Below are 57,671 nucleotides of genomic sequence, written 5' to 3'. Positions count from 1 at the left end.
CGCGTACCGGGCCCGGGTCGACTCCACCGCCGTCTCACAGATCCGCTCCAGGGTGGAGCGCAGTTCCGGCGGGGGAGCGGAAAGCGGATCCGTGGACATGCCCTGAGCCTAATCAGCATGATTTGTCACGGAAAGTCGGGCTGGGCTCGGCAAGTCAGCGCGCCGCCACCAACAGCTCCGTGGCTTCCTCCCGTTCGGCCATCCTCCGCAACGGCCCCTCCGCCGACGCCAGTGCCGCGTAGGAACCCCGCTGCACCACCCGTCCCTCGTCCAGCACGATCACCTCGTCGACCGCCTCGAGACCGGCCAGCCGGTGGGTGATGAGCAGGGTCGTACGGCCCTCGGTGGCCGCCAGCAGGTCCTGGGTGAGCGCGTCGGCGGTCGGCAGGTCCAGATGCTCGGCCGGCTCGTCGAGCACCAGGACGGGGAAGTCGGCGAGCAGCGCCCGGGCCAGCGCGAGCCGCTGCCGCTGCCCGCCGGAGAGCCGGGCGCCGTGCTCGCCCACGAGCGTGTCGAGCCCGTCGGGCAGACCGTCGGCCCACTCCAGCAGCCGGGCTCGCCCCAGCGCGTCCCGCAGCTCCTCCTCGTTCGCCCCCTTCTTCGCGAGCAGGAGGTTCTCGCGGACCGAGCTGTCGAAGAGGTGCGCGTCCTGCGCGCACAGCCCGACGAGTCGGCGTACGTCGTCGCCGTCCAGGGCCCGCGCGTCCACCCCGCCGAGCGTGTACGAGCCCGTGTCGGCGTCCAGGAACCGCAGCAGCACCTGCGCGAGCGTGGTCTTGCCGGAGCCGGAGGGCCCGACGACGGCGATCCGGCGTCCCTGCGTCAGGGTGAGGTCGACCTCGGCGAGCGCGTCCCGGCCCTGCCCTTCATGCCGGGCGGCCAGGCCCCGCAGGACCAGCGGGAAGGGCGATGCGGGCGCCTGACGGGGACTCTCCGGCTCGCGCACGGGCTCGGGGGAGTCCAGGACCTCGTACACCCGCTCGGCGCTCCTGCGCACCCGTTGGCGGTACTGCACGGCCAGGGGCAGCCCCAGGACGGCTTCGAAGGCGGCCAGCGGGGTGAGGACGACCACGGCCATGGTCACGCCGCTCAGCCGTCCGTCGGCAACGGCCTGGGCGCCCACCAGGGCGGCGGCCGTGACGGTCAGCCCGGAGACGAGCGCGGTCAGTCCGTCGCCGAGGGCGGTGGCGGTCGCCGCGCGCGAGGCGATGCGGGTGAGCACGGAGTCGGCCGCGCGCACCCCCGCGCTACGGACGGGCAACGCGCCCGCGACGGTGAGCTCGGCGGTGCCGGTGAGCAGGTCGGCCGTGTGGGTGGCGAGCACCCCTCGGGCCGGGGCGAGCCGCCGCTCGGCCCGGCGCGCCACGGCACCGGTGACCAAGGGAACGCCGATCCCGGCCGTCAGCAGCCCGGCGGCGAGCACCGCCCCGGCCTCCGGCAGCAGCCACGCCGTGAAGGCGACGGACCCGACCGAGACGAGGACGGCGCAACCGGCGGGCAGCAGCCAGCGCAGCCAGTAGTCCTGGAGGGCGTCCACATCGGCGACAAGCCGCGTCAGCAGGTCACCCCGCCGGGTCGAGCGCAGCCCCGCGGGCGCCAGCCGCTCCAGCCGGCGCCAGACGGCGACCCGGGTGTCGGCCAGCATCCGCAGCACGGCGTCGTGGGACACGAGCCGCTCCGCGTACCGGAACACCGCCCGCCCGATGCCGAAGGCTCGGGTCGCCGTCACGGCCACCATCAGGTACAGCACCGGAGGCTGCTGCGAGGCCCGCGAGATGAGCCATCCGGAGGTGGCCATCAGGCCCACGGCACTGCCGAGGGCGAGGCTGCCGAGCAGCAGCGCGAGGGCGAGCCGCCCGCGTCGGGGGCCGGCCATGGCGCGGACCCGCGCGAGGACGCCACCGCCGGTCACGGTGAGCCCCGCCCCGGAGTCGTCGCCGACGGGCAGTGCGGCCACATCTTCCGACGGGGCCGGAGCGTTCTTGGGCGCGGCCTCCACGGGCACGGGTGCCTCGGCCTCGGCCAGCCGCACCACACGGTCCGCCACCGCCAGCAGCGCCGGCCGGTGCACGACGAGCAGGACGGTCCGGCCGGCGGCGAGGCGCCGCACGGCCGCCACCACCTCCGCCTCGGTCTCCCCGTCGAGCGCGGCCGTCGGCTCGTCCAGCAGCAGCACGGGCCGGTCCGCGAGGAACGCCCTGGCCAACGCCAGGCGCTGCCGCTGCCCGGCGGACAGCCCAACCCCGTCCTCGCCGAGCACCGTGCCGGTCCCGGCGGGCAGCGCCTCGACGAACTCCAGCGCCCCCGCGTCCGCCAGCGCCCGGTGTACGGCCGCATCGTCGGCGTCGGGACGCGCCAGCCGTACGTTCTCGTCGATCGTCCCGGCGTAGAGGTGCGGGCGCTGCGGCACCCATGCGACCCGAGAGCGCCACTGCTCCAGGTCGGCCGACGCGAGGTCGACTCCCCCGGCCAGAACCCGGCCCGCGGCCGGCCGCACGAACCCCAGCAGCGCGTTGAGCAGGGTCGACTTGCCCGCGCCGCTCGGTCCGACCAGCGCGACCGTCTCCCCGGGTTCCACGGTGAACGACACATCCGCGACGGCGTCGGCGGAGCGCCCGGGGTAGCGGACGGTCACGCCCTCGAAGGCCACCCCTCCCTCGGCGACCGCGACCGTGCCCGGCACCGGTGCCGGGGTCTCCAGCACTTCGAAGATCTCCTCGGCGGCAGCCAGCCCCTCGGCGGCCGCGTGGTACTGCGCCCCGACCTGCCGCAGCGGGAGGTACGCCTCCGGCGCGAGCACGAGGATCACCAGGCCGATGTACAGGTCCATCTCACCGTGCACGAGGCGCATGCCGATCGTCACGGCCACCAGAGCCACCGAGAGCGTCGCCAGCAACTCCAGGGCGAACGACGAGATGAAGGCGATCCGCAGCGTCCGCATGGTCGCCTGTCGGTACTCGCCGGTGATGCGCCGAATCGACTCGGCCTGCGCCTTGGCCCGCCCGAACACCTTGAGCGTGGGCAGCCCGGCGACAACGTCCAGGAAGTGGCCGGACAGCCGGGACAGCAACCGCCACTGACGGTCCATCCGCGACTGTGTGGCCCAGCCGATCAGCACCATGAAGACCGGGATCAGGGGCAGGGTGCCGACGATGATCGCGGCGGACACCCAGTCCTCCGTCACAATCCGGGCGAGCACCGCGACCGGTACGACCACCGCCAGCCCCAGCTGCGGCAGGTAGCGCGAGAAGTAGTCGTCGAGGGCGTCCACGCCTCGCGTGGCGAGGGCGACCAGCGAACCGGTACGCCGGCCGCTGAGCCAGTTCGGCCCCAACGCGGTCGCCCGCTCCAGCAGCCGACCCCGCAGTTCCGACTTCACAGCGGCACTCGCGCGGTGCGCGGCGAGTTCGGTGAGCCAGGCCACCAGCGCCCGGCCGACCGCCACGGCCGCCAACAGCAGCAGGGGGGTACGCAGTTCGGCGACGGACAGACCGTGCTCGAAGGCCCCCACCACGACCTCGGCGATGAGCATCGCCTGCGCGATGACCAGGACCGCTCCGACGGCACCCAGACCGACGACCGCCACCAGGAAGAGACGGGTGGCGCGGGCGTACCGGAGGAGGCGCGGGTCGATCGGTTTCACGTGAAACACCCTCTTCTCAAAAAGCGTGTTTCACGTGAAACACGCTTTCTCCTCATGGGGTGTGTTTCACGTGAAACACACCCCACGTCAGACTCAGTGCGCGGCCTCGGCGATGTGCTGCGTACCGATCCGCTTACGGAACACCCAGTACGTCCAGCCCTGGTAGAGCAGCACGATCGGTGTGGCGATCCCCGCACACCAGGTCATGATCTTCAAGGTGTACGGGCTGGACGAGGCGTTGGTCACCGTGAGGCTCCAGTTCTCGTCGAGCGTGGACGGCATGACGTTCGGGAAGAGCGTCAGGAACAGCATCGCCACGGCGGCCACGATGGTGACGCCGGAGAGCGCGAACGACCAGCCCTCGCGTCCCACCTGGTTCGCCACAAGCGCCGCGACCAGGGCACCGACCGCCACGACCAGGGCGACCAGACTCTTGGCGTCACCACTGTCGATCTGCGTCCACAGCAGGAAGATCGAAGCGAACACGGCGGTGGCGAGCCCCACCTTCAGGGCCAGCTTCCGCGCCCGTTCCCGGATCTCGCCGACGGTCTTGAGCGCCGTGAACACCGCACCGTGGAAGGTGAACAGCGTCAGGGTCACCAGACCGCCCAGCAGCGCGTGCGGGTTGAGCAGGTCCCAGACGTTGCCCACGTACTCGAAGTCCTGGTCGATCTTGACGCCCCCCACGATGTTGCCGAAGGCGACGCCCCACAGGAACGCGGGAAGGAGCGAGGTCCAGAAGATCGCGGTCTCCCAGTTGCGCTGCCAGTTCTCCTCGGGCCGCTTCGCCCGGTATTCGAAGGCGACGCCCCGCACGATCAGACAGACCAGGATGAGCAGCAGGGGCAGGTAGAAGCCGGAGAAGAGCGTGGCGTACCACTCGGGGAAGGCGGCGAAGGTCGCGCCGCCCGCCGTGAGCAGCCACACCTCGTTGCCGTCCCAGACGGGCCCGATGGTGTTGATGAGCACCCGCCGCTCGGGCCGGTCCCGGGCGAGCAGCTTGGTGAGGATGCCGACCCCGAAGTCGAAGCCCTCCAGGAAGAAGTAGCCGGTCCACAGGACGGCGATCAGAACGAACCAGACGTCGTGCAGTTCCATGACTGTGCAGCTCCCTCGGCCTAGTAGGAGAAGGCCATCGGCTTGTCGGCGTCACGGGAGTCGCCGCCGATCTTCGTGGGCGGGTTGAGGTCGGCCTCGGTGAGCTCGGGCGGGCCGGCCTTCACGTACTTCACCAGCAGCTTGACCTCGATGACGGCGAGGATCGCGTAGAGCGCCGTGAAGACGATCATCGACGTGAGGACCTCACCCTGGGAGACCCCGGGGGAGACCGCGTCACGGGTCTGGAGGACGCCGTAGACGACCCAGGGCTGACGGCCCATCTCGGTGAAGATCCAGCCCCAGGAGTTGGCGATCAGCGGGAAGCCCAGCGTCCAGATCGCCGCCAGCCAGTAGAGCTTGGTGAGCTTCGGGCTGAGCGCCTTGTTCTTGAACAGCACCACGTGCGGCACCTCGTCCTCGCCGACCCTCAGGTGCTGCGGCAGCAGGAACTTCTTGCGGGTGAGCCAGAGCCCCGCCAGGCCGATCGCGAAGGACGTCATGCCGAAGCCGATCATCCAGCGGAAGCCCCAGTAGGCGACGGGGATGTTGGGCCGGTAGTCGCCGGGACCGTACTTCTCCTGTTCGGCCTTGTTCACGTCGTTGATGCCGGGGACGTAGGAGCTGAAGTCGTCGTTCGCAAGGAAGGACAGCAGGCCCGGGATCTCTATGGCGACCTTGTTGTGCCCCTTCTCGACATCGCCGTAGGCGAAGACCGAGAACGGCGCGGGTGCCTCGCCGTCCCACAGGGCCTCGGCGGCGGCCATCTTCATCGGCTGCTGCTTGAACATGACCTTGCCGAGGGTGTCACCGCTGATGGCGGTGAGCAGACCGGCGATGACCACCGTGATCAGGCCGAGCCGCAGCGAGGTCTTCATCACCGGGATGTGCTTCTTGCGGTACAGATGGAAGGCGGCGATGCCGACCATGAAGGCGCCACCGGTGAGGAAGGCCGCGGACATGGTGTGGAAGACCTGGCTGAGCGCGGTGTTCTGGGTCAGCACGGCCCAGAAGTCGGTGAGCTCGGCCCGCCCCTTCTCCTTGTTGATCCGGTAGCCGACGGGGTGCTGCATCCACGAGTTGGCCGCGAGGATGAAGTACGCCGACAGGATCGTGCCGATCGAGACCATCCAGATGCAGGCCAGGTGGATCTTCTTCGGCAGCTTGTCCCAGCCGAAGATCCACAGGCCGATGAAGGTGGACTCGAAGAAGAAGGCGATCAGGGCCTCGAAGGCGAGCGGGGCGCCGAAGACGTCCCCGACGAAACGCGAGTAGTCGGACCAGTTCATGCCGAACTGGAACTCCTGCACGATGCCGGTGACGACACCCATCGCGATGTTGATCAGGAAGAGCTTGCCCCAGAACTTCGTCGCCCTGAGGTACTTCTCGTTCTCCGTGCGCACCCATGCGGTCTGCAGCCCGGCGGTGAGGGCCGCGAGGGAGATCGTCAGGGGGACGAAGAGGAAGTGGTAGACGGTGGTGATGCCGAACTGCCAGCGCGCCAGGGTCTCCGGCGCCAGAGCCAGGTCCACGTCGTCACTCCTTACCTCACGCTCGTGGATCACGCTTGTGAAAGCGTTCACATTCACAAGCTAGTATGACTCACTGATTTTCGATAGACGAAGGGGGGTCCCGCCTACCCGCGGAAACCCCCCCTGCGCCCCCTGCTGACCAGCCGAAACGGCGCGGTCGACGCGCTAGACCTCCTTGCGGAACCCTTCCGTCACCTTCAGGAAGATGTCGTTCGCCTCGTTCTCCCCGATCGTCACCCGCACGCCCTCGCCCGGGAACGGCCGCACCACGACGCCCGCCTGCTCACACGCGGCAGCGAAGGGGACGGTGTGCTCGCCGAGCCGCAGCCACACGAAATTGGCCTGGGTCTCGGGCACCGTCCAGCCCTGCGCGCGCAGCCCCTCGACCACCCGGAGGCGCTCGCACACCAGGGAACCGACCCGGCCGAGCAACGCGTCCTCGGCACGCAGCGAGGCGATCGCGGCCTCCTGCGCGAGCTGGCTCACACCGAACGGCACCGCCGTCTTGCGCAGGGCCTCCGCCACCGGCCCGTGGGCGATGGCAAAGCCGATGCGCAGGCCGGCGAGGCCGTAGGCCTTGGAGAAGGTCCGCAGGACACAGACATTGGGCCGCTTCCGGTACAGCTCCACGCCGTCCGGCACCTCGGGGTCGCGGATGAACTCCCGGTACGCCTCGTCGAGCACGACCAGCACGTCACGCGGCACCCGGTCGAGGAACCGTTCCAGCTCGGCCCGCTTCACCACGGTGCCCGTGGGGTTGTTGGGGTTGCAGACGAAGATCAGCCGAGTCCGCTCGGTGATCGCGTCGGCCATCGCGTCCAGGTCGTGCACATCCCCCGGCGTCAGCGGCACCTGTACCGCCGTCGCGCCGCTGATCTGCGTGATGATCGGATAGGCCTCGAAGGACCGCCAGGCGTAGATCACCTCGTCGCCGGGGCCCGAGGTGGCCTGGACCAGCTGCTGGGCGACACCGACCGAGCCGGTGCCCGTCGCCAGGTGGGAGGCGGGGACGCCGAACCGCTCGGACAGCTCGTTGATCAGAACCGTGCAGGCCAGGTCCGGATAGCGGTTGAAGGAGGCGGCAGCCGCCGTCACCGACTCCATCACGCCCGGCAGCGGCGGATAGGGGTTCTCGTTGGAGGACAGCTTGTAGGCCACGGGGCCACCGCCCGCGGCCGGCTTGCCCGGCTTGTAGGTGGGGATCCCCTCCAGCTCGGCGCGCAGCTTGGGGCTCGTCTCGCTCACCGCAGTCCTCCTCGTGACCACCACCGGCTTCAATACTGCTCACCTTATGAGGATTCGGCGCGGGTGCGTACAGCTGAGCAGGGACCGGCGCCCGAAACGGAGAGACCTCTGCGACTTCTGGGGACGAAGCCGCACGAAGGCGTACGCGTCGGGGGGCGCGCTGCACATATATCTACGCGCCGGTAGTGCACTCCGTGGCGCGCATCCCTCGTGCAGGTGAGTTGAGACCTCTTCGAAACATCGGTGCGTTGGCAGGCTCATCCGTGCCGACACGTCACGTCTTGGCATTGACGGAGTCAAGTACCTTTATTTCCAAGGTACTTGGCCCCGTTTAGCCTTGCAGAAACGTGCCTGTCAACGCGTGCATATGCGTCCGCCCTACCCCACCGGATGAGCCCTACTATCGGCTCGCCATGACAGCAGCAGGGAAGCACCAGGTGAGCCGCGCGGAAACCTCACGCCGAGGCAGCCGGCCGGGCCGGGCGGGCATCAGGGACGTGGCCGCCGCCGCCGGAGTCTCCATCACGACCGTCTCCGACGCCCTCAACGGCAAGGGCAGGCTTCCGGATGCCACCCGTCGCCATGTCCGCGAGGTCGCAGACCGACTCGGCTACCGCCCCTCGGCGGCGGCCCGAACCCTCCGTACCGGCAAGTCGGGCCTCATCGGCCTGACCGTGACGACCTACGGGGATGAACCTTTCACCTTCACCGAGTTCGCCTACTTCGCGGAGATGGCGCGCGCCGCCACCTCGGCCGCGCTCGCCCGCGGCTACGCGCTCGTCATCCTCCCCGCGACCTCACGCCACGACGTCTGGTCAAACGTGGCTCTGGACGGCACGGTCGTCATCGACCCGTCCGACCAGGATCCGGTGGTCAGCGAGCTGGTCCGACAGGGCCTGCCGGTCGTCTCCGACGGCCGCCCGGCCGGCGCGCTCCCGGTCACCGCGTGGGTGGACAACGACCACGAGGCCGCCGTCCTCGACATCCTCGACCACCTGGCCGACGCCGGCGCCCGCCGCATCGGCCTCCTCACCGGCACCACCACGGACACGTACACACACCTGTCGACCAGCGCGTACCTGCGGTGGTGCGAGCGGGTCGGTCAGGATCCGGTCTACGAGGCCTACCCCGCGCACGACCCGTGCGCGGGCGCCGTGGCCGCCGACCGGCTGCTGGCCCGCCCCGACCGCCCCGACGCCGTCTACGGCCTGTTCGACCCCAACGGCACCGACCTGCTCGCCGCGGCCCGCCGTTACGGGCTGCGGGTCCCCGAGGACCTGCTGATCGTGTGCTGCAGCGAGTCCACGGTGTACGCCAACACCGAGCCGCCCGTCACGACCCTCTCGTTGAAGCCGCGCCGCATCGGTACGGCGGTGGTCCAACTCCTCATCGACGCGATCGAGGGCGAGGAAGCGGACCGCCCGGTCGAGCAGGTCATACCGACCGAACTGTTCGTACGCACCTCTTCGCAGCGACGCCCCCCTCGGACCACGGTCAGCCCACCCCGGGCGCCGGAGGAGAAGTAGCCCGCCGCCGCTCCCCACGGCCGACGCCGACGCCATGGTGCGGTTCGTGGGGAGCGGCGGTCTGTGCGAGGGGCGACCCGGGGGTGGGGGTGAGGTCCGTTCGTGGCGGCAGGGGCGGAAGGGACGTCCGCACCAGGCAGCCCGGGGGCTGGGGGCGGGCTGGTGGCCGGACGGGCCGGGCCAGGCGGGCCGCGTCAACGAAAGTTGGTGGGAGGCACGTACGGGCGATTTCCGGCGGTGCCGGAGACAGCAGACGTCGCTTCGGTCACAGTCGCCTCGTCGACCTTGCTCCGGCCGCCGAAATGATCCTTGCCCGGCCGATGCCGTCCCCCGCTCCGTCCGACGGAGCAGCCCGCGGGGGTGGGGGCGGGTGCGAACAAGGCGCGCGCCGGGTGAGTACGGACTGCCGAAGCCCGGCCCAATCGGGGCGAAAGCCGCGATGAACTGGAGCCCTGCTCCGATTCACCACCCCTGGGTCATCACACGGCACGATCCGCATTCCTATGATGGACGCACGGCACCGCGGGCCGCTGCGACCAGGCAGCCCGAAGGGTGCAGATGCGGCGCGATGGTGGAGGGGTCTGATGACTCAGGGGGCCGGTCAGGGACCCGAGGTGGAGCGGACGGCGACGTTGCGCGACTTCCGGGTGCCCGCGTACGTCCACGAGACCGGTCCGTACGACCCCGGCACGGAACCGGGCAACGCCGCGCCGCCTCTCGAAGAGCCGCTGGAGCACCCGGACGGCTACACGCCCACCCAGCGCGACCTGCCCGTCATCAGTCGCCGCGGCGACACCCTCCAGGTGACCGTGGACCCGGCAGCCGTCCAGGCCACGCCGGCCGCGACCGGCCCGGGACCGCTGTTCGTCGTCGGCGACGTCCACGGCTACCTCGACGAACTGGTGGCCGCGCTTCAGGAGAAGGGCCTGGTCGACTCCGCAGGCAACTGGTGCGCCGGCACCGCCCGGCTGTGGTTCCTCGGTGACTTCACCGACCGCGGTCCGGACGGCATCGGCGTCATCGACCTCGTCATGCGGCTGTCCGCCGAGGCCGCCGCCGCCGGCGGGTACTGCAAGGCCCTCATGGGCAACCACGAACTGCTGCTGCTCGGCGCCAAGCGCTTCGGCGACACGCCGGTCAACTCCGGCGCGGGCACCGCCACCTTCCAGGCGGCCTGGCTGCTCAACGGCGGCCAGAAGTACGACATGGACCGTCTCCAGGATCACCACCTCCAGTGGATGGCCCGCCTCGACGCGGTCGAGGAGGTCGACGGCCACCTGCTCGTGCACTCGGACACCACCGCCTACCTCGACTACGGCGACTCGATCGAAGCGGTCAACGACACCGTCCGCGAGACGATCACGCGCAACGACGCGGACGAGGTGTGGGATCTGTTCCGCAAATTCACCAAGCGCTTCTCCTTCCGCGACGAGGGCGGCGCCGACGCCGTACGCTCCCTGCTCGATACGTACGGCGGCACCCGCATCGTTCACGGCCACAGCCCGATTCCCTACCTGCTGGGCGAAGTCGGCTCCGAGGACGGCGAGGACAACGGCGGTCCGCACGTCGAGGGACCGCACCTCTACGCGGACGGGCTCGCCATCGCGATGGACGGCGGCGTGACGATGGCCGGAAAACTGCTGGTCCAGCAACTGCCCCTGGAAATCTGAGCATTCCCGGGGCGGTTCCCGGGGCAGAAGTACCCCACTGTGGATCCGTCGGCGACATCGCAGGCCAGGGGCCAATTTCGGCAAACCCCCTGTCACCTCATGCCGTCACCGCTCTACCATCGGGTTATCCGTAGCAGGCTCCCCTCCGTTTCTGCCCGACGGCTCGTTGGCATGCGAGCCCCAAGCCCTACGGAGCATCGGGGGATGCAGATGAACAGCGTTCCGCAGCACCTGAACAGCGAGGACCGCCAGGAGTACGAGCGGATCCTCGACGAGGCGCTGCGCTCCGCCCCACACCACCCGGAACTGGCCGCAGTCGGACAGCGGCTCAACCCCGAACAACTGCGCACCATGGCGCTCAACGCCTCCGCACTCATCACGGTGGCCGCGGCGGCCGAGTACCAGCACTACGTGAAGGTCCGCGAGGAACTGCGCCACCCCGCGCCGTCCACCCCGTCGTCCCCGTCCGAGACCGGCTCCGCGGAGCCGGGCGTGGCCGCGATGGGGCTCGCCACCACCATGGGGGAGGCGGCCCAGGCCGCCGAAGCCGCCGGGGCGGGCGCCGTCGCCGCCGTCCTCACCCCCGTGCTCGCCGGGACCGCCGCGGTGATCTTCCTGCTCGTCGGCTATCTCCTCAGGGTGCTGGACCCCGAGCAGGCGTTCGCCCGGACCATGGTCACCGCCGGCTGGACGTTCGGGGCCGTGGCCGTGGCCGCGATCCTCGTCGCCACCGTCGCGCTGCTGCTCACCGCCCTGCGCAACCGGCCCTCCTTGGAGGCCGGACCGTACGGCGAACTCAGCGAGGAGGTCGACCAGGCCAGGGAAGCCTGGCGAGATGCCCTGCTGGAACGCGGCATCCTGCCGTTCCTCCGGGAGGCCCTCGCCGATCCAGGCACGGCGGCGGCCCTGCACACCGACCCGGTGCCACCGGCCCCGATCAACCGCCTCCCGAAGATCGGCTACGACCGCCCGGGCTTCAGCAGCCCGGACGACGGCCGCTCGACCGGCCCGCGCCCGAGTTTCAGCAGCCCGGACTACAGCAGCCCGGACTTCGGCGGCCCGGAGCACCAGCCGGAATAGGCACTCGGCTTGCGCCCCCGCCGACCCCACCGAGGGGAGCGCAAGCCGTACGCCGGGCGCCGTACAGCCGGGCGCCGGACGGCTCTGGCGGAGAGCCGCCGCACGGATCGGTGCTGCTCTGATCGGTGCTGCTCTGCGGTGCTCAGCGCTGCCCCTGAGCGGGTCGCAGTCACAGGGGCGGCAGCCCGACGTCGCACATCCGGGCATCCGGGCATCCGGGCATCCGATCAGAGGATGCCCGCGCGGCCGGCCGCGGTGACCCAGCTGGGAAACTCGGACAGCAGCCGGTCATAGAGCTCCTGGTCGGGGAGGGTGCTGATGTCGTCCACGGAGAAGAAGCCCACGTTGTCGACTCGGCGTCCGGGCAGTGTGTCGAAGCGCTCCAGGACGCCGTAGTTGGACCGGCCGAGCCCCACGAACTGCCAGAAGATCGGCTCCTCGACCGCCGCCCGCAGCTCCCGCTCGATCGCCGCGTCGCGGTAGACCCCTCCGTCGGAGAAGAACAGCACCAAGGTCGGGGCGGCCGCCGGATTCTCCCGGACATACGACCTGACCTGGGAAATCGCCTTCTGTTCCTCGTTCTGGATGCCGACCGAGCGCATGTCTACCTGCCCCGGCTCCATCCCCTTGCGGGGCTTCTTGCTCCGCCGGAACAGACTGATCTCACCCACCCGCACATGCAGCCGCAGCCACTCGGGGAGTTCACCCAACCGCAGGTCGGGAAGGCGAGCGGCATCGCTGGCGAAGGTCCAGGCCTGCATCTCGCCGTCGTCGTCGAGTTCTGCCGCCACCGCAGCCATCCGCTCCACGACGTCCGCCACCACGCCGCGTGAGTACAGGAACGCCATGGACCCGGAGGCATCGAGGACGAGCACGACCCGCGCGCTGATCCCCACCGCCCCCCGCTTGCTCAGACTGACGGCGACCTGCTCCTTGCGCAGCGACAGCCGCTTACGCATGTCGACGGGAAGCCGCTCCTCCCCCTTGGTCAGACGGGGGCCCGACGGTGGGGTGGTTGTCGGCGGGGTGAGCGGGGGCGGGGTGAGCGGGGGTGGGGTGATGGTCCGTGGGGTGACCGCAGGTGGGGCTACGGCAGGCGGGGTGGGCGCCGGGCGGTGCGGAGGGGTGGCCGCCTGCTCCGGCTCGTCGTCGACCGTGATCCCGAAGTCCCTGGCCACCCCCGCGAGCCCGGAGGCGTACCCCTGCCCGACCGCCCGGAACTTCCAGCGCCCCTCGCGCAGGTACAGCTCACCGGCGATGAACGCCGTCTCCGTGTCGGCCTGCATCTCGAAGCGGGCCACTTCGGAACTCCCGTCCCCACCGAGGAGTCTCAGGGTCAGTCCGGTCACCTGGCCGAACGTGCCCCCGTCGGCCGACGCGCACAGCACCACACGTGTGATGGCGCCCTCCAGCGACCGGAGGTCCACCCGGACGGCGTCGGTCTTGACACCGGCTTCGCTCCGCTTGCCGACGTGCCGCACGGCGCCGGACGCGTGCAGCGGCTGGTTGTAGAAGACGAAGTCCCTGTCGTCACGCACTCGACCGTCCTGCGCCAGCAGCAAGGCCGAGGCATCGATGTCCGGCCCGCCGGCCCCTTCGGCCCAGCTGAGTTCGACCCGTACATCCGGCACGTCGACCGGCAGATTGGCACCCTTGCTCAGGGATCGCGCTGTCATGGAGGCAAGTCTGCCGAGCCGACGCCCTGGGGCAACCGAACGAGCGCGATTCCTTCCTCCTGGGCGACCGCCAAGAGCGTGCCGTCGGGACGCAGTGCCGCGACCGGTGTCGGTATGTGGGTGACTCCGTAGGCACCCACACGGCGCGACACCTTCACCTCGGGCCACTCCGCCGGCACTTCACCGGTGATGACGTCGATCAGCCGAGGGTGGCCGTGCAAGGAGACGACGCGACCACCACCCGCGAGCAGCGTGCCGACCTCGAAATCGACAGGGCTCCGGTGCAGCCACGCGCGCTGGGACAATGACCACACTCCGATCCGACGAGGTCCGAGCGAGGCGACCTCCTCGTCGTCGAGGGACTCGTCCCCGGTCGCCACCGCCAGTCGGTCGTCGTCGAGCCAACAGGCCGACTCCACCTCGGCGTCGATCCCCGGCTGCATCGGCAACACCCCGCGCCCGTCCAGTACGGCCGGGTCCGCCAGCGCGCTCTCCAGATCGAAGACCTCGACGATCCCGTACGGATGCCACACCCAGCCGGCCACCAGCAGGTGCCGTCCGTCCCCGCTCACCGACAGCCGGGAATGGAACACGTCCTTCGGTTCGCGCGCGCCGGTGGTGAGCCGCTGTCCTGACGCCACGTCCTCGATCTCGAGAACGTTGTACTCCTCCGGACAGTGGACCAGGATCTCCCGGCCGTCCCTCAGGACCCCCAGGGCCACGGGGTAGTCGTAGTCCTCAGCGTGATCCTGGCTGCGCGTCAGTACACGGAGGGGCTGCGTTCCCTCCAGCAACAGCGCTTCGGGCCCCCGTTCCGCATGGACGACGCTGTAGCGGCCGGACGGTGAGACGACGCTTCTGTCGAAGCCGGGACCGTGATCGGTGGCCGTCCGGCGCTCCACACCATCGGTGCTCCACGCCCGGCCACCCACCGCATCGACCAGCTCATCGCCCTGCCAGGCCAATGACCGGACCGGCGCCGTCGACTTCACCCACTCCAAGGTCCCTCTTCCCCCGATCGCAACAACGTCGTCCCTCCCCCTCCGTGACGGTCGCTGATGGCGCTGTCCCCATCCCGCTGCCGGCCAGGCTTCTGACCTCGGGGGACAGCGCCGATCCGACTACGTCAGTCAGCCAGCGGCAGGTACACCCGGTTCCCGCTCGCCGCGAACTCCTTCGACTTCTCCAGCATGCCCTCGGCGATCTCCTCCGCCGAGGCCCCGTCGGCCGCCCCGCCGCCGAACCGCTCGTTGATGCTCTGGCTGATCTTCATCGAGCAGAACTTCGGCCCGCACATCGAGCAGAAGTGCGCCGTCTTCGCCGGCTCAGCGGGGAGTGTCTCGTCGTGGAACTCCCGTGCCGTGTCCGGGTCGAGGGCAAGGTTGAACTGGTCCTCCCAGCGGAACTCGAAGCGGGCGTCGGAGAGCGCGTCGTCCCATTCCTGCGCACCGGGGTGCCCCTTGGCGAGGTCGGCTGCATGGGCGGCGATCTTGTAGGTGATGACGCCGGTCTTGACGTCGTCCCGGTTGGGCAGGCCCAGATGTTCCTTGGGCGTGACGTAGCAGAGCATGGCCGTGCCCCACCAGGCGATCATCGCGGCGCCGATGCCGGAGGTGATGTGGTCGTACGCCGGCGCGACGTCCGTCGTCAGCGGGCCGAGCGTATAGAACGGAGCTTCATCACAGATCTCCTGCTGAAGGTCGATGTTCTCCTTGATCTTGTGCATCGGGACATGGCCCGGGCCTTCGATCATCGTCTGAACATGGAAACGCTTCGCGATCCGGTTGAGTTCCCCGAGTGTCCTCAACTCCGCGAACTGCGCCGCGTCGTTGGCGTCCGCGATGGAACCCGGCCGCAGGCCGTCGCCCAGCGAGTACGTGACGTCGTAGGCGGCGAGGATCTCGCAGAGTTCCTCGAAGTTCTCGTAGAGGAACGACTCCTTGTGGTGCGCGAGGCACCAGGCCGCCATGATCGAGCCGCCACGGGACACGATGCCGGTCTTGCGGTTGGCGGTGAGCGGGACGTACGAAAGGCGGACGCCGGCGTGGACCGTCATGTAGTCCACGCCCTGCTCCGCCTGCTCGATGACGGTGTCCTTGTAGATCTCCCAGGTCAGTTCCTCGGCGCGGCCGTCGACCTTCTCCAGCGCCTGGTACAGCGGCACCGTGCCGATGGGGACGGGGGAGTTGCGCAGCACCCACTCGCGGGTGGTGTGGATGTTGCGGCCAGTCGACAGGTCCATGACCGTGTCGGCGCCCCAACGGGTCGCCCAGGTCATCTTCTCGACCTCCTCCTCGATCGAGGACGTCACCGCCGAGTTGCCGATGTTGGCGTTGACCTTCACCAGGAACCGCTTGCCGATGATCATCGGCTCGATCTCCGGGTGATTGACGTTGGCCGGCAGCACGGCGCGGCCCGCCGCGATCTCCTCGCGAACCACCTCGGGGGAGACGTTCTCCCGGATGGCCACGAACTCCATCTCGGGCGTGATCTCCCCCCGGCGCGCATACGCGAGCTGGGTGACCGCCTCGCCGTTCCGCCCACGGCGCGGCAGGCGCGGCCGACCCGGGAAGACCGCGTCGAGGTTGCGCAGACCGCCGCGCGGTGAGGTGTGCTTGAGACCGTCGTCCTCGGGGCGGACCGGCCGGCCCGCGTACTCCGCGGTGTCGCCCCGGGCGATGATCCAGTTCTCGCGCAACGGCGACAGGCCCCTGCGGACGTCGGTCTCGACGAGTGGATCGGTGTACGGGCCGGAGGTGTCGTACAGGCTGACCGACTGCCCGTTGGTGAGATGCACCTGACGAACCGGCACCTGTAGATCGGAGCGAGTGCCCTCGACGTACCCCTTGTGCCAGCCGATGGACTTCCCGGCCTCCGCGACATTCACGTCGACCGTGCTCTCGCTGGTCGCGTTCTGCGTGAAGGCAGGCGTGCGTGCGTCCTTGTTGGTCATGAGACCTACTCCCTACGCCGGCATTACCCGGTAACAGGTTCGGCGGTCGACGCAGCGGCTACCGTCTGCCGATGTTTCATGTGAAACATCACTCGATTCGAGAGACGTTCCACGTGAAACATCGCGAAGACGGAGGTCAGCGCCCTCTCAGCCCGGTGCTCCGAGCTCCCGCGTGTGCAAAGGTTGCCTCCACGCTAGCGTCAATTCTGGCGCGGTGAACAGAGGGCCCGTGTCGTTCTTGCGATGATCGGTCGGTGACCACGACACACCAGCCCCCGTATCCGCCGCCCGAGCCGCCCCACCGACCGGGCGCCGCCAGCGGCCCCGGCAATGGCTCCGGCAATGGCTCTGGAAGCGGTCCTGGCAGCGGCCCCAGAGGCGATCGCGACTTCAGCAACGGTCACGATCACCCGCGCAGTCCCGACCACGGGCCGGGATACGCAGGCGGGCTCGGCGGGCTGAGACGCGCTGGAACCCCCGACGGCCAAGGGCCCGGCCCGGTCGAGGGCCGCGGGGCAAGGCCGGGGCCGCAGCCGGGGCCAGGAGCGCAGTCAGGGTCGGGGTCGGAGAGTGGCCGGGGCTATGGAAGCGGTCCAGGGCCCGGGACCGGCCGGGGATACCGGAGCGGGCAGGAATACCGGAACGGGCAAGGACCCGAGAACGACCAGGGATACGGGGACGGTCGCGGGTACGGGGACGACCGCGGGAACGACGGGTACCGGGATCGGTCCGTGCCCGGGCAGGAGTACGGCCCCGACCATGGTTCCGGCCCTCGTCCTGGTCAGGGCCTTCGTCCTGAACGTGGTCCCGGCTCCGGTTCCGATCCCGGCTCCGGTTCTGGTGACGGATATGGCTTCGACCGCGAACACGGTCATGGACGGAGTCACGACGGCGGTCATGGCGGCGGGCACGGTAGCGGTCCCGGCGATGGCCAGGGTGGCGGGCACGGCCCGGGCGACGGGCACGGCTCCGGTTCCGACGGCGGGCACGGGCATTCGCACAGCCACAGTCATGGCCCGGCCGCCCCCGTCTCCCAGCACCTGCGCAAGGTCATCGCGGCCATCCTCGTCCCGTTCGGAGCCGCGGTACTGGTGGGGCTCGTGGTGTTGTGGCCCGGCGGAGCCCCGGCGCACGAGCGCACCGGAGTCGGCTTCGACCGGCAGACCCAGCAGGCCACGGTCACCAAGGTCGTGAGCTTGAGCTGCGCGTCCGTGAACGCCTCGGGCGACACCCCTACCGGCGACACCTCCACGGCCGAGGGCTCCTCCGCCCAGCAGCAGGCGGCCGGCACCTGCAAGCGGGCCACGATCCGGGTGGACACCGGCGACGACAAGGGCCGTACCTTCACCGAGATCGTCCAGCCGGACCAGTCGCGGCAGTTGGAGCAAGGCGAGAAGGTCGTGGTCGCCTACGAGCCCTCCGCGCCGAAGGACCTTCAGTACTCGGTCACCGATGTGAACCGCCGCATCCCCATGGCGGTCCTGGCGATCATCTTCGCGGTCGCCGTCGTGGTCGTCGGGCGGCTGCGGGGCGTCATGGCGCTGGTCGCGCTGGCCATCAGCTTCATGGTGCTGAACTTCTTCGTGCTGCCCGCGATCCTCCAGGGGTCGAACCCGCTGGTCGTGGCGGTGGTGGGTTCGAGCGCCATCATGCTGATCGCGCTGTATCTCTGTCACGGGCTCTCGGCGCGCACCTCCGTCGCTGTGCTCGGCACGCTGATCTCACTGCTGCTGATCGGCATCCTCGGCTCGCTGTTCATCGACTGGGCCGCGCTGACCGGCAACACGGACGACAACACCGGCCTGATCCACGGCCTGTACCCGTCGATCGACATGAGCGGCCTGCTGCTGGCCGGCATCATCATCGGCTCGCTCGGCGTCCTCGACGACGTGACGGTCACTCAGACCTCGGCGGTCTGGGAACTGCACGAGGCCAACCCCGCGATGGGCTGGCGCGGCCTGTACCGGGCCGGCATCCGTATCGGCCGCGACCACATCGCGTCCGTGGTCAACACGCTCGTCCTCGCCTACGCCGGTGCCGCGCTGCCGCTGTTGCTGCTCTTCTCGATCGCGCAGAGCAGCGTGGGCAGCGTCGCCAACAGCGAACTGGTCGCCGAGGAGATCGTGCGCACCCTGGTGGGCTCGATCGGCCTGGTCGCCTCCGTGCCCGTCACAACGGTCCTGGCGGCCCTGGTGGTCTCCGCCGACCGGGCAGGCCCGGGAAAGGCACCCGTGACGGCTCCGGAAGCCAGTCCTGCGGCTCCGGCGGGTGCGATGGCGGCGGGCAGCGCCCAGACCCGGGGCGGCCGGGGCAGGCGACGCAAGCGCTGAGGCGGGAGGGCGCCCGAGTGCCGACCACACCGGCGGACTCGGGCGCACGCCTCACTCCGCTCGACAAGGCAGTTCGGCGCCTGCGACACCCCATGAAGAAGCGTTCCTGCACAAAACCAACCGCAGCGAAGCCTTCGCCACACTCGCTTCTCCACCACGCGCATCACCATGACGTCAGCCGGCGCTCTGCTCCTCCGCCAGGATCCGGTCCAACGCCTCGTCCAGATGGGCGTCGAAATCGGCGAGAGCACCCTCCTGGCCCAACGGAACCAGCTTGTCGGTACGGTCGAGGAAAGCCACGAGCGGAGCCGCCGAGGAGCGGAACAGCGCCTGGTCACCGCCGACCTGAAGCCGGATCAGGACCTCCCCCAGCACATCGGGATCCACCGGCGAGACACGGACGTCTCCTTCGCCGCACGGCCTGCCCACCCCGTCGATGAGCAGCTCGCGCCCGAAAGCCCAGGTCACCGGGGCATCACCGGGCAGATGGAAGGTGAGTCGCACGGCATAGGGGTCGCACGACTCGTAACCCAGCTCCACCGGAATGCGGAACGAGAGCTCCTCGGAGACGAGGAAGCTCATCATGACCTCTGCCTGTACTGCCTGTACGGACTCGCGCATCGCCTTACCTCGTCATTTGCCGCCGACTGGCCGGGAATGGACCTTCTGACACTGCACGCATCTTGCTGAAAGTACACAACAGATCACAAGGAGTGAGTTTTCAGATACTGATAGAGATCGCCAGCGACCCCAGCAGCCGTCCGATCTCGCTCTGAAGTTGCCGGGCGGCCGGCAGCAACCGGTCGGCGTGATGGGCGGGCAGAGAGATCGCCATCGTGGACGCCGTGGTGCCCACGGTGATCGGGACGGCGGCGCACACCGTGCCCAACGCGTACTCCTGCCGTTCGACGACCGGTTCCATACGCCGCATACGCTCCAGGCGCCGCAGCAGGGTGCGGTTGTCATGCACGGTGTACGGAGTGATCGACTCGGCGGGGTAGCGGGCCAGGTGGTCGCGGCGGGCGTCCTCGTCCAACTGGGAGAGCAGACACTGGCCGATGGCGTGCGCGTGTGCGGTCTCGCCGAAGTCGGCCCACTCCTCGACCGCCGGATTGCCCGGGGTGTCCGAAACGCACATGATCTCGATCTCGCCGTCGCGGTACCTGGCGTAGTACACGGGGACACCGATCGAATCGCGCCATTGGGCGAGGGTGTCGGCGACCGTGCTGCGACGTTTCTGCGCGGCTCCGCTCCTGCCGAGCCGCTCAGCCGCATCACCGAGGAAGAACAACCCTCTGTCCCGACGCAGGTAGCCCTCGTGCACGAGAGTGCGCAACAGGTGGTAGGCCGTGGGCAACGCGAGTCCGGTCTCGCGGGCGAGCTGTTTGGCCGGAGCCCCGTACGCGTGCTCGGCGACGGATTCCAGCAGCCGCATGGCGCGCTGGACGGAGCCGATCAGGGTGGCCGCGGGGTGCGGATGCTCGGGGGTGGTCGTGTTCGGTGGGCGTTGCAGTGGGGGTGCGGCGGACCGCGGCCGGGAAGGGGGTGCGAACGGTTCTGCCGATGCGGTGTCAACCATGACCATGGGTCACTTCCGAAGCACGAGGGGGACGTCCGTGCGAGGAACACGGGAGGGGGGTGTGCGCCACTCGCGGGGTTCGTCCCCGCGACGAGTTCCGGACTTTAACCGTCTGCCACCGCGTACAGACGGGCTGTCAGGGAAACTTCCCCCGGCCGAGGGAACAGGCGATTCCTGTTACCGCTCACCGGCCTCCCGCACCGCTCACCAGTCGCTGCGCGAGGAGGAACTCGAAGTGAACTTCCTTACGACGTAGATCAGTCCGCCGACCAGCGCCACGAAGACCAGCAGCTTGAAAAGCAGGCCGATCACGAACCCGACGACGCTGGCTATGAGGCCACCGAACACGACCAGGGCGATGACCGGCACCGCGACCCACTTCACCCACCACGGCATTCCCGCGAAGATCTCTCGCATGGCCCTTGTCCTCATCCTCTTCGTTCGATGTCCGGCACCCCTGTCGGGCCGGAGCGTTTCGATGTCCTGCCGCCGATGCTAGGTCCGAAGGGGGTGCCGACGGGGGCCTCGCACCCCTTGTCCTCCCCTGACCGAACCCCTAGGGAACCCCGAGACCGCAGGTCGGCCAGCGGACGGACACGCTCAGGCCGGGCGCCGGACGGAAGAGCTCAGCCCTCGGCCGGCGAGAAGACGACCATGACCCGAAGGTCCTCGCTGATGTGATGGAACTTGTGGGCGACCCCGGCCGGGACGTACACCACACTGCCCCGCGCCACCTGAGTCGTCTCCAGACCGACCGTGATCGAGGCACGCCCGCTCACGACGAAGTACACCTCGTCCTGGTTGTGCGGATTCTGTGGATCATGCGCGCCGGCGTCGAGCGCGTACAGCCCGACCGACATGTTCCGTTCACGCAGAAACTGCAGGTAGGCACCGTCGTTGGCGGCTCGCTCCGCCTCCAGTTCATCCAACCGGAATGCCTTCATCGACCTGGTCCGCCCTTGTCCGGTGCTCGTTCTCGATCTCTCTGCCACGATCAGACACATGAAGAATTTCGTAGTCAAGACGATCGCCAACGCGGGCGCCCTGGCGGTCGCCGTCTGGCTGCTCGACAAGATCACCCTGACCGGTGACAGCACGGGCAAGAAGATAGGCACCCTCGTCGTCGTCGCACTGCTTTTCGGCCTGGTGAACTTCCTGGTCAAGCCGGTCGTGAAGGTGCTGACCTTCCCCCTGTTCATCCTCACCCTCGGCCTGATCACCCTGGTGGTCAACGCCCTGATGCTGCTGCTGACCTCGTGGTTGGCCGACAAGCTCGACCTGAGCTTCCATGTGGAGGGCTTCTGGACCGCGGTTCTGGGCGGCCTGATCATCTCCGTCGTCTCCTGGGCCCTCAACGTCGTGATGCCGGACGGCGACTGAGGCCGCGATGACCTACCGCGTCTGTTTCGTCTGCACCGGCAACATCTGTCGCTCGCCGATGGCCGAGTCGGTCTTCCGCGCGCGCGTGGACGACGCCGGTCTCGAAGGGCTGGTCGAGATCGAGAGCGCCGGCACGGGTGACTGGCACGAGGGCGAGGACGCCGATCCGCGTGCCCGCTCCGTCCTGGAGGAGCACGGATATGCCCTCGACCACACGGCCCGGCGCTTCGAGTCGTCGTGGTTCGCCCGCCTCGACCTCGTCCTGGCCCTCGACGCCGGGCATCTCGAGGCCCTGCGCCTCCTCGCACCCACCCAGGAGGACGCGGCGAAGATACGGCTGCTTCGGTCCTACGCTCCCGCGGCAGCCGACGACCTCGACGTCCCCGACCCCTACTACGGGGGCCTGAGCGGCTTCGAGGAGTGCCTTGAGATGGTGGAGGAGGCGAGCGCCGGTCTGCTCGCAGCCGTACGAGACGACGTGGAAGGACATGTGGCATGAGCGGATCCGCTGCCGACGGAGAGCTTTCCAGAGGCCCCGGCGAGGGCACGCGCGCGGTGCGGGCGGGGCTGCCCGAGCCGGTGAAGTACGAGCCGACCCTTCCCGGGCCGGTGTTCGCAGCGCACTTCCACCTGCCGGGCGAGCCCACGGGCCCGTACACCTACGGCCGTGACGAGAACCCGACCTGGACCCACCTGGAGCACGCCATCGGCGAACTCGAGGCGCCGGGCCAGGACGACGTCGAGACGCTCGCCTTCGCCTCCGGCATGGCCGCGATCTCGTCGGTGCTGTTCTCCCAGCTGAAGGCCGGGGACACCGTCGTGCTGCCCGACGACGGCTACCAGGTGCTGCCTCTGGTACGCGCGCAGTTGGAGGCGTACGGCATCGAGGTACGCACCGCGCCGACCGGCGAGGACGCCCAGCTGAACGTCCTGGACGGCGCGAAGCTGCTGTGGATCGAGTCCCCCTCGAACCCCGGGCTCGACGTGTGCGACATCCGGCGGCTCGTCGAGGCGGCACACGCGCGTGGCGCTCTGGTGGCCGTGGACAACACGCTCGCCACTCCGCTCGGGCAGCGCCCGCTGGAACTCGGCGCCGACTTCTCGGTGGCCAGTGGCACCAAGCAGCTCACGGGTCACGGCGATGTCCTCCTCGGCTATGTCACCGGGCGGGCCGGTACGCCGATGACAGCCGTGCGGCGCTGGCGCAAGATCGTCGGGGCGATCCCCGGGCCCATGGAGGCCTGGCTCGCGCACCGGTCGATCGCCACCCTCCAGTTGCGGGTGGAGCGGCAGAACACCACCGCCATGGCCGTGGCCGAGGCACTGCGGGGGCGGCCCGAGGTGAGCGGGCTGCGGTACCCGGGGCTGCCGGACGACCCGTCCCACAAGGTCGCCTCGCAGCAGATGCGTCGCTACGGCTGCGTGATCTCCTTCACGCTGTCCACGCGCGCGCATGCCGAGCGTTTTCTCGAGGCACTGCGGCTCGTGGACGACGCGACGAGCTTCGGCGGGGTGCGGTCGACCGCGGAGCGGCGCGGGCGCTGGGGTGGGGACGCGGTGCCGGAGGGCTTCATCCGGCTGTCCGTCGGTGCCGAGGACCCCGAGGACCTGGTGGCGGATGTGCTGCGTGCGCTGGAGGAGTCGGCGCGGTGACCGCCTTACGGACCCCCCGTCGGGGCCCCGCTACACACAACAGACGGTCCGAGCCTCCCCCCTCGTGGCTCGGACCGTCCTCGGTTCTGCGCGCGAAGAACCGCGCGAACAAGGCTAGTTGACTCTATGTCAGTGTCCAATCACAGTAGCGACAGAAGCCTATCGACTTATTTATAGTTGGGCCCTGCCTCAGAGCTGGAGGAAAGGCGGGGGAAAGGGAGGATGCTCCGTGGATCTGGCTTTGCTGCGCACCTTCGTGACCGTGCACCGGGCCGGCTCCTTCACTCGCGCCGCCGCTCTGCTGGGACTGTCCCAGCCGGCCGTCACCTCACAGATCCGCACGCTGGAGCGGCAGCTGGGCCGCCCCCTGTTCCTGCGGCAGGCCCGCGGCGTGACGCCGACGAGCATCGGCGACGAACTCGCCCACAAGGCCGCTCCTCATCTCGACGCCCTGGTGGAGATCGCCGGAACCGGCCCCGACGACGAGGCCGCCGGGCGGACGCTGCATCTCGCAGGGCCCCCCCGAATTCACCGCCGAGCGGGCCCTTCCCACACTCACCGAGCTGTCCGGGGACGACAGCCAGGGGTTCGCCCTGCGTGCCTCCTTCGGCAATGCCGAGGAGGTCCTGGAGGGCCTGGCCGCCGGCCACCACGACCTGGCCATCAGCACGGCGCGACCGCGCGGGGCGCTGCTCACGGCCACTCCGCTGTGCGACGAGGAGCACGTCCTGGTCGCCGCCCCGCAGTGGGACGAGCGGATCGATGCCGGGAAGCTGTGCCGCAAGGGCGCGACCGCGCTGGAGAACCTCCCGGTCGTCGAGGTCCACGAGTCCCTGCCCCTCGTCTCCCGCTACTGGGCCTCCGTCTTCGACTCGCGCCCCGCCGCCTCGGGCTCCGTCATCGTGCCCGACCTGCGCGCGGTCCTCGCGTGCGCTGTCGCGGGCGCCGGGCTGGCGGTCCTGCCCCGCTATCTGTGCGCGACCGCTCTGGACCGCGGTGACATCGTCGCGCTGCACGAACCGGCGGTGCCGCCGCTACGGACGTACGTTCTCGTGGCGCGCACGGGAACGCTGGCGACGCCGCACATCGCCCGGGCCCACGAATGGCTGCTGGGCGCGGCCACCGCCTGGTACTGACCCGGTTTTCACCCGGTGACAGGGAATGATCTCCTCCGGTGACCTCTCACGATGTTTCACGTGGAACCAACCGGGCCACATTTCTCCCATGACCGTCCGACCCGTGGTCAAGCGCACCGCACGAGCCGTTCTGCTGGACGGCGACAACCTGATCCTGATCAAGCGCACCAAGCCCGGTGTGGATCCCTACTGGGTCACGCCCGGTGGCGGGGTCGAACCGGATGACGCGACCGTGGTGGACGCCTTGCATCGCGAGGTGCACGAGGAACTCGGCGCCAAGATCACCGACGTGGTGCCCTGCTTCGTCGACACCGTCGAGCACATCGGTGACGACGGGGGTGCGACCGGCGTGAAAGTGCAGCACTTCTTCGTCTGCCGTCTGGAGTCCATGGACCCGGCCCAGCGGCACGGCCCCGAGATCGAGGAACCCGCCGGCGAGTACGAGATCGTCCGTGTGCCGTTCACCCGGGTCGGGATCGCCTCCGTTCACCTCGTACCGCTGTCGCTGCGGCACTACCTCGACGGCAACATCGAGGGCGTCCGTGCCATGCACGCGCCCGACCTCGGCTGAGGGGGGCTGAGCCCGACCCGGAGCGGCCCGCCGGACGCCGGGTCAGCTTCCGGTTGCGACGAGTTCCTCGACCGAGTCGTGCCGTATGCGCTCCGAGGGGATGCCGACGCCGCGCAGCGCGTCCACCCCGCTGCGGATCATGCCGGGCGGACCGGCGACATAGGCGTCGTACTCGGCCCACGGCCCGAAGGTGCGTATCGCGTCGGGCAACTGGAGCAGACCGTGCCGGTCGACCACCGGGCGGACCTCCAGCCAGGGGTGGGACTGCTGGAGCCGGAGCATCGTGTCGATGTCGTACAGGTCATGGTCGCTGCGCGCGCCGTAGAACACCTCGACCGGGCGCCGGGTGCCGTGCTCGGCGACATCCTCGACCAACGCCTTGATGGGGGCTATTCCGGTGCCACCGCCCACACAGAGCAGCCCGCTGTTCCTGGTGTGGTCGACGGTCATCGAACCGGCCGGGGGACCGAGCCGGATGACGTCGCCGGGCCGGGCGCGGTGCACCAGGGCGCTGGAGACCCAGCCCGCGGGGACGGCCTTCACGTGGAACGCCAGCAGGCCGTCGGAGCGCGGTGCCGAGGCGAAGGAGTAGTGCCGCCAGATCCGCGGCCACCACGGCGTCTCCAGGCTCGCGTACTGCCCGGCGAGGAAGGGGTAGGGCTGGTTGGGGCGGACGGTGAGGATCGCCACGTCCGGCGTTCTGAGGTCGTGCGTGACGACCTCCGCGTACCACCAGGGTGGGGCGCGCAGTTCGTCCACGGCCGCCGCGTCGATCATGACCTGGGAGATCGTGGTGTAGGTCCGGACCCAGGCCGCCTCCGTCTCGGCGTTCCACACGGCGTCCGCGTACTTGCTCAGCGAGCCGATGAGGCATTCTCCGACGGCCGGATAGTGCTCGGCCCTGGTGCCGTACTTGCGGTGGCCACGGCCCAGGTTCTGGAGGTATTCGACGAGGACCGCCTTGTTGTCCACGTGCTCGGCGGCGGTGAGCAGTGCCTTGAGCAGCCGGTCCCGTTGGGCATCCATCGCGGGCGGGAACAGCGAGCGCAGATCGGGGTGGCGGACGAACAGCAGCGCGTAGAAGTACGACGTGACCTTGTCGGCCACCGGGGCCACCTCGGCCATCGTGCGCCGGACGAGGACGGCGTCCGGAGACGCGTTGCCGACAGGCGTCGGCCGCTGAGCGGACAGCAGGGAATCGACGGGCGTGGCGGTGACCTGTTGTACGGCCGAACGGGACTCGGTGAGCACGGCCCGCTGCGGGGGCCCGGGCACTTCCGCGGACACCGGCGGCTGCATCGGCGACGGCCGGGACGCCTGCTGCCGGGCAAGTGCCCCGGGTTCCGCGTGGCCTCGAGAGGCCTCGGGTGTCTCAGGCGGTGCCGGCGCCTCGGGCGGGGCCGGTGGCCGAGACTGCGCGAAGGATGGTGTCTCGGCGGGGTGGTGGACCTCGATGGGGGATTCCTGCCAGGGCGGCGACGGGGGCTGTGCGCTCGCGGGGGCGGTCGTCGCGTCCTCGGGGGTCGGCGGGTCCGGGTGTATTCGGCGCTCGGCGTCCGTGGTGCCGCCCTGGGGCGCCTCACCGTGGGAGTCGACCGCGTTCCTGCCCACCGGGCGCAGTGCGGCCAGGCGACGGCCCTCAGCCCCTTGCTCGCCCCGTGGAGCCGGCTCCGGCTGCTTGCGCGGTGTGAACCATCCGTCCCCGCCGCCGGACGTGCCGTTGTCGGCCGACCTGCTGGTCGGAGCGTCCATGGTGTGCCTCGCCTCGAACATCTTTCGGTCGGTCTGCGCACTTCCTGGATCGGAAGGTGCCTGCTTCCCCCGCAGACGGCTTGGTTTTCCGTTCGGTTCCACGACCGGGATCGCCACGGTCCACCCGTATTTCCCCTCCGCACCCACACGTGGGGCGAGTGTGCGAGGTGGGGCGGCACTCTCACCGCAGCATCCCATCCTGTCCGGACGCCTGGGTCACATCACCGGAAATGCGGGTCTTCGATCTCTCCGTCCCGTTAGGCTGCATTGCCCTGTTCTCGGCTCGCGCGGAATGCATGCACCGCGTCGCGCGCACTTCGTCCCGGAAGCGAACCGGAGTCGACCATACCGGCCGCCGTCCGCCGCACAAGTCCCCCCCTTCCTCCCCGGAACCCGCTCGGCACGCGAACCGCGGATTTTCTGCAATCGGGGGTCAACGCGGGGTCAATCAGCTTTCGTGGCAGACCAATTCATAGGCATCCCACAGATCCTTCCCCACGTAGGAGTGGGTCGCGAGGCCCGCCAGATGGCGGTCCGAGTTGACTGCCACGGAGACCGGCACTGCACCGAACAGATCCTTGTCGGAGAGCGAATCGCCGTAAGCGACACAGCCGTCCCGCGTCACTCCGAACTCCGCGCAGAGCCGGTCGGCGATCAGCACCTTCGCCGCCGCGCTCAGCACTCCCGCCGGATCCATGGGCTCGGTGAAAGGGACCGCCGGGAATCGGGACCCGTACGTCGCGTGGGCGCCCCACCCGATGAGTCTTTCCACGAAGAAGGAAGGCGAGAGCGACACGACCGCGCAGTACTCCCCTCTGCGCCCTATCTCGGCCCAGACATCGCGGATGCGTGCCAGCCACGGCGCTCCTTCGAACGCCGCCGTCACATGCTCCTCGGTGAGCCGCGTCCAGAGTTCGTACACCTGCGCCGCGTACTCCGGCGGGCCGATCAACCCCGTCGAGATCGACTGCTCCAGCACCGCCGTCTCGGCCTCCAGGCCGAGTTGACGCGAGATTTCCAAGGGAGCGGACGTCCCGTGCAGCAGCGTGCCGTCAAGGTCGAAGAGGTGAAGTCTCGCCATGGCCCGAGGCTAACCGGGCAGGCCTGAGATCTCCCTGGCAGTGCCTCTCCCGAGCTTCCGTTCGCCCCTGTTTCACGTGAAACACTCCCGCACTCCCGCACTCCCGCACTGCCGTCGCGCTGGACGATGGGCCGTGAGGCTGGGCGATGGCCGGGACTTGGCCAAAAGCACGTACGTCCCAGGGGAAACGAGTGGACGCCGACGGTACGGGTCGGACAGCCTGACCTGCGTGCCGACTCCTTCCCTCACCGCTCTGCCCGTCCGACGTCTGACGCACCGCGACCTCACCGCCTGCGCCGACCTGTCCGAGGACCGGGGGTGGCCGCGCGAGGAGCACAAGTGGGGCCTGCTCCTCTCGGCCGGAAGGGGCTACGGCATCGACGACCCGGACGGCGGGCTCGTCAGTGCCTGCGTCGTCACCGAGTACGGCCCGCCCGGCCGTCCCACCCTCGGCGCCATCGGCATGGTGCTGGTCGCCGAGCGGTACGCCCGGCAGGGCATCGGTCGGCGGCTGATGCGGCACGTCGTCTCCCTGTTGGGCACCACCCCGCTGACCCTGCACGCCACACCGAACGGCCGACCGCTCTACGAGGAGCTGGGCTTCAAGACCACAGGCCGGGCGGAAATGGTGCGCGGGCGTCTCACGCCGGGCGACACGGCGTCGGACGTCGTCACCCGCGCGGCCACGGCCGAGGACCTCACGGCGGTCCTCCGGCTCGACGAGGAGGTCTTCGGCACCGATCGGACGCATGTGATCGCCCGTCTGCCCGCCTTCGCCGACCAGTTGCGGGTCGCCGAGGACGGCGGCCGGATCATCGGTTACGCGGCCGCATGGCCGAACATGGACACCCAGGTCGTGGGCCCGCTGATCGCCAGGGACACGAAGGCCGCGAAGGCCCTGCTGGCCTCCCTCGCCGCCCGCACGGACCGGCCGCTGCGCACCGACATCGACGTACGGCACGAGGAACTGCTGGAGTGGGTGAAGGCGCGGGGCCTGGAGTCCGTTGCCTTCAACGCCGTGATGACCCACGGGATCACGGAGCTGCCGGGCGACTGGCGCCGCCGGTTCGCCCCGCTGACGGTGGCGGCCGGCTGAGCCGGGAGACACGACGGAACGCCGGTTCCCGTGATGGTCGGAAACCGGCGTTCTGCGTGGACGTGACAGGTCAGACGAGCGTCTCCACGGCGGCCGTGGCAAAGCCGTGGTCCTGCTCCGGGGCGCCACCCCCGACCCCGATCGCGCCGATCAGACGGCCGTCACGGTGCACCGGCACCCCACCCGCGATGAACAGCAGCGGCCGGTCGAGCGCGGTGGGCAGGGTGTGGAAGAGGCCGCCCGGCTGCACGGCATCGACGAGGTCGGCGGTGGGGGCGTCGAGCTGAAGCGCCGTGTACGCCTTGCGCGTGCTCGTCTCCCCGGAGATCAGCACGGCCCGGTCATCGCGGCGGAAGGCCAGCAGATGGCCGCCGGCGTCCAGGACGGTGACGCTGACCGTGACCCCGGCCGCCTCGGCCGCACGACGGGCGGCCGTGACGAGGGCTTCGGCGTCGTGAATGGTCAGGGGCGCGAAGGTGGTGGTGCTCATGAGGGGAACTTCTCCTTGCGATGTTGTCGGGGCGTGTCGAGGTCCTTCGAGGTTCGGCGTGACCGAGGTCCCGGTGCTGCCGAGGTCGAACGCGGTCGAGGTCCACGGTGATCAGGGAAGGGCGCCGGCTCGCCGGGACGGCCTTGGCCCAGCGAGGTGACCGGCGTGTCTCAGCGCTGTACGGCCGTCTGCCGCTCGACGGGCGTTCCACCGGCGACGACGGCGCCGGAACCGCCAGGGGCGTTGTCACGGCGCTCCAGTGCGGCCGAGACGACGGCGAGGAGCAGGGCGCCCGCGGCAAGCGCGGCGCCGACCCAGTTCGGGGCGGTGTAGCCCAGGCCCGCGGCGATGACGAGGCCGCCGAGCCAGGCGGACAGGGCGTTGCCGAGGTTGAAGGCACCGATGTTCACCGCAGACGCCAGCGTCGGCGCGCCGTGGGCCTGGTCCAGGACGCGCTTCTGGAGCGGCGGGACGGTGGCGAAGCCCAGGGCACCGATCAGGACGATCGTGACGGCCGCCAGGACCTTGTTGTGGGCGGTGAGCGTGAAGAGCGCCAGGACGACCGCCAGGGCGCCCAGAGAGACGTACAGCATCGGCATCAGCGCGCGGTCGGCGTACCTGCCGCCGACGAGGTTGCCGCCGACCATGCCGAGCCCGAAGAGCACCAGCAGCCAGGTCACGGATCCGTCGGCGAAGCCGGCCACGTGCGTCATCATCGGCGCGATGTAGGTGATGGCCGCGAAGACTCCACCGAAGCCGAGGACGGTCATCGCCATGGCGAGCAGCACCTGGGCGTTCTTGAAGGCGGCCAGTTCGTGCCGCAGGTGCACTCCCTCTGCTCGCGGCATCTCGGGCACGAGCTTGGCGATGCCGAGCAGGCCCACGACGCCGAGTACGGCGACGGCGGCGAAAGTGACGCGCCAGCCGACGCTCTGCCCGACGAGAGTGCCCAGCGGAACGCCCACGACGTTGGCGACGGTGAGGCCGGTGAACATCATCGCGATGGCTCCGGCCTTCTTGTCCGGGGCGACCAGGTCGGCGGCGACGACCGAGCCGATGCCGAAGAAGGCGCCGTGGGCGAGTGAGGCGACCACGCGACCGATCAGCATCACGGCGAACGAGGGGGCGACGGCGGACAGCAGGTTGCCGACGATGAACAGGCCCATCAGCAGCATCAGCATCCGCTTGCGGGAGATCTTGGTGCCGAGGACCGTCATGAGCGGGGCACCGAACATGACACCGAGCGCGTAGCCGGTCACGAGAAGGCCGGCCGTGGGGATGGAGACTCCGAAGTCGCCCGCGACCTCGGGCAGCAGACCCATGATCACGAACTCGGTCGTCCCGATTCCGAAGGCCCCGATCGCGAGGGCCAGAAGCGCGAGAGGCATAGGAGGTAACACCTTCCGAGATGATTGCAGATGCGCTTTACGTGCTCCCACAATAGTTGCATACGCGGGCTATATGCAACCGCCGTATATTGCGGGATTGCTCTATCCTGGTCTCAGCCGCTCCGGGACGGAGGAGAACCCCCATGACTGCGACGGACCCCGCGCTCACCGCTCTCGCCCAGGGCTGGTGCGCCCTCTCCCTGCTGCACGGGAGGATCGAGGCCCACATCGAGCGCGCGCTGCAGAGCCGGCACGACCTGAGCGTGCGCGAGTACTCCCTGCTCGACGTACTCAGCCGTCAGCACGACGGCGACGGAGGCCATCTCCAGATGAAGCAGGTGGCCGACGCGGTCGTCCTCAGCCAGAGCGCGACCACCCGGCTGGTGACCCGGCTCGAGGACCGCGGGCTGCTCGAGCGCTACCTGTGCCCCACCGACCGCCGCGGCATCTACACCAATGTCACGGAAGCCGGTCTGAACCTGCTGGCCGAAGCCCGTCCGACCAACGACGCCGCCCTGCGCGAGGCCCTCGACGAAGCCGCCAGGAACGCGGAACTGGCCCCGCTGGTACGGGTCGTGGAGTCACTGAACGCGCCCGTCGCCGCCTTGGGCACATAGGCTGCGGACATGGGAGATCTTGAAATACGGGCCGCCGTCGCCGAGGACATCCCCGCGATCGTCGGCATGCTCGCGGACGACCCCCTGGGCGCACAGCGTGAGTCGACGGACGATCTCAGCCCCTATCTGACCGCCCTGGAACGGCTCACTGCCGACCCGAACCAGCGTCTGGTCGTCGCCGTCCGCGAGGGTCAGGTCGTCGGGACGCTCCAGCTGACGATCGTTCCGGGCCTGTCCCGGCGCGGCTCGACCAGGTCGATCATCGAAGGCGTGCGGGTGCACGCCGACGAGCGCGGCAGTGGCCTGGGCACGCGGTTCATCGAGTGGGCCATCGAGGAGTCCCGGCGCGAGAACTGCCAGTTGGTGCAGCTCACTTCCGACAGCACGCGCACCGACGCCCACCGCTTCTATGAGCGCCTGGGCTTCGTCGCCTCGCACGTGGGCTTCAAGCTCCAGCTCTGAGCACTCCGGGCCCGAACGGAAGCGCCTTGTTTCACGTGAAACAGGGCGCTTCCTTCTCGTGGGGACTAGCCGATGCCGCGCCAGCCCTCCGGGTCGATGCCACCGGGCACAGCGGCCCGCTCGTCGTACGGCTGACGTGTGAACACGAACGACCCGAGGTCCAGGTGGTCCACGCTCCCGTCCGGCCGCCGTACGGCCCGCAGGAGCTCTCCGGCGTAGTAGCCCTCCAGGCCGGTCCAGGTACCGTCCCCGTTCGGCCTGAACCGGGAGCGCCGGCCGGCGCCGGAAGCCGGCCCCAGGGAGACCAGCCCGTCGGCCGTGACCCGCAGGGCGAAAGGACTGGTCCCCCAGTGCCACTGGCCCGCCAGGTCCAGAACGGCGGGGTCCACCACCCGCAGCGGACGCCACGGCTCGGGAATCCGCGGCTCGGCCTCGGCGACGATCCGCACGAGATCGGCGGCCACCTGGGACGTCAGGACACCGGCCGTGCAGTTGGCGAGCACCACCGCGGCCACGTCGTCCGCCACACCGATGGTGAGGGTGGCCAGGAAGCCCGGCACCGAGCCGGAGTGGCCCACGAGCAACCGGCCGTCCCGGTGCTGGATCTGCAGTCCCAGGCCATAGGTGGATCCGTCCGCCACGTCCGGCAGCCCGGCCGGTGCCGCGGGCGTCCACATCTCGCGCAGGGTCTCCGCGCTCAGGACGCGGTCGTCACCCCGGGCCAGGAAGGCAGCGAACCGCACGAGGTCGCCGGTCGTGGACCAGAGCTGGCCGGCCGCGGCCATCCGCCCGAAGTCCTCGGCGGGTTCGGGCAGCAAGACGTCGGCCCAGGGGTGGACCGCCCAGCCTCCCGCGGCCGGAGCCTGCGATCGGACAGTCGTACGGTCGAGCTCCAGAGGTTCGAGCACTTCCCGTCGCAGTACCTCTTCCCAGGGCGCTCCACGGAGCTCTTCCACGAGAGCACCGAGGACTGCGTAGCCGGGGTTCGAGTAGTGGTGACGTCGGCCGGCCGGAAACGGGGCGGCCCGGTCGCCGATGACGTCGGCGAGCTCGGGCCGCAGCGAACCCGGGGTCCGCTCCCACCAGGGGCCGGGCGACTCGGCCGCCAACCCACCGGTGTGGGCGAGCAGTTCGGCCACCGTGGCCTCCCCCGCGCCGGATCCGGGCAGGTGCTTCTCCAGCGGGTCCTCGAGGTCGAGCGCTCCCTCGTCACGCAGTCGCAGCACGAGCACGGCGGTGAAGGTCTTGGTGATCGAGCCGATCCGGTACTGCACGTTCTCGTCCGGCGCGTGCCCGTCGACCGAGGTCCGTGCCCCGTGCCACACGGCCCGCCCGTCCCGTACGACCGCGGCGACCAGCGACGGGGCCCGTCCCTCGGTCTGGGCCACGGCGATCCGGTGCAGCAGCGCCCGCCGGGTGCCGGGAAGCAGCTCTTCCTGAGGTGTTGTCATGGGCCCAGTCCACCCGTCCACGCGGCCGGCGTCGAATTCATTCCGCCCGGGGCTGCAGGGGCTCGCCGCTCGTGACCTGTCGACCTTGCGTGACCTGGGCGTTCTTGGCTGTCTCACGGCCTTGTCACCCATGATCAGTCTCAAATCCGTGGCATTTCCTCGCGAGGGCGAGGTCGAGATCAGGCGGCTTGCCCGAGTCGGCCGAGTACACCACGCTGAGACCCGCACGAGGACTACCGGCGAGCCCGGATCGCGCACCGATGAGTTTCCCGCGCCGCGCTGGTCCGTACACCGGACACCCACGGACGGAAGGCTGGGCCATGCGGAAACTGATCTACGGCATGAACCTGACCCTGGATGGCTACATCGCCGCGGCCGGTGACGACATCGGCTGGGGCGGACCGCCGAGCGACGAGCTGTTCCAGTGGTGGCTCGACCACGAGCAGGCGAGCGGCCTGTCGCTGTACGGGCGCAAGCTGTGGGAGACGATGAGCTCCTACTGGCCGACCGGCGACCAGCAGCCGGGCGCCACCCCGGCGCAGATCGAGTTCGCGCGGAACTGGCGGGAGACGCCGAAGGTGGTGTTCTCCTCGACGCTCGACAAGGTCGACTGGAACACCCGCCTGGTCACCGGCGACGCGATCGCCGAGATCACCCGGCTCAAGGCCGAGGACGGCGGCCCGATGAACATCGGCGGCGCAACGCTCGCCGGGGCGGCCATGCGCGCCGGGCTGATCGACGAGTACGCGATCGCCGCCCATCCGGTCCTGGTGGGCGGCGGCACGCCGTTCTTCACCGCGCTGGACAGCTGGGTGAACCTGAACCTGGTGGAGACGCGGACGTGTCCCGGCGGCGTGGTCCTGACCAGGTACGAGACGAGGCACTGAGCAGCAGCACCCGCGCGCCGGTCTCACGGTGATGTCGGATACGGCATCGGTACGACACGGTCCGTGAGATGACGAAATCAGCCGCGAGACCCCACAGGGGCACCGGATCAGGTCTGCGCCATGTCCACGAAGCGGGAGTAGTGGCCCTGGAAAGCGACGGTGATCGTGGCTGTCGGGCCGTTACGGTGCTTGCCCACGATGATGTCCGCCTCACCCGCGCGCGGGGACTCCTTCTCGTAGGCGTCCTCACGGTGCAGAAGGATCACCATGTCGGCGTCCTGCTCGATGGAGCCGGACTCACGCAGGTCGGACACCATCGGCTTCTTGTCCGTGCGCTGTTCGGGACCACGGTTGAGCTGCGAGAGCGCGATCACCGGGACCTCCAGCTCCTTGGCCAGCAGCTTGAGGTTACGGGACATGTCCGAGACCTCCTGCTGACGGCTTTCGGAGCGCTTGGAGCCACCGGCCTGCATCAGCTGGAGATAGTCGATGATCACGAGCTTGATGTCGTTGCGCTGCTTCAGTCGGCGGCACTTGGCCCGGATCTCCATCATCGACAGGTTCGGGGAGTCGTCGATGTACAGCGGTGCGGAGGAGACCTCGGGCATCCGGCGCGCCAGACGCGTCCAGTCCTCGTCCGTCATGGTGCCGGAACGCATGTGGTGCAGGGCCACACGGGCCTCGGCGGACAGCAGACGCATCGCGATCTCGTTGCGCCCCATTTCCAGGGAGAAGATGACGCTGGGCAGGTTGTGCTTGATGGACGCCGCGCGCGCGAAGTCCAGCGCGAGCGTCGACTTTCCCATGGCGGGACGCGCCGCGATGACGATCATCTGGCCCGGGTGCAGACCGTTGGTGAGCGAGTCGAGGTCCGTGAACCCGGTGGGCACACCCGTCATCTCGCCGCTGCGCGAGCCGATCGCCTCGATCTCGTCGAGGGCGCCCTCCATGATGTCGCCGAGCGGGAGGTAGTCCTCGCTCGTGCGCTGCTCGGTGACCGCGTAGATCTCGGCCTGCGCGCGGTTGACGATCTCGTCGACGTCGTCGTCGCCCGCGTATCCCATCTGCGTGATGCGGGTGCCGGCCTCGACCAGGCGGCGCAGCACGGCGCGTTCGTGGACGATCTCCGCGTAGTACTCGGCGTTGGCGGCGGTCGGCACCGTCTGGACGAGGGTGTGCAGATAGGACGCGCCGCCGACCTTGTTGATCTCGCCGCGCTTGGTGAGCTCGGCGGCGATCGTGATGGGGTCGGCCGGCTCTCCCTTGGCATAGATGTCCAGGATCGCCTGGTAGATCGTCTCGTGCGCGGGCTTGTAGAAGTCGTGGCCCTTGAGGACCTCGACCACGTCGGCGATGGCGTCCTTGGACAGCAGCATGCCGCCGAGTACGGACTGTTCGGCGTCGAGGTCCTGCGGCGGTACCCGCTCGAAGGTGGTGCCACCGCCTTCCCACTCGCCGCTCTCCCGGCCGCGATCGTGCTGTTCGTCACGACCGCGCCCCCCTTCGCCGCGCCGCCGGGCAGGAGGCAGACGATCACTGGGCCCGCTGTCGGCCCACGGGTCGTCCAAGGGCTCGGAAATGCTCACCGAGCAACCTCCTCCCGTCCGCCGAGCGGACCTCGCCATGCCTTCTTTCTACGGCACGGCACTGACAATCGAGAGCGCCAACTCCGGTTGTGGCGCGTCGGTTTTATGAGGGTTTCCTCGGCCGACGGACGGAGCGGGCGCCGGACCACGGTAGGCCCGTCGGCACCGTCAGCCAATCTGGTTATCCACAGGCCATGTGGACGACGGCCCCGATGCTGTGGAGAACTCCGCAAAACCTGTGCACGACCCGGTGGACAGCCTTGTGAACAAGCCCTCGTCTTTTCTTGCGAAGCGCCCCTGACCTGCACTTTCACCATCCACCGGCTGTGCAGAAGAAAAAGTTGCCCGGTCGGACCAAGATCTCTTCGAACGGCGCGCAAGACACTACACGGCGTGAGGACAGGTAAGGGTCACAAGGCGACTGGATCTCTTACCTGTGGACGATTAGATTGGTGCTCATGACACAGGCTCCCGCGTCCCCCGAGACCGTCCGACGGCAGCACGATCGAGAGATCGTCGCACTGGCCGTCCCGGCCTTCGGCGCGCTCGTCGCCGAGCCGCTCTTCGTCATGGCCGACAGCGCGATCGTCGGCCATCTGGGTACCGCCCAACTGGCCGGACTCGGCATCGCCTCCGCGCTTCTCATGACGGCCGTCAGTGTCTTCGTCTTCCTCGCCTACGCCACCACAGCAGCCGTGGCGCGCCGCGTGGGCGCCGGTGACCTGCCGGCAGCCATCCGCCAGGGCATGGACGGCATCTGGCTGGCGCTGCTGCTCGGCGCCGCCGTGATCGCGGCCACCCTGCCCACCGCCCCGGCACTCGTGGAACTCTTCGGCGCCTCGGACACCGCCGCTCCCTACGCGACCACCTATCTGCGCATCTCGGCGCTCGGCATCCCGGCCATGCTCGTCGTACTGGCCGCGACCGGTGTTCTGCGTGGACTCCAGGACACCAGGACACCGCTCTATGTCGCCGTCGCCGGCTTCGTCGCCAACGCCGCCCTGAACGTCGGGCTCGTCTACGGCGTGGGCCTCGGAATCGCGGGATCTGCCTGGGGCACCGTGATCGCCCAGTGGGGCATGGCCGTGGTCTACCTCGCCGTGGTGATCCGCGGAGCCCGGCGCCATGGCGCGTCTCTGCGCCCCGACGCCGTCGGCATCAGGGCCTCCGCCCAGGCCGGGGTTCCCCTGCTGGTCCGCACTCTCTCCCTGCGGGCCATTCTGATGATCGCCACAGCCGTGGCCGCCCGACTCGGAGACGACGACATCGCGGCACATCAGATCGCTCTGGGACTGTGGAGCCTGCTGGCCTTCGCCCTCGACGCCATCGCCATCGCCGGACAGGCCATCATCGGGCGGTATCTCGGTGCCGACGACGCCCAGGGCGCCCGTGACGTCTGCCGCCGCATGGTCCAGTGGGGCATCGCCGTGGGTGCTCTGCTCGGTCTGCTGGTCGTGATCGCCCGCCCCGTGTTCCTGCCGCTCTTCACCAGCGACCCTGCGGTGAGGGAGGCCGCGCTGCCGGCACTTCTCGTGGTGGCACTCTCCCAGCCCGTCTGCGGCATCGTCTTCGTACTGGACGGAGTACTGATGGGTGCAGGAGACGGCCCCTATCTCGCCTGGGCGATGGTGGTCACCCTGGCGGTCTTCACTCCGGTGGCCCTGCTGGTGCCGGTTCTCGGCGGCGGTCTCACCGCGGTGTGGGGAGCGATGACGCTGATGATGGTGGTCCGCATGCTGACCCTCTGGCTGCGTGCCCGCTCCGGCCGCTGGATCATCACCGGCGCTACCCGCTGACTGTTTCACGTGAAACCGGCGGTCGCGCGAAACGGCCGTAAGGCAGGGGACCGGCGTTTCACGTGAAACAAGCAAGCGGAAGGGGCCGCACCCCACAGGGCGCGGCCCCTTCTCAGCTCTTCGAGCCAAACGCAGCGATCAGGCCGCGACGACCTCGATGTTGACCTTGGCGGCAACCTCGGGGTGCAGACGCACGGACGTCTCGTGGGCGCCCAGCGTCTTGATCGCCGAGCCGAGCTCGATGCGACGCTTGTCGACCTCGGGGCCACCGGCAGCCTTGATCGCGGAAGCGATGTCGGCCGGGGTGACGGAACCGAAGAGACGACCGGCGTCGCCGGAGCGGACGGCCAGACGGACCTTGACGCCCTCGAGCTGGGCCTTCACAGAGTTGGCCTGCTCGATGGTCTGGATCTCGTGGATCTTGCGAGCACGACGGATCTGCTCGACGTCCTTCTCGCCACCCTTGGTCCAGCGGATAGCGAAATTCCGCGGGATCAGGTAGTTGCGAGCGTAACCGTCCTTGACGTCGACGACGTCGCCGGCGGCACCGAGGCCAGAGACCTCGTGGGTGAGGATGATCTTCATTTGTCGGTCACCCTTCCCTTATCGCGCCTGAGCGGTGTACGGCAGCAGTGCCATCTCACGGCTGTTCTTGACGGCCGTGGCGACGTCACGCTGGTGCTGCGTGCAGTTGCCGGTCACGCGGCGGGCACGGATCTTGCCGCGGTCGGAAATGAACTTCCGCAGCATGTTCGTGTCCTTGTAGTCCACGTACGTGACCTTGTCCTTGCAGAAAGCGCAGACCTTCTTCTTAGGCTTGCGCACAGGCGGCTTCGCCATGGTGTTTCTCCTGTGTGATCAAGAAGTTGGGATACGACCCACCCTCGACCCGGACGCGCCCGGAGACCCGGGCCCGAACGGCCTAGAAGGGGGGTTCGTCCGAGTAGCCGCCACCAGCACCACCGCTGCTGCCGCCGGAGTTTCCACCCCAGCCGCCGCCACCACCGGCACCCTGGTTGCCACCGGCGGGAGCGCCGGTTGCCCACGGGTCTTCGGCGGGAGCGGCGCCACCCTGCTGGCCGCCGCCGGAGTTTCCACCCCAGCCGCCGCCCTGCTGGCCGCCACCGCCACCGCCGCCGTAACCACCCTGGCCGCCCTGACCACTGCGGCCGGAAGCCTTGGTGACCTTGGCCGTGGCACTGCGCAGGCTGGCGCCGACTTCCTCGACGTCCAGCTCGTAGACCGTGCGCTTGACGCCCTCACGGTCCTCGTAGGACCGCTGCTTCAGCCGGCCCTGCACGATGACGCGCATGCCTCGCTGGAGCGACTCCGCGACGTTCTCCGCCGCCTGACGCCAGACCGAGCAGGTCAGGAACAGGCTCTCGCCGTCCTTCCACTCGTTCGTCTGACGGTCGAAGGTGCGGGGAGTGGACGCGACACGGAACTTCGCGACCGCCGCACCGGAGGGGGTGAAGCGCAGCTCGGGGTCGTCGACAAGATTGCCGACGACCGTGATGACGGTCTCGCCTGCCATGGGGGAACCTCTCGGCGGGTTTGCTGCTGGCTGCTAGTGCTGCTACTCAGAATCCCGAGATCAGCTGAGCTGGAGAGCTCAGTGGGTCTCGGGACGGAGGACCTTGGTCCGGAGGACCGACTCGTTCAGGTTCATCTGGCGGTCGAGCTCCTTGACGACCGCAGGCTCGGCCTGCAGGTCGATGACCGAGTAGATGCCCTCGGGCTTCTTCTTGATCTCGTACGAGAGACGACGACGGCCCCAGGTGTCGACCTTCTCCACCTTTCCGTTGCCCTCACGGACAACGGAGAGGAAGTTCTCGATCAGCGGGGAGACAGCGCGCTCCTCGAGATCGGGGTCGAGGATGACCATCACTTCGTAGTGACGCATGTGGAACCCACCTCCTTTGGACTCAGCGGCCACGGTCGATCCGTGGCAGGAGGGTTGTGATGCGTACGCAACGGTATCGGCCGCCACTGACAATCGGGGGTCGGCTTGCGACTTCCCCGCTCTCAGCTGGACGGACACCCTGGCAAGCCTGGGCAGACACCGGTGCAGAGGGTACAGACTACCTGCACACACGCTTCCGGTTGAAATCCGGCGTGGATGACCGTCAGTCTGTACACGTCGGGTGTGTATGGCGCTACGATGCGCCGCCTTTCGCAGGAGGTGCCCCATGGCACAGGCATTGCGACCCAATACCGCCGGTTCTCTCTTCGCCACCGACGGCAAAGCCCATCCAATCCAGGACACCCTGCTGGCAGTGACGCTGGTGCTCGGCGTGACGGCCTTCATCACGTCGTTCTTCCACAGCCTGCACCTGCTCAGCTCATGGGCCGGCCTGGTGGGAATCCTGACCGGCGCGTACGGACAGTGGATCTCCGAGACCACCCGTGAGCGCTTCGGTCTGATCCTGGGTCTCGGTGCCGCGGGCTTCGGCTTCTTCATCGGAATGGCTCACGGCGGCCTCTTCGGCGGAATCTGGTGACCCGACCGGCGCCGGTGCCCGCACCACGGACACCGTCCGCGCCGGAAGACGCGTAGGACACCTACGAATAGGGACGGAACGCCCCGGCCGCACGCGGGCCGGGGCGCAGGTGCCGTACGCCCAGTCAGGCAGCTCGCAAGGCGCAGTAGGCTTCGGCGCGAGAGCCGGAGCCCCTGTACCCATGGGGACACACCAGCCCGAGGAGCGCCCCGAATGAGCCTGACCCTGAGGACGATCAGCCGCGAGCAGCATCTGGCATACATCCAGAGCCTGCCGTCGGCTAGCCACATGCAGGTTCCGGCCTGGGCCGATGTCAAGGCCGAGTGGCGTTCGGAGAGCCTCGGCTGGTTCGACGAGCGCACCGGTGAACTGGTCGGCGTGGGCCTCGTCCTCTACCGCCAGCTGCCCAAGATCAAGCGCTACCTGGCCTACCTTCCCGAAGGCCCGGTCATCAACTGGTACGCGCCGAATCTGACCGACTGGCTGGAACCGATGCTGGCGCACCTCAAGCAACAGGGCGCGTTCTCGGTGAAGATGGGCCCGCCGGTGATCATCCGTCGCTGGGAGGCCACCTCCATCAAGGCCGGCATCCAGAGCCCGGACGTGAAGAGACTGCGCGACATCGAGGCCGACTTCATCGAGCCGCGCGCCTTCGAGGTGGCCGACAAGCTGCGCCGCATGGGCTGGCAGCAGGGCGAGGACGGCGGCGCCGGCTTCGGCGACGTCCAGCCGCGCTACGTCTACCAGGTGCCGCTGGCGAACCGTTCCCTTGAAGAGGTCCACAAGAACTTCAACCAGCTGTGGCGCCGCAACATCAAGAAGGCCGAGAAGGCCGGCGTCGAGGTCGTCCAGGGCGGCTACCACGACCTCGAGGAGTGGCAGCGGCTCTACGAGATCACGGCTGTCCGGGACCACTTCCGGCCGCGCCCGCTCTCCTACTTCCAGCGCATGTGGTCGGCCCTCAACACCGAGGACCCCAACCGCATGCGGCTGTACTTCGCCCGCCACAACGGCGTGAACCTGTCGGCGGCGACAATGCTGATCGTCGGCGGCCACGTCTGGTACTCCTACGGCGCGTCCGACAACATCGGTCGTGAGTTCCGGCCCTCGAACGCGATGCAGTGGCGGATGCTGCGCGACGCCTATGCGCTCGGCGCGACCGTCTACGACCTGCGGGGCATCTCCGACTCGCTGGACGAGACCGACCACCTCTTCGGCCTGATCCAGTTCAAGGTCGGCACGGGCGGACAGGCCGCGGAGTACCTCGGTGAATGGGACTTCCCGCTGAACAAGCTGCTCCACAAGGCCCTCGACATCTACATGTCGCGCCGCTGACGTCACGTTCAGTGATTCCATACCTCTGACACCTCCGACACCTCTGACGCGTTTCCCCACACCGCAGCCACGAGAAAGGTCCCAGGTCCGGCCATGGCGCTCACCCTCTACGTCGACACCGCGCGCTGGCGGGCGCATCACAAGCACGTGCAGGAGCAGTTCCCGGGACTCGTCCCCGTCTGCAAGGGCAACGGCTACGGGTTCGGGCACGACCGGCTGGCCGAGGAGGCCACTCGGCTGGGCTCGGACGTCCTCGCCGTCGGCACGACGTACGAGGCCGCGCGCATCAAGGACTTCTTCGGCGGAGACCTGCTGGTGCTGACGCCCTACCGGCGCGGTGAGGAGCCCGTCCCGCTGCCCGACCGGGTCGTGCGCTCGGTGTCGTCGATCGACGGCGTGTACGGCCTCGTGGGCGCTCGGGTGGTCATCGAAGTGATGTCGTCGATGAAGCGGCACGGCATCAGCGAGCAGGACCTGCCGCAGCTGCACGCCGCCATCGAGAACGTCAGGCTCGAGGGTTTCGCCATCCACCTCCCGTTGGACCGCACCGACGGCTCCGACGCCGTCGAGGAGGTCATCGGCTGGATGGACCGGCTGCGTGCGGCCCGGCTGCCGCTGCACACGATGTTCGTCAGCCACCTCAAGGCAGACGAACTCGCCCGGCTGCGGCAGCAGTTCCCGCAGACCCGCTTCCGCGCCCGTATCGGCACACGGCTGTGGCTGGGGGACCACGAGGCCACCGAGTACCGCGGTGCCGTCCTCGACGTCACGCGGGTCGCCAAGGGCGACCGCTTCGGCTACCGGCAGCAGAAGGCGGCCTCCGACGGCTTCCTGGTGGTCGTGGCGGGCGGAACGTCGCACGGGGTGGGCCTGGAGGCTCCCAAGGCCCTGCACGGCGTCATGCCGCGCGCCAAGGGCGTGGCCAGGGCCGGCCTCGCCACGGTGAACCGGAACCTCTCCCCGTTCGTCTGGGGCGGCAAGCAGCGCTGGTTCGCCGAGCCGCCGCACATGCAGGTCTCCATCCTGTTCGTGCCCTCGGACGCGCCGGAGCCGCACGTCGGCGACGAACTCGTGGCCCATCTGCGGCACACCACCACACAGTTCGACCGGATCGTGGACCGCTGAGGCGCGAGCACCGAAGAACGCAGCAACGAAGAAGGCCGTACACGAGACTCCGTGTACGGCCTTTCCCGTCGGCCCGCTGCCGGGCCCTGATGCCTCGGGCGACGCCCTGTTCGCTCAGAGCGAACTGTCGGTGGCGTCCTGCTTGCCCCAGTCCACCTGCGGCCCGTCGAAGTGGGAGGCGTGCCGGGGCGGATGGGCCGCGGCGCCGAGCACGAAGACGTCCTCCGCCCCGTCGAGCACTCCGCCCGAGGGGTCGTCGTCGCCCGCCTGCCGCACCACGTCCCGCTCCGGCATCAGGATGTCCCGCACGATCACGCCGCACAGGTAGAGCGTTCCCAGCAGGTGCACGCCGATGGCCCAGTGATAGCCGTCGGTCGGCAGACCCTTGTGGGCGTCTCCGCTCGTCGTGTACGCGAGGTACATCCAGATGCCCAGGAAGTAGGCGACCTCGCACGCCTGCCAGATCAGGAAGTCCCGCCACTTCGGCCGGGCCAGCACCGCCAGCGGCACCAGCCACAGGACGTACTGCGGCGAGTAGACCTTGTTGGTGAGGATGAAGGCGGCCACGATCAGGAAGGCCAGCTGGGCGAAGCGGGGCCGGCGGGGCGCGGTCAGCGCCAGCACGGCGATGCCTGCGGCGCACACCACGACGAGAAGCGTGGCGAGAGTGTTGACGCTGTCGGTGGTCAGGGGATCACTGGAGTTCTGCGCCATGATCAGCCAGAAGGAGCCGAAGTCGACGCCCCGCTCCTGGCTGAACCGGTAGAACTTCGACCATCCCTCGAAGGCGAAGAGCATGACCGGCAGGTTCACCACCAGCCAGGCGACGACCGCACCGCCCAGGGCCTTTCCGAAGTCCCGCCACTTCCCCGCCCGCCAGCACAGCACGAACAGGGGGCCGAGCAGGAAGACGGGATAGAGCTTGGCGGCCGTGGCGAGCCCCAGGAGGACACCGAAGGCGAGGGACCGGCCCCGCGACCACATGAGCATCGCCGCGGCCGTCAGAGCGACCGCCAGCAGGTCCCAGTTGATGGTGGCGGTCAACGCGAAGGCGGGCGCCAGGGCGACCAGCAGGCCGTCCCAGGGGCGCCGGGCGTGGGTCCGGGCCACACAGACGGCGATGACGGCCGCGCACGCCATCAGCATCCCGGCGTTGACCATCCAGTACCACTGTTCCTGGTCCTGGATGCTGCCGCTGCCCGGCGTCAGCCAGTTGGCCACCTCCATGAACACGCCGGTCAGCACCGGGTACTCGAGGTAGTCCATGTCGCCGGGGAGCTTGTCGAAGTACGGCACGAGTCCGTCGGCGAAACCGCGCCCCTGATAGAGGTGCGGGATGTCCGAGTAGCAGGCGTGCGTGTACTGGGTGGTGGCACCGAAGAACCAGCCGCCGTTGTAACAAGGCGCCTTCTGGATCAGTCCTAGGGCGAACATCCCGATCGCCACGAGCGCGATGATCCGCACGGGAGTCCACCAGGACGTCCCGAGCAGGGCCCGGCGGCCCAGGGGGCCGCCGATCAGCTCACTGCCGGCCTTGGCCACCGGGTCGTCGCTGGTCGGCTTCACCGGATCCGGCTCGTGCGCGCGCGTCGGCGTCGATTCTGCACTGGGCATGAGCGACATCCTGCCGTACGGACCTAGGAAAACGCCGAGGGCCGCCCCACCTCGTTCGGTGGAGCGGCCCTCGTTTCACGTGAAACATGCGCATGTTTCACGTGAAACGCCCAAGCTGGACGACAGTGCGGCTAGCCGCCCGGACCTCCGAAGAAGCCACCGTTCCCGTTGCCTCGGCTGTTGCCGTCCGATTCCGTGGCTGTCGGTGTCGGAGTGGTCTCCCCAGTTCCGCCGTTCTCGTTTCCGCCGGTCGTTCCTGCGCTGCCGTCCTGGCAGTCGAAGAAGTTCGAGCAGGTCTCGGACGGCGAAGGCGAGGGCTCGGCCTCCGTCTCGCTGGGAGACGCGGACGGCGACGGCGACTCCTCTTCGGTCTCGGTGGCCGAAGGCGTCGGAGTCGGGGACGGTTCCGCGTTCACGACCTCGCCGATCGGCTGGGGCTCGGGGAAGTCCTCCGCCTTCGTGCCCTTCAGCGCCTCGGCCATGTAGTCGTGCCAGATCTGCGCCGGGAACGAGGCACCGTGGATCTTCTCCTGGCCGCCCGTTCCGAACATCTCCAGGAACGTGCGGTTCTTGTTCGACTCGTCGTCGTCGTAGCGGAACATGGTGACCGCGGTCGACAGCTGCGGGGTGTAGCCCACGAACCAGGCCGACTTGTTGCCGTCGGTGGTACCGGTCTTGCCGGCCACCTCGCGGCCGGGCAGCTGGGCGTTGGTACCGGTGCCCTTCTCGACGACGGTCTTCAGAACGTCCGTGACGTTGTCGGCGACCTTCGCGGTGAACGCCTGCTTCGTCTTGGTCTCGTGCGTGAAGATCTGACCCTTCTCGCTCGTGACCTTCTCCACGGAGTAGGGATCACTCTGCTTGCCACTGGCGGCGAAGGTGCCGTAGGCGCCCGCCATCCGGATCGCGCTCGGGTCGGAGATGCCGATCGAGAACGACGGGAAGCCGCTGTTGGTCAGGCTGGACTCCTTCAGACCCGCGCTGACGGCGGATTCCTTCACCTTGTCCAGACCGACGTCCATGCCGAGCTGCACGAAGGCGGAGTTCACCGACTCGCGCATCGCCTCCCGGAGGTCGATCTTGTACTTGGGCGGAGTCCCCAGAGAGACGTTGCCGTCATTGGTCTGAAGCCACTCCTCGCCCTTTTCGTTCTTCCAGACCGAACCGTCGTAGTTCTCGATCTTGAGCTTGTTCTTGCCGCTGAACAGGCTCTTGGGCGACACGATGGTGCGTTCGTCCTGCGCCTGCGACGACCCCAGATCCGGATCCCGCACGCCCCACGTCATCGCGGCGGCCAGCACGAACGGCTTGAACGTCGAACCGACCTGCGCACCGGTCTGGTCGGCGTTGTCGGTGAAGTGCTTGGTGGCGTCCTCACCGCCGTAGATGGCCCGGATGGCACCGGTGTCCGGTTCCACGGACGCCCCGCCGAACTGGACGTGCGTGTCCGTGTCCGGCCGTTGCTTCGGCTTGATGTTGGCCTTCTGGACCTTCGCGACCGACGCCGCGAGCTCGTTGACCTTCTTCTTGTCGAAGGTCGTGTAGATCGAGTAGCCGCCCTGCTGGAGCAGGTCCTGGGTGATCCCGGTCGTCTTGCTGTTGGTGACCAGGTAACCGTTGGCGAGGTCGACGAGGTAGCCGATCTGGCCCTTCAGGTCGGTGTTGGAGCGGGGGTTCTGCCACTTGGGAAGGGCGGTGTACTCGGCCCGCACCGAGGATTTCAGATGTCCGTACTCGACCATCTTGTCGAGGGTGTCCTGCATCTGGAGCCGCGCCCGCTTGCTGTTGGCGGCGGGCGTGGCGCCGACCGGGTCGACGGAGGTCGCGCCGGCGGGGTCGTAGTACGTGGCGCCCTTCAGCATGGCGGCCAGGAACGCGCACTCGCCGGGGTTGAGCTTGATCGCGTCCTTGTTGAAGTAAGCGCGGGAGGCGGCCTGGATTCCGTAGGCGTTGCGCCCGTAGTACGCGGAGTTCAGGTAGCCGGCCATGATCTGGTCCTTGTCGACCTCGGCGCCCACCTTGATGGACACGAAGATCTCCTTGAACTTCCGGGAGATCGTCTGCGACTGGTCGTTCAGCATGGCGTTCTTGACGTACTGCTGGGTGATCGTCGATCCACCCTGCGTCTGACCGCCCCTCGCCATGTTGAACACGGCACGGGCGATGCCCTTGGGGTCGATGCCGCTGTCGTCGTAGAAGGTCTTGTTCTCCTGCGAGATCACCGCCCAGCGCATCTCCTCCGGGATCTGCGAGAGGTCGATGTTCTGCCGGTTCGTCTCACCACCGGTGGCAACCATCTGGCTGCCGTCTTTCCAGTAGTAGACGTTGTTCTGCGCCGTCGCCGTCTTGGCGACGTCGGGAATGCCCACCATGGCGTACCCGATGCCCGCAACGGCCACCAGGCTGCCCACGAAGCCGACGAACAGGCCCGCGACGAGCTTCCAGGACGGCATCCAGCGCTGCCAGCCGTACTTGCCGGCGCGCGGGTAGTCGATCAGACGCTTGCTGTCGGGCGCGGGGCGCCCTCTGCCGCGTCCGGGGCCGGTCGGGGCTCCGCGGCGGCCCCCTGTGGGCTCGGCCGTTCTGCGCCGCCCGCCCGAGTCTCTCTGGGACGCGCGCCGGGCGTCGGCACGACTGCCGTGCGACTGCTCCTCGCCTCCGGCCCCGTGACCCAGTCCGTAGTCGGCAGGAGATCCGGTGGCGCCTCGCGGTGCCGCGCGGCGGCCGGAGGACGGACCGGACTGGCCGCGTCGGGCCGCGGCACGTCCGCCTCCCTGCGGCTGCGGCGGTTTGCGACGGTGCTCGCTCATCGAACGATTACTCCTCGGGCAGGCGCATCCGTGCGCGCCTGGAAAGGGCGGCTGGTTTCCTGTCCCCCCGAAGTACGGATGCGGTCGGTCGCGCATTCACCCGTACTGCACCGAGGACCTCGACGCCCCCCGGCGTCTCATGGGTCCCGGTGGTGTGCATGGCGCACAGACTACGCACCGTCAAAACCTGCCTAGACCCGAAGTTCATACCAAACCAGGCAACTTGCCCTCAATGAATCGGTGATGTGATCCCGTTCACCTTCTCCCCTCTTGTCGCATCCGGAACGCCGTTCTATCGTCGTGATGTATCGAGTCGATACATCAGCGCGACATAAGGCCGAGAGGAGGCGACGATGAGCCGGCGTGCCGGGATCCTCGAGTTCGCCGTCCTGGGCCTTCTCCGCGAGTCTCCGATGCACGGCTACGAGCTGCGCAAACGGCTCAATACGTCACTGGGTGTGTTCCGTGCGTTCAGCTACGGCACGCTCTACCCCTGCCTCAAGACGCTGGTCACCAACGGCTGGTTGATCGAGGAACCGGGAAACACCCACGAAGACGCCCTCGCCGCTCCACTCGCAGGGCGTCGCGCCAAGATCGTCTACCGGTTGACGGCGGAGGGTAAGGAGCACTTCGAGGATCTGCTCTCGCAGACGGGTCCCGACGCGTACGAGGACGAACACTTCGCCGCTCGTTTCGCCTTCTTCGGACAGACGTCGCGCGATGTTCGCATGCGCGTACTCGAGGGCCGTCGCAGCCGGCTGGAGGAGCGCCTCGAGAAGATGCGCGCCTCCCTGGCGCGCACCCGGGAGCGCCTCGACGACTACACGCTTGAGCTGCAGCGCCACGGTATGGAGTCCGTGGAGCGCGAAGTGCGCTGGCTGAACGAGCTCATCGAGAGCGAGCGGGCCGGACGGGACCTGACAGGTCCCGCTTCCGGGGGGTCCGCTCAGCAGAACACCACCACATCTGGATCGACGGGCGGCCTGCCCCGCCCCGGGGACACCCCTGGGGCGGATCTGCCCGACGAAACCGCCACGTGAGCGCCCATTCAGGGCCTCACTCGTACACACAGGGAGCAACCGGAATGGGTTCGGTTCGCGTAGCCATCGTCGGCGTAGGCAACTGCGCCGCCTCGCTGGTGCAGGGCGTCGAGTACTACAAGGACGCCGACCCGGCGTCCAAGGTCCCGGGTCTGATGCACGTGCAGTTCGGCGACTACCACGTCGGTGACGTCGAGTTCGTCGCCGCCTTCGACGTCGACGCGAAGAAGGTCGGCCTCGACCTCTCGGACGCCATCGGTGCCAGCGAGAACAACACCATCAAGATCTGCGACGTCCCGAACAAGGGCGTCACGGTCCAGCGCGGCCACACCCTGGACGGTCTCGGTAAGTACTACCGCGAGACCATCGAGGAGTCCGCCGAGGCCCCGGTCGACATCGTCCAGATCCTCAAGGACCGCCAGGTCGACGTTCTCGTCTGCTACCTGCCCGTCGGTTCCGAGAACGCGGCGAAGTTCTACGCCCAGGCCGCCATCGACGCCAAGGTCGCGTTCGTCAACGCTCTTCCGGTCTTCATCGCCGGCACCAAGGAGTGGGCGGACAAGTTCACCGAGGCGGGCGTCCCGATCGTCGGTGACGACATCAAGTCCCAGGTCGGCGCCACCATCACGCACCGTGTGATGGCGAAGCTGTTCGAGGACCGCGGTGTCCGGCTCGAGCGCACCATGCAGCTCAACGTCGGCGGCAACATGGACTTCAAGAACATGCTGGAGCGCGACCGCCTCGAGTCCAAGAAGATCTCGAAGACGCAGGCCGTCACCTCGCAGATCCCCGACCGCGACCTGGGCGAGAAGAACGTCCACATCGGTCCCTCGGACTACGTGGCCTGGCTGGACGACCGCAAGTGGGCGTACGTCCGCCTCGAGGGCCGTGCGTTCGGTGACGTCCCGCTGAACCTGGAGTACAAGCTCGAGGTCTGGGACTCCCCGAACTCCGCGGGTGTCATCATCGACGCCCTGCGCGCCGCGAAGATCGCCAAGGACCGCGGCATCGGCGGCCCGATCCTCTCGGCGTCCTCGTACTTCATGAAGTCCCCGCCGGTCCAGTACTTCGACGACGAGGCCTACGCGAACGTCGAGAAGTTCATCCGCGGCGAGGTCGAGCGCTAACTCGACACGCACGGAAAATTCGCTCCTGCCAGGGCTGAGAAGGGTCCCCGGGTCATGCGACCCGGGGACCCTCCCCGTATGTGAGGCTGGGCCCCATGGCCGTCGTCCGTGATCTGCGCGTCCTCCTGCGCTTCGGGAACTTCCGGCGACTGCTCGCGGTGCGGCTGCTCTCCCAGTGCGCGGACGGCGTCTACCAGGTCGCGCTGGCCACCTATGTCGTCTTCTCCCCGGAGAAACAGACCTCCGCCGGCGCGATCGCCTCCGCCATGGCGGTCCTGCTGCTGCCGTACTCCCTCGTCGGCCCCTTCGCCGGTGTCCTGCTGGACCGCTGGCGCCGCCGACAGGTCTTCCTCTACGGCAACCTGCTGCGCGCCCTGCTGGCCTCCGTGACGGCCGTCCTGATGATCGGCCATGTCCCCGACTGGCTCTTCTACGCCTCCGCGCTGTGCGTCACCGCGGTCAACCGCTTCGTCCTCGCCGGCCTTTCGGCGGCCCTGCCACGCGTCGTCGACGGCGAACGCCTGGTGATGGCCAACTCCCTCTCCCCGACCGCCGGCACGCTGGCCGCGGTCGCCGGCGGCGGTCTCGCCTTCGTCGTCCGGCTGGTGGTGGCGGACTCCGACGCCGCGGTGGTGCTGCTGGGCTGCGCGCTGTACCTGGCCGCCGCGCTCGCCTCCCTGGCCATGGCCGCGGATCTGCTCGGCCCCGACCGTGATCTGGTCCGACCCAGGCTGGCAAGCGCGCTCAGCGGCACCGCCCGCGGCCTTTCGGCGGGCCTGCGTCACCTGGCCGAGCCGAAGCGCAGGGAGGCCGCCTGGGCGCTCGGCTCGATCTCCCTGATGCGGTTCTCCTACGGCGCCCTGACCGTCATGGTGCTGATGCTGTGCCGGTACGCCTGGTCGTCCGACCCGAACGACGGGCTGGCCCTGCTGGGGCTGGCGGTAGGAGTCTCCGGCCTGGGCTTCTTCGTCGCCGCGGTGGTCACCCCGTCGGCTGCGGGACGACTGGGCCCGGCCCGCTGGATCGTCGTGTGCTCCGCGGCCGCCGCGGTCCTGGTGCTCGCCCTCATGCCGCCGTTCACCCAGGTCACCACGTTCGCCGCGGCCTTCGTGCTGGGGCTGGTCACCCAGGGCGTGAAGATCGCCACCGACACCATCGTCCAGTCGTCCGTGCAGGACGGCTTCCGCGGCCGGATCTTCTCTCTCTACGACGTTCTGTTCAACGTCGCTTTCGTCGGCGCCGCGGCCGTCGCCGCCCTGATGCTGCCGCCTGACGGACGTTCCACCGCATTGGTGGTCACGGTCGCCGTTATCTACGGAACAGTTGCTGCCGCTATGGCCCGCTTTGAGCGCTGGAAAGTGTCACATCAATGACACAGACTCCGGCTCCGGCTACAGGGTTGTCAGTGGGGGCCGGTAACTTACGTGAGTCTTACTTCGCGAGTGATTTCGCGCCACACGTCTAAAGTTTTCTAGGGGGACCTCCAAGTGTCGACTCCGCCGCCCCACGGCCAGAACCCGTTCGCGCAGCAGGGCCAGCAGCCCTACGGCCAGCCGCAGGGCCAGGCGCCGTACCCGCCGCAGCCCGGCTACCCGCAGCCGGGTGCCGCTCCCTACGGCGCGGTCCCGCCGGAGCAGCCCCGCCGAAAGGTCAGCTTCAAGCTGATCAAGAACGTCGTCATCGTTCTCGCTGTCATCGGTGTGGGTATCGGCGCCTACATATCCAGCCAGGACGACGCCAACACGGCGGCGGTCGGCGACTGCATGCACCGAGGCAGCAGCAGCGACGACAACCCCGACCTCGAGGTCGTCAAGTGCGACTCCTCGCAGGCGCAGTACATCGTGCTGGCGAAGGTCGAGGGCACGTACACCGCGCTCACGGCCGACAGCAAGTGCGAGGAGAAGGCCAAGGACTTCCAGTACTCGTACACCGAGACCGGTGACGGCAGTAACTTCCTGCTCTGCCTGAAGGACTACTCGAAGTAAGGCAGTTGCTGAGAGGGGCGGTGTTTCACGTGAAACACCGCCCCTTCGCATGTGCGCCTGCCCGCGTCGCCGGGGTCATGTTTCACGTGAAACATGACCCCGTTTCGCGGACTCAGCCCTGCTCGGCCCACCACTCCTTGAGCGCCGTCACCGCCGCGTCGTGCTCCATCGGCCCGTTCTCCAGGCGCAGTTCCAGCAGGTGCTTGTACGCCTTGCCGATGGCAGGGCCGGGGCCGACACCCAGGATCTCCATGATCTGGTTGCCGTCGAGGTCGGGGCGGATCGCGTCCAGCTCCTCCCGCTCCTTCAGCTGGGAGATGCGCTCCTCCAGCCCGTCGTACGCCCGAGAGAGCGCGGCCGCCCTGCGCTTGTTCCGCGTCGTGCAGTCCGAGCGGGTCAGCTTGTGCAGGCGATCGAGGAGCGGTCCCGCGTCCCGTACATAGCGACGCACCGCGGAGTCCGTCCACTCACCGGTGCCGTATCCGTGGAAGCGCAGGTGGAGTTCGACCAGTCGGGAGACGTCCTTCACCAGCTCGTTGGAGTACTTCAGAGCCGTCATGCGCTTCTTCGTCATCTTCATTCCGACCACCTCGTGGTGGTGGAAGGAAACGCGGCCGTCGTTCTCGAAGCGGCGGGTGCGCGGCTTGCCGATGTCGTGCAGCAGCGCGGCCAGCCGCAGAGTCAGGTCGGGGCCGTCCTCCTCCAGAGCGATCGCCTGCTCGAGGACGATCAAGGTGTGTTCGTAGACGTCCTTGTGCCGGTGGTGTTCGTCGCTCTCCAGCCGCAGGGCGGGCAGCTCGGGCAGCACATGGTCGGCGATGCCGGTGTCGACCAGCAGCGACAGCCCCTTGCGCGGGTTCGCGGAAAGGATCAGCTTGTTCAGCTCGTCCCGTACCCGCTCGGCGGAGACGATCTCGATACGGCCGGCCATTTCCTTCATCGCCGTGACGACCTCGGGATCGACCTCGAAGTCGAGCTGGGCGGCGAAGCGGGCGGCGCGCATCATGCGCAGCGGGTCGTCCGAGAACGACTCCTCCGGCGTGCCCGGAGTGCGCAGCACACGCGCAGCGAGGTCCTCGAGGCCACCGTGCGGGTCGATGAACTCCTTCTCGGGAAGCGCCACGGCCATGGCGTTCACGGTGAAGTCACGCCGGACGAGGTCCTGCTCGATGGAGTCGCCGTACGAGACCTCGGGCTTGCGCGAGGTGCGGTCGTAGGCTTCCGAGCGGTAGGTGGTGACCTCGATCTGGAAGCATCGATCGACGTCTCCGACACGGGCGTCCTTCTGGACCCCGACGGTGCCGAACGCGATCCCGACCTCCCACACGGCGTCCGCCCATGGCCGGACGATCTTCAGTACGTCCTCGGGGCGGGCGTCCGTCGTGAAGTCCAGGTCATTGCCGAGCCGGCCGAGCAGGGCGTCCCGGACCGAGCCGCCGACCAGGGCGAGAGAGAACCCGGCCTCCTGGAAGCGGCGGGCGAGATCGTCGGCGACAGGGGCGACCCGCAGCAGCTCACTGACCGCGCGGTGCTGCACCTGGCTCAGGACGCTGAGATTGTCTTCGTTGGCGTTCGGCACAACAGAAGAGGGTACGTGGCCCGGCCGACCCGGGGCGCCCCGATTTGGGTGAGCGGACATCACTCGCGATAGCCGGACAAGACGGCTTCTTTACACCTGAGGTCCCACTCCCTCCCATACACATGGATAGCGGGCGATCCGACCGGCTTCCACGATCTTGTGGAGCAGTCCGCGGCACTTCCCCTCAGCGCGCATCGTTACCATGCGTGGACGCACATTCCGACGACCACTGACGACGACGAGGGACGGGCGAACGCGTGGCCGAGGCGGCAGACTTTCCGGGGATGACTCCCTCACCTGCCCGCCGGTGGCTGCGGCGCACCGGCGCACTGCTCGCCGGGGCGCCCCTGCTGGCCGGTCTGCTCCAGCTGCCCGCCGCCCCCGCGCAGGCCGTCGGCCAGACCTCCGCCAAGGAGGCCTCCGACGCCGGCACGGTGGCCGTCACCGTCGACTCGCTCAGCCCCGCCGCTCCCACCGACGGGGACACCCTGACGGTCTCGGGCACGGTCACCAACAACGGCAAGCAGGCGGTCACCGACGCCCACGTGGGTCTGCGCGTGGGTTCCGCGCTCACCACCCGCTCGGCGATCGACAGTGCCGCCAAGCGCGCGGACGCCCTCTCCGGCAACGACGGCTCCGAGGTGGGCGGCAAGTACGTAGCCGAGTTCGCCAAGCTCACACCGGGCGTGTCCGAGCACTTCAGCATCTCCGTCCCGGTCGACAAGCTCCACCTGGACGACGACGGCGTCTACCCGCTCGGTGTCTCCCTCGCGGGCGAGACGTCCGCGCAGCCGTGGGAGCAGGTGCTGGGCGTCCAGCGGACCTTCCTGCCGTGGCAGCCCGAGGAGGCGGACACCCCGACGAGGACGACGGTGCTGTGGCCGCTGGTCTCCACCGTCCACATGTCGGCGGAGACCGGTTCCAACGCGCAGCAGACGCCGGTCTTCCTCAACGACGACCTGGCCAAGGAGCTCTCGCCCGGCGGTCGCCTGGAGCAGCTTCTGAGCCTGGGCAAGGAGCTCGACGTCACCTGGGTGATCGACCCGGACCTGCTGGCGTCCGTCGACGCCATGACCGGCAACTACCGGGTCCGGGGCGACGGGGACACCACCACGGCCGGCACCCACCAGGCGGTCGCCAAGCAGTGGCTCGACGAGCTCCAGGAGGCGGTGCTGGGCAAGGAGGTCGTGGCGCTGCCCTTCGCCGATCCCGACCTGGCCTCGCTCGCCCACAACGGCACCGGTGTCGCCGGCTCCCTGAGCCAGCTCAAGGCGGCCACCGACGTCGCCGCCACCACCGTGGAGACCGTGCTCCATGTGACCCCGAACACCGACTTCGCCTGGCCGGTGGACGGCGCCGTCGACCCGTCGATCGTCAAGGTCGCCACCTCGGCAGGCGCCGACAAGGTGATCGCGCGCAGCGACAGCCTGACGGAGAACGGCGATCTCACCTACACCCCCTCCGCGGCCCGGCCCATCGGCGGCGGCACCACGGCGGTGGTCGCGGACGCGCGGCTGTCGACGGCGTTCAAGGGCGATCTGACCAAGGCCTCCACCTCCACGCTCGCCGTGCAGGAGTTCCTCGCGCAGAGCCTGGCCCTGAACCTTCAGACGGGCAAGCAGCGCAGCGCCGTCGTCGCCCCGCAGCGCATGCCGACCACGAGCCAGGCCCGGTCGCTGGCGGAGGCCGTCAGCACCCTCCAGAGCGGTACCTGGTCGCAGTCCCAGCAGCTCGCGGCGGCCGCCAAGGCCAAGCCCGACCCGGGCGCCACCACGAAGGTGCCGTCGCGGTCGGCGTACCCCTCCTCGCTGCGCAAGCAGGAGCTGCCCCGGTCGGCTTTCGAGCAGATCGCGTACACGCAGGACAAGCTCGACAACTTCAAGGTGATCCTCGCCAACGAGGCCCGGGTGGTGACCCCCTTCGGGCGGGCCATGAACCGTGAGATGTCCACGTCCTGGCGGGGCAGGAGCACCGCCGCGAGCTCGTTCCGTCAGGGTGTGCAGGCCTATCTCGACACCCTCACCGGCCAGGTCAAGCTGATCGACAAGTCCGAGACCAAGCTCTCCGGACGAAGCGCCACGATCCCGGTGACCGTGCAGAACAACCTGGTGCAGGGCGTCGACCACCTGGTCCTGCGGCTCACCTCGAAGAACCCGACCCGTCTCGAGATCTCCGACGAGGCCTACGCCGAGCAGCGGGTGACGGTCTCCGGCGGGCACACCACGACGGTGAAGTTCACCACGTCCGCCAAGGTCAACGGCCAGACCACGGTGGTCGCCCAGCTGTACACCGAGGACGGCCAGAAGTACGGCGAAGAGGTCGCCTTCGACGTGCGGGTCACCGAGATCACGGCCACGGTGATGCTGGTCATCGGCGGCGGCGTCCTGCTGCTCGTGCTGGCCGGCTTCCGGATGTACACCCAGCGCAAGCGCGCCGCGGCCCGGGAAGCGGAAGAGACCGACGAGACCGACGAAGACGGCGAGAACGGTGCCGAAGGCGAGGACGGTGCCGACGAGGCGGGCGAGCCCGCCGACGGCCCGGAGAACGCCGGAGACCGTGAGAATCGTCCCGAGAAAGAGTCCGGCGGCCGAGCAGGGGCAGCCGACCCGGAGCAGCCGAGTGACGAGACACCGGACACCGCAGTGGAAAGCGCCGACCCGTCCGGCACGGGTGAGAGAGTGGACCGTTGAGGAAGTCGTGGCCGGTGGGCCCGGGACGATGAGGTGGGGTAACCATGAACGCGCCGTACGACGGTGACCGCGGCCAGGCCGCGGGCGGCTCGGGCCACCCCGAGGGCCCGCCGCCCGAGCACGGCCAGGTGCCGCCGCAGCACCCGGCGGACATGTACCTCCAGGACGCCTACGACCAGGACCCCTACCGGGCCCAGGACCTCACCGCGCAGGACCCGGTCGCCGAGGCGCTCTACGACCGTGCCGCTCACCCCCCGCCGCCGCCGGGCATGCAGCAGCCGCAGCAGCCGCTGTACGGGCGGCCCCCGCAGTCCCCGTACGCCCCCGACCCGCGCGTGTGGGCCCAGACCCCGGCGCCCGAGCCGGAGGGCCCCACCCAGTACCTGCCGTACGGCGACGACCCCCGTACGACGCAGTTCGTGGGCGTGGACGACCTGGTCACGCACTCCAGCGAGGAGCAGCACCAGCCCGACGCCTTCGCCCACCTCTTCCGCGACCAGCAACAGGGCGGTGCCCGCTCCGCGGAGCCCCCGTCGGTACCCGGCCCGGCGCACGCTCCGGGCGGGCAGGGAGCGGCACCGGCGTACCAGGCTCCGGTGGCCGCGTCGTCCGCGGTGGACCAGACCATGAACCTCACCGCCACGCCGGCCGCGCCCCCCGCCGCTCCCGCTCCCGCCGCCAAGAAGGGCGGACGCGCCGGTGGCCTGCTGAAGTCCAGCGCCGTCATGGCGGCGGGCACGATGGTGTCCCGCCTCACCGGCTTCGTCCGCTCCGCGCTGATCGTCTCGGCGCTGGGCGTCGGTCTGCTCGGCGACACCTTCCAGGTCGCCTACCAGCTGCCCACGATGATCTACATCCTGACCGTCGGCGGCGGCCTCAACTCCGTCTTCGTGCCGCAGCTCGTGCGGGCCATGAAGGAGGACGAGGACGGCGGCGAGGCGTACGCCAACCGCCTGCTCACGCTGGTCATGGTGGCGCTCGGCCTGCTCACGGTCGCCGCGATCGCCGCGGCGCCCGTCCTGATCCGCCTGCTGTCCGACTCGGTCGCCAGCAACCCGGCGGCCAACGAGGTCGGCGTCACGTTCGTCCGCTACTTCCTGCCCTCGATCTTCTTCATGGGCGTCCACGTGGTGATGGGACAGATCCTCAACGCGCGCGGCAAGTTCGGCGCGATGATGTGGACTCCGGTCCTGAACAACATCGTCATCATCGTGACCCTGGGCATGTTCATCTGGGTCTACGGCACCTCCGCCGACTCCGGCATGAAGGTCACGACCATCCCGCCGGAGGGGGAGCGACTCCTCGGCATCGGGATCCTGCTCGGCCTCGTCGTACAGGCCCTCGCCATGATCCCGTACCTGCGCGAGACCGGTTTCCGTCTTCGGCTGCGCTTCGACTGGAAGGGCCACGGCCTCGGCAAGGCGGCGACCCTCGCCAAGTGGACCGTGCTGTTCGTCCTGGCCAACCAGGCCGGCGCGCTCGTCGTCACCCAGCTGTCCACATCTGCGGGCGAGGACTCGCCGGTCGACGGCACCGGCTTTGCCGCCTACGCCAACGCCCAGCTGATCTGGGGACTGCCGCAGGCCATCATCACCGTCTCCCTGATGGCCGCGCTGCTGCCCCGCATCTCCCGCTCGGCGGCCGAGGGCGACGCCGGCGCGGTCCGCGACGACATCTCCCAGGGCCTGCGCACCACGGCCGTCGCGATCGTCCCGATCGCCTTCGGCTTCCTCGCACTCGGCATCCCGATGTGCACGCTGATCTTCGGTTCCTCCGGTACCAGCGAGGCCACGAACATGGGCTTCATGCTGATGGCCTTCGGCCTCGGTCTGATCCCCTACTCCGTGCAGTACGTCGTCCTGCGCGCCTTCTACGCCTACGAGGACACCCGGACCCCCTTCTACAACACGGTCATCGTGGCCGCGGTCAACGCGAGCGCCTCGGCACTCTGTTACTTCGTCCTTCCCCCCCGCTGGGCCGTGGTCGGCATGGCGGCCTCCTACGGCCTGGCCTACGCGATCGGCGTCGGCGTCGCCTGGAACCGGCTGCGCAAGCGGCTCGGCGGCGACCTCGACGGCTCCCATGTCCTGCGGACCTACGCCCGGCTGTGCATCGCCTCCGTTCCGGCCGCCCTGATCAGCGGCGCGGCCTGCTACGGCATCGGCCACAGCCTGGGCCAGGGCGTCCTGG

The 57,671-nt window shown here is 69.0% G+C and carries 47 protein-coding genes, 1 pseudogene and 1 riboswitch (2 of these 49 running past the window's edge); of the genes and pseudogenes, 23 read left to right on the top strand and 25 right to left on the bottom strand.

What is annotated here, in order from left to right; translation table 11 throughout:
- The 5 genes from OHU34_RS21725 to hisC form a co-directional block, all read right to left on the bottom strand.
- Positions 1-99, bottom strand: partial view of a GAF domain-containing sensor histidine kinase gene (locus OHU34_RS21725; RefSeq protein WP_142265121.1) — the 5' portion only. The gene continues 1,398 nt to the left of window position 1, outside the view; 99 of the gene's 1,497 nt are visible here — the first part of the coding sequence; the start codon lies at positions 97-99; the stop codon falls past the left edge of the window.
- A gap of 55 nt (positions 100-154) precedes the next feature.
- Positions 155-3,643: a thiol reductant ABC exporter subunit CydD gene (gene cydD, locus OHU34_RS21720; RefSeq protein ID WP_405767896.1), complete on the bottom strand. Its 3,489-nt coding sequence runs from the start codon at positions 3,641-3,643 to the stop codon at positions 155-157.
- A gap of 93 nt (positions 3,644-3,736) precedes the next feature.
- Positions 3,737-4,741, bottom strand: coding sequence for a cytochrome d ubiquinol oxidase subunit II (cydB, locus tag OHU34_RS21715; protein ID WP_142265123.1), 1,005 nt, complete (start codon positions 4,739-4,741; stop codon positions 3,737-3,739).
- Between the two features lie 20 nt (positions 4,742-4,761).
- Entirely contained in the window at positions 4,762-6,270 is a 1,509-nt protein-coding gene (locus OHU34_RS21710; RefSeq protein WP_142267944.1) for a cytochrome ubiquinol oxidase subunit I, read from the bottom strand.
- Between the two features lie 165 nt (positions 6,271-6,435).
- Entirely contained in the window at positions 6,436-7,515 is a 1,080-nt protein-coding gene (gene hisC, locus OHU34_RS21705) for a histidinol-phosphate transaminase (RefSeq protein ID WP_142265124.1), read from the bottom strand.
- 413 nt (positions 7,516-7,928) lie between these two features.
- On the opposite strand from hisC, the gene OHU34_RS21700 reads away from it, so the two are divergent.
- From OHU34_RS21700 to OHU34_RS21690, 3 genes are all read left to right on the top strand, one after another.
- Complete coding sequence (locus OHU34_RS21700; RefSeq protein WP_142265125.1) at positions 7,929-9,041, top strand: LacI family DNA-binding transcriptional regulator; 1,113 nt, start codon at positions 7,929-7,931, stop codon at positions 9,039-9,041.
- A 584-nt stretch (positions 9,042-9,625) separates the two neighbouring features.
- The gene (locus OHU34_RS21695) at positions 9,626-10,711 is read left to right on the top strand and encodes a metallophosphoesterase (RefSeq protein ID WP_142265126.1); all 1,086 of its coding nucleotides are present in this window, start codon (positions 9,626-9,628) and stop codon (positions 10,709-10,711) included.
- Between the two features lie 204 nt (positions 10,712-10,915).
- Positions 10,916-11,791: a hypothetical protein gene (locus OHU34_RS21690; RefSeq protein ID WP_142265127.1), complete on the top strand. Its 876-nt coding sequence runs from the start codon at positions 10,916-10,918 to the stop codon at positions 11,789-11,791.
- Between the two features lie 227 nt (positions 11,792-12,018).
- Here OHU34_RS21690 and OHU34_RS21685 read toward each other — a convergent pair whose 3' ends face one another.
- The 3 genes from OHU34_RS21685 to thiC form a co-directional block, all read right to left on the bottom strand.
- The gene (locus OHU34_RS21685; RefSeq protein ID WP_142265128.1) at positions 12,019-13,467 is read right to left on the bottom strand and encodes a VWA domain-containing protein; all 1,449 of its coding nucleotides are present in this window, start codon (positions 13,465-13,467) and stop codon (positions 12,019-12,021) included.
- Entirely contained in the window at positions 13,464-14,459 is a 996-nt protein-coding gene (locus OHU34_RS21680) for a hypothetical protein (RefSeq protein WP_230195259.1), read from the bottom strand. Before OHU34_RS21680 ends, OHU34_RS21685 begins: the two co-directional genes overlap by 4 nt.
- A 134-nt stretch (positions 14,460-14,593) precedes the next feature.
- Entirely contained in the window at positions 14,594-16,420 is a 1,827-nt protein-coding gene (gene thiC, locus OHU34_RS21675; protein WP_142265130.1) for a phosphomethylpyrimidine synthase ThiC, read from the bottom strand.
- A riboswitch (TPP riboswitch) is annotated at positions 16,413-16,602 on the bottom strand. Its footprint overlaps the gene before it by 8 nt.
- Before the next feature lie 549 nt (positions 16,603-17,151).
- On the opposite strand from thiC, the gene OHU34_RS21670 reads away from it, so the two are divergent.
- The gene (locus OHU34_RS21670; RefSeq protein WP_405767889.1) at positions 17,152-18,750 is read left to right on the top strand and encodes a YibE/F family protein; all 1,599 of its coding nucleotides are present in this window, start codon (positions 17,152-17,154) and stop codon (positions 18,748-18,750) included.
- A 174-nt stretch (positions 18,751-18,924) separates the two neighbouring features.
- Here OHU34_RS21670 and OHU34_RS21665 read toward each other — a convergent pair whose 3' ends face one another.
- From OHU34_RS21665 to OHU34_RS21650, 4 genes are all read right to left on the bottom strand, one after another.
- The gene (locus OHU34_RS21665; RefSeq protein ID WP_020130693.1) at positions 18,925-19,371 is read right to left on the bottom strand and encodes an SsgA family sporulation/cell division regulator; all 447 of its coding nucleotides are present in this window, start codon (positions 19,369-19,371) and stop codon (positions 18,925-18,927) included.
- 100 nt (positions 19,372-19,471) lie between these two features.
- Positions 19,472-20,335: an IclR family transcriptional regulator gene (locus OHU34_RS21660; RefSeq protein WP_200839740.1), complete on the bottom strand. Its 864-nt coding sequence runs from the start codon at positions 20,333-20,335 to the stop codon at positions 19,472-19,474.
- A 198-nt stretch (positions 20,336-20,533) separates the two neighbouring features.
- The gene (locus OHU34_RS21655; protein WP_020130691.1) at positions 20,534-20,746 is read right to left on the bottom strand and encodes a DUF5326 family protein; all 213 of its coding nucleotides are present in this window, start codon (positions 20,744-20,746) and stop codon (positions 20,534-20,536) included.
- A 209-nt stretch (positions 20,747-20,955) separates the two neighbouring features.
- Positions 20,956-21,273, bottom strand: a complete 318-nt coding sequence (locus OHU34_RS21650; RefSeq protein WP_142265131.1) for a cupin domain-containing protein — start codon at positions 21,271-21,273, stop codon at positions 20,956-20,958.
- Positions 21,274-21,331: 58 nt separating this feature from the next.
- Here OHU34_RS21650 and OHU34_RS21645 point away from each other — a divergent pair, with 58 nt between their 5' ends.
- The 5 genes and pseudogenes from OHU34_RS21645 (at position 21,332) to OHU34_RS21625 (ending at position 25,069) form a co-directional block, all read left to right on the top strand.
- Entirely contained in the window at positions 21,332-21,709 is a 378-nt protein-coding gene (locus tag OHU34_RS21645) for a phage holin family protein (protein ID WP_054242144.1), read from the top strand.
- Positions 21,710-21,716: 7 nt separating this feature from the next.
- Positions 21,717-22,208: a low molecular weight protein-tyrosine-phosphatase gene (locus tag OHU34_RS21640; RefSeq protein ID WP_142265132.1), complete on the top strand. Its 492-nt coding sequence runs from the start codon at positions 21,717-21,719 to the stop codon at positions 22,206-22,208.
- Complete coding sequence (locus OHU34_RS21635; protein ID WP_230195242.1) at positions 22,205-23,362, top strand: cystathionine gamma-lyase; 1,158 nt, start codon at positions 22,205-22,207, stop codon at positions 23,360-23,362. Before OHU34_RS21640 ends, OHU34_RS21635 begins: the two co-directional genes overlap by 4 nt.
- A gap of 229 nt (positions 23,363-23,591) precedes the next feature.
- A pseudogene (locus OHU34_RS21630) lies at positions 23,592-24,498 on the top strand (LysR family transcriptional regulator).
- Between the two features lie 88 nt (positions 24,499-24,586).
- Entirely contained in the window at positions 24,587-25,069 is a 483-nt protein-coding gene (locus OHU34_RS21625; RefSeq protein WP_020130685.1) for an NUDIX domain-containing protein, read from the top strand.
- A gap of 42 nt (positions 25,070-25,111) precedes the next feature.
- On the opposite strand, the gene OHU34_RS21620 is transcribed toward OHU34_RS21625, so the two are convergent.
- Positions 25,112-26,821, bottom strand: a complete 1,710-nt coding sequence (locus OHU34_RS21620; RefSeq protein WP_405767884.1) for a globin domain-containing protein — start codon at positions 26,819-26,821, stop codon at positions 25,112-25,114.
- A 448-nt stretch (positions 26,822-27,269) separates the two neighbouring features.
- Positions 27,270-27,902 (bottom strand): HAD family hydrolase, encoded by a 633-nt coding sequence (locus OHU34_RS21615; RefSeq protein ID WP_405767882.1) that lies wholly within the window; start codon positions 27,900-27,902, stop codon positions 27,270-27,272.
- Between the two features lie 229 nt (positions 27,903-28,131).
- Here OHU34_RS21615 and OHU34_RS21610 point away from each other — a divergent pair, with 229 nt between their 5' ends.
- Positions 28,132-28,998 carry a GNAT family N-acetyltransferase gene (locus OHU34_RS21610; RefSeq protein WP_142265137.1) on the top strand — a complete coding sequence of 289 codons (867 nt, stop codon included), beginning with the start codon at positions 28,132-28,134 and terminating at the stop codon, positions 28,996-28,998.
- Between the two features lie 70 nt (positions 28,999-29,068).
- On the opposite strand, the gene OHU34_RS21605 is transcribed toward OHU34_RS21610, so the two are convergent.
- Together OHU34_RS21605 and OHU34_RS21600 are read right to left on the bottom strand one after the other, a co-directional pair.
- The gene (locus OHU34_RS21605) at positions 29,069-29,488 is read right to left on the bottom strand and encodes a heme-binding protein (protein ID WP_020130681.1); all 420 of its coding nucleotides are present in this window, start codon (positions 29,486-29,488) and stop codon (positions 29,069-29,071) included.
- Positions 29,489-29,658: 170 nt separating this feature from the next.
- Entirely contained in the window at positions 29,659-30,876 is a 1,218-nt protein-coding gene (locus OHU34_RS21600) for an MFS transporter (protein WP_230195239.1), read from the bottom strand.
- Positions 30,877-31,019: 143 nt separating this feature from the next.
- On the opposite strand from OHU34_RS21600, the gene OHU34_RS21595 reads away from it, so the two are divergent.
- Positions 31,020-31,493 carry a MarR family winged helix-turn-helix transcriptional regulator gene (locus tag OHU34_RS21595; protein ID WP_020130679.1) on the top strand — a complete coding sequence of 158 codons (474 nt, stop codon included), beginning with the start codon at positions 31,020-31,022 and terminating at the stop codon, positions 31,491-31,493.
- A gap of 9 nt (positions 31,494-31,502) precedes the next feature.
- Positions 31,503-31,955, top strand: a complete 453-nt coding sequence (locus tag OHU34_RS21590; RefSeq protein ID WP_142265139.1) for a GNAT family N-acetyltransferase — start codon at positions 31,503-31,505, stop codon at positions 31,953-31,955.
- Positions 31,956-32,020: 65 nt separating this feature from the next.
- Here the strand turns inward: OHU34_RS21590 and OHU34_RS21585 are convergent, their stop codons facing one another.
- Entirely contained in the window at positions 32,021-33,406 is a 1,386-nt protein-coding gene (locus tag OHU34_RS21585) for a serine hydrolase domain-containing protein (RefSeq protein ID WP_405767878.1), read from the bottom strand.
- 320 nt (positions 33,407-33,726) lie between these two features.
- On the opposite strand from OHU34_RS21585, the gene OHU34_RS21580 reads away from it, so the two are divergent.
- The gene (locus OHU34_RS21580) at positions 33,727-34,293 is read left to right on the top strand and encodes a dihydrofolate reductase family protein (RefSeq protein WP_405767876.1); all 567 of its coding nucleotides are present in this window, start codon (positions 33,727-33,729) and stop codon (positions 34,291-34,293) included.
- A 107-nt stretch (positions 34,294-34,400) separates the two neighbouring features.
- Here the strand turns inward: OHU34_RS21580 and dnaB are convergent, their stop codons facing one another.
- A complete protein-coding gene (gene dnaB / locus OHU34_RS21575; RefSeq protein WP_028806982.1) occupies positions 34,401-35,879 on the bottom strand; it encodes a replicative DNA helicase in 1,479 nt (492 codons plus the stop codon).
- 458 nt (positions 35,880-36,337) lie between these two features.
- Between dnaB and OHU34_RS21570 the strand changes: the two genes are divergently transcribed.
- On the top strand, positions 36,338-37,675 hold the full coding sequence (locus OHU34_RS21570) for an MATE family efflux transporter (protein WP_230195237.1): 1,338 nt from the start codon (positions 36,338-36,340) through the stop codon (positions 37,673-37,675).
- 138 nt (positions 37,676-37,813) lie between these two features.
- Here OHU34_RS21570 and rplI read toward each other — a convergent pair whose 3' ends face one another.
- The 4 genes from rplI to rpsF form a co-directional block, all read right to left on the bottom strand.
- Entirely contained in the window at positions 37,814-38,260 is a 447-nt protein-coding gene (gene rplI / locus OHU34_RS21565; RefSeq protein ID WP_020130673.1) for a 50S ribosomal protein L9, read from the bottom strand.
- Between the two features lie 18 nt (positions 38,261-38,278).
- A complete protein-coding gene (gene rpsR / locus OHU34_RS21560) occupies positions 38,279-38,515 on the bottom strand; it encodes a 30S ribosomal protein S18 (RefSeq protein ID WP_020130672.1) in 237 nt (78 codons plus the stop codon).
- A gap of 82 nt (positions 38,516-38,597) precedes the next feature.
- Entirely contained in the window at positions 38,598-39,209 is a 612-nt protein-coding gene (locus tag OHU34_RS21555) for a single-stranded DNA-binding protein (RefSeq protein ID WP_142265143.1), read from the bottom strand.
- Between the two features lie 78 nt (positions 39,210-39,287).
- Positions 39,288-39,578, bottom strand: a complete 291-nt coding sequence (gene rpsF, locus OHU34_RS21550; protein WP_006604399.1) for a 30S ribosomal protein S6 — start codon at positions 39,576-39,578, stop codon at positions 39,288-39,290.
- Between the two features lie 286 nt (positions 39,579-39,864).
- On the opposite strand from rpsF, the gene OHU34_RS21545 reads away from it, so the two are divergent.
- The 3 genes from OHU34_RS21545 (at position 39,865) to OHU34_RS21535 (ending at position 42,636) form a co-directional block, all read left to right on the top strand.
- Positions 39,865-40,176, top strand: coding sequence for a hypothetical protein (locus tag OHU34_RS21545; RefSeq protein ID WP_054242131.1), 312 nt, complete (start codon positions 39,865-39,867; stop codon positions 40,174-40,176).
- Positions 40,177-40,389: 213 nt separating this feature from the next.
- Positions 40,390-41,511 (top strand): peptidoglycan bridge formation glycyltransferase FemX, encoded by a 1,122-nt coding sequence (gene femX, locus OHU34_RS21540; RefSeq protein ID WP_020130669.1) that lies wholly within the window; start codon positions 40,390-40,392, stop codon positions 41,509-41,511.
- 93 nt (positions 41,512-41,604) lie between these two features.
- Complete coding sequence (locus OHU34_RS21535) at positions 41,605-42,636, top strand: alanine racemase (RefSeq protein WP_020130668.1); 1,032 nt, start codon at positions 41,605-41,607, stop codon at positions 42,634-42,636.
- Positions 42,637-42,750: 114 nt separating this feature from the next.
- Here OHU34_RS21535 and OHU34_RS21530 read toward each other — a convergent pair whose 3' ends face one another.
- Positions 42,751-44,250 carry a glycosyltransferase family 87 protein gene (locus OHU34_RS21530; protein ID WP_054242130.1) on the bottom strand — a complete coding sequence of 500 codons (1,500 nt, stop codon included), beginning with the start codon at positions 44,248-44,250 and terminating at the stop codon, positions 42,751-42,753.
- A 131-nt stretch (positions 44,251-44,381) separates the two neighbouring features.
- The gene (locus OHU34_RS21525) at positions 44,382-47,060 is read right to left on the bottom strand and encodes a transglycosylase domain-containing protein (protein ID WP_405767872.1); all 2,679 of its coding nucleotides are present in this window, start codon (positions 47,058-47,060) and stop codon (positions 44,382-44,384) included.
- 353 nt (positions 47,061-47,413) lie between these two features.
- Here OHU34_RS21525 and OHU34_RS21520 point away from each other — a divergent pair, with 353 nt between their 5' ends.
- The 4 genes from OHU34_RS21520 (at position 47,414) to OHU34_RS21505 (ending at position 51,212) form a co-directional block, all read left to right on the top strand.
- Entirely contained in the window at positions 47,414-48,100 is a 687-nt protein-coding gene (locus OHU34_RS21520; protein ID WP_142265145.1) for a PadR family transcriptional regulator, read from the top strand.
- Positions 48,101-48,144: 44 nt separating this feature from the next.
- Entirely contained in the window at positions 48,145-49,227 is a 1,083-nt protein-coding gene (locus OHU34_RS21515) for an inositol-3-phosphate synthase (RefSeq protein ID WP_057606318.1), read from the top strand.
- A gap of 95 nt (positions 49,228-49,322) precedes the next feature.
- Complete coding sequence (locus OHU34_RS21510) at positions 49,323-50,600, top strand: MFS transporter (protein WP_405767870.1); 1,278 nt, start codon at positions 49,323-49,325, stop codon at positions 50,598-50,600.
- 114 nt (positions 50,601-50,714) lie between these two features.
- The gene (locus tag OHU34_RS21505; RefSeq protein WP_405767867.1) at positions 50,715-51,212 is read left to right on the top strand and encodes a hypothetical protein; all 498 of its coding nucleotides are present in this window, start codon (positions 50,715-50,717) and stop codon (positions 51,210-51,212) included.
- 112 nt (positions 51,213-51,324) lie between these two features.
- Here OHU34_RS21505 and OHU34_RS21500 read toward each other — a convergent pair whose 3' ends face one another.
- Positions 51,325-52,791 carry a CCA tRNA nucleotidyltransferase gene (locus OHU34_RS21500; protein WP_142265148.1) on the bottom strand — a complete coding sequence of 489 codons (1,467 nt, stop codon included), beginning with the start codon at positions 52,789-52,791 and terminating at the stop codon, positions 51,325-51,327.
- 257 nt (positions 52,792-53,048) lie between these two features.
- Here OHU34_RS21500 and OHU34_RS21495 point away from each other — a divergent pair, with 257 nt between their 5' ends.
- Positions 53,049-55,481, top strand: coding sequence for a DUF6049 family protein (locus OHU34_RS21495; protein WP_142265149.1), 2,433 nt, complete (start codon positions 53,049-53,051; stop codon positions 55,479-55,481).
- Positions 55,482-55,525: 44 nt separating this feature from the next.
- A protein-coding gene (gene murJ, locus OHU34_RS21490) for a murein biosynthesis integral membrane protein MurJ (RefSeq protein ID WP_230195233.1) crosses the window boundary here: on the top strand, positions 55,526-57,671 show its 5' portion. Its footprint extends 128 nt past the window's final position; 2,146 of the gene's 2,274 nt are visible here — the first part of the coding sequence; the start codon lies at positions 55,526-55,528; its stop codon lies beyond the right edge, outside the window.

Source organism: Streptomyces sp. NBC_00080, from assembly GCF_045041255.1.
Classification (GTDB): Bacteria; Actinomycetota; Actinomycetes; order Streptomycetales; family Streptomycetaceae; genus Streptomyces; species Streptomyces coriariae.
This window is presented reverse-complemented; position numbering and strand designations above follow the sequence as displayed.

Coding starts and splice junctions, on each gene's coding strand:
- cydB (WP_142265123.1), bottom strand. CDS start 4,741: ATGGAACTGCACGACGTCTGGTTCGTTCTGATCGCCGTCCTGTGGACC.
- OHU34_RS21700 (WP_142265125.1), top strand. CDS start 7,929: ATGACAGCAGCAGGGAAGCACCAGGTGAGCCGCGCGGAAACCTCACGC.
- OHU34_RS21695 (WP_142265126.1), top strand. CDS start 9,626: ATGACTCAGGGGGCCGGTCAGGGACCCGAGGTGGAGCGGACGGCGACG.
- OHU34_RS21690 (WP_142265127.1), top strand. CDS start 10,916: ATGCAGATGAACAGCGTTCCGCAGCACCTGAACAGCGAGGACCGCCAG.
- OHU34_RS21685 (WP_142265128.1), bottom strand. CDS start 13,467: ATGACAGCGCGATCCCTGAGCAAGGGTGCCAATCTGCCGGTCGACGTG.
- thiC (WP_142265130.1), bottom strand. CDS start 16,420: ATGACCAACAAGGACGCACGCACGCCTGCCTTCACGCAGAACGCGACC.
- OHU34_RS21665 (WP_020130693.1), bottom strand. CDS start 19,371: ATGCGCGAGTCCGTACAGGCAGTACAGGCAGAGGTCATGATGAGCTTC.
- OHU34_RS21660 (WP_200839740.1), bottom strand. CDS start 20,335: ATGGTCATGGTTGACACCGCATCGGCAGAACCGTTCGCACCCCCTTCC.
- OHU34_RS21655 (WP_020130691.1), bottom strand. CDS start 20,746: ATGCGAGAGATCTTCGCGGGAATGCCGTGGTGGGTGAAGTGGGTCGCG.
- OHU34_RS21650 (WP_142265131.1), bottom strand. CDS start 21,273: ATGAAGGCATTCCGGTTGGATGAACTGGAGGCGGAGCGAGCCGCCAAC.
- OHU34_RS21645 (WP_054242144.1), top strand. CDS start 21,332: ATGAAGAATTTCGTAGTCAAGACGATCGCCAACGCGGGCGCCCTGGCG.
- OHU34_RS21640 (WP_142265132.1), top strand. CDS start 21,717: ATGACCTACCGCGTCTGTTTCGTCTGCACCGGCAACATCTGTCGCTCG.
- OHU34_RS21635 (WP_230195242.1), top strand. CDS start 22,205: ATGAGCGGATCCGCTGCCGACGGAGAGCTTTCCAGAGGCCCCGGCGAG.
- OHU34_RS21625 (WP_020130685.1), top strand. CDS start 24,587: ATGACCGTCCGACCCGTGGTCAAGCGCACCGCACGAGCCGTTCTGCTG.
- OHU34_RS21620 (WP_405767884.1), bottom strand. CDS start 26,821: ATGGACGCTCCGACCAGCAGGTCGGCCGACAACGGCACGTCCGGCGGC.
- OHU34_RS21615 (WP_405767882.1), bottom strand. CDS start 27,902: ATGGCGAGACTTCACCTCTTCGACCTTGACGGCACGCTGCTGCACGGG.
- OHU34_RS21605 (WP_020130681.1), bottom strand. CDS start 29,488: ATGAGCACCACCACCTTCGCGCCCCTGACCATTCACGACGCCGAAGCC.
- OHU34_RS21600 (WP_230195239.1), bottom strand. CDS start 30,876: ATGCCTCTCGCGCTTCTGGCCCTCGCGATCGGGGCCTTCGGAATCGGG.
- OHU34_RS21595 (WP_020130679.1), top strand. CDS start 31,020: ATGACTGCGACGGACCCCGCGCTCACCGCTCTCGCCCAGGGCTGGTGC.
- OHU34_RS21590 (WP_142265139.1), top strand. CDS start 31,503: ATGGGAGATCTTGAAATACGGGCCGCCGTCGCCGAGGACATCCCCGCG.
- OHU34_RS21585 (WP_405767878.1), bottom strand. CDS start 33,406: ATGACAACACCTCAGGAAGAGCTGCTTCCCGGCACCCGGCGGGCGCTG.
- OHU34_RS21580 (WP_405767876.1), top strand. CDS start 33,727: ATGCGGAAACTGATCTACGGCATGAACCTGACCCTGGATGGCTACATC.
- OHU34_RS21570 (WP_230195237.1), top strand. CDS start 36,338: ATGACACAGGCTCCCGCGTCCCCCGAGACCGTCCGACGGCAGCACGAT.
- rplI (WP_020130673.1), bottom strand. CDS start 38,260: ATGAAGATCATCCTCACCCACGAGGTCTCTGGCCTCGGTGCCGCCGGC.
- rpsR (WP_020130672.1), bottom strand. CDS start 38,515: ATGGCGAAGCCGCCTGTGCGCAAGCCTAAGAAGAAGGTCTGCGCTTTC.
- OHU34_RS21555 (WP_142265143.1), bottom strand. CDS start 39,209: ATGGCAGGCGAGACCGTCATCACGGTCGTCGGCAATCTTGTCGACGAC.
- rpsF (WP_006604399.1), bottom strand. CDS start 39,578: ATGCGTCACTACGAAGTGATGGTCATCCTCGACCCCGATCTCGAGGAG.
- OHU34_RS21545 (WP_054242131.1), top strand. CDS start 39,865: ATGGCACAGGCATTGCGACCCAATACCGCCGGTTCTCTCTTCGCCACC.
- femX (WP_020130669.1), top strand. CDS start 40,390: ATGAGCCTGACCCTGAGGACGATCAGCCGCGAGCAGCATCTGGCATAC.
- OHU34_RS21535 (WP_020130668.1), top strand. CDS start 41,605: ATGGCGCTCACCCTCTACGTCGACACCGCGCGCTGGCGGGCGCATCAC.
- OHU34_RS21530 (WP_054242130.1), bottom strand. CDS start 44,250: ATGCCCAGTGCAGAATCGACGCCGACGCGCGCGCACGAGCCGGATCCG.
- OHU34_RS21525 (WP_405767872.1), bottom strand. CDS start 47,060: ATGAGCGAGCACCGTCGCAAACCGCCGCAGCCGCAGGGAGGCGGACGT.
- OHU34_RS21520 (WP_142265145.1), top strand. CDS start 47,414: ATGAGCCGGCGTGCCGGGATCCTCGAGTTCGCCGTCCTGGGCCTTCTC.
- OHU34_RS21515 (WP_057606318.1), top strand. CDS start 48,145: ATGGGTTCGGTTCGCGTAGCCATCGTCGGCGTAGGCAACTGCGCCGCC.
- OHU34_RS21510 (WP_405767870.1), top strand. CDS start 49,323: ATGGCCGTCGTCCGTGATCTGCGCGTCCTCCTGCGCTTCGGGAACTTC.